Raw genomic sequence first — 55,706 nt, 5'->3', positions numbered from 1 at the left:
CGACTTTCTGTGGCCGTTGCTGATGCTGCAACGCAATAGCCTGGCCACCCTGACTCTCGGCCTGGTCCGGCTACGGGGGGAGTACGTCGCACGCTGGCCGATCATCATGGCGGCCTCGATCCTCATCATGATCCCGTTGGTCATGATCTATGCGGTTGCGCAACGCTCCTTTGTGCGGGGTATCGCCGTGACCGGGCTTGGTGGGTGAGGCGTGGCTTCGGTGAGTTTCGAGCAAGCGACGCGCCACTTCCCGGGCACGGACCGCCCGGCCTTAGATGGCCTCGACTTGTTCGTGGGTGATGGTGAGTTCGTCGTCCTGGTCGGACCATCGGGATGCGGCAAGACGACCTCGTTGCGGATGGTGGCCGGATTGGAGACGCTGGATGCGGGATGCGTCCGCATTGGCGAGCGCGACGTGACCAACGTCGATCCCAAAGACCGCGACGTCGCGATGGTCTTCCAGAACTACGCCCTCTACCCGCATATGACGGTCGCGCAGAACATGGGTTTTGCGTTGAAGATCGCGAAAATACCCAAGGTTGAGATCAGCGAGCGGATTCTCGCCGCGGCGAAATTGCTCGATCTGGAACCATATCTGGATCGCAAACCCAAAGACCTCTCCGGTGGACAACGCCAGCGGGTGGCGATGGGACGCGCGATCGTGCGGCGCCCGCAGGTGTTCCTGATGGACGAACCGCTGTCCAATCTGGATGCCAAACTGCGTGTGCAAACGCGCAATCAGATCGCCGCGTTGCAGCGACGGCTCGCGACGACAACCGTTTATGTCACCCACGATCAGGTCGAGGCCATGACCATGGGCGACCGTGTCGCAGTCCTGCGCGACGGCGTGCTGCAACAATTCGCGGCGCCACGCGAGCTCTACCGCAACCCCGCCAACGTCTTTGTGGCCGGATTCATCGGGTCTCCGGCGATGAACCTTTTCACTTTGCCGATCGTCGATTCCACTGTTTCGCTGGGGGATTGGCCGATCCAGATACCGCGTGAGATCGCTGACAGCGCGGGCGAGATCGTGGTAGGGGTCCGTCCGGAGCACTTCGAGCTGGGCGGTCTGGGCGTCGAGATGGAGGTCGACGTCGTCGAAGAACTCGGGGCCGACGCGTACCTGTATGGCCGGATCACCGACTCGGCCAAGGCCATCGATCAAGACGTCGTCGCGCGCGCCGACGGCCACAATCCGCCCCAGAAGGGCAGCCGAGTGCGATTACATCCAGAACTTGGGCACTTGCATTTCTTTGGAGTCGACGGCGAGCGGGTCGGATGAGCGGCTGCCCCGGACTAACGCCGCGCGCACCCGATGGCATCAAGTCGATGTTCGACGCGCTTGATGTCGTCCAGTGAGGGCATCGCGTTGATGGCCCGAAAAATCGCGACTCCGATATCGACGGGACTTAGGGGAGCCGCTCTGCGGGCCGTGAATTCGCCTGCGATAGCGACGACTTCGTCATCGGTTACCCGCCGGGGCACCAGCGCCGCCAGCGGCAGATAGCCGGTCGCCGGCATTCCGGTCGGGTAGCCGGCGCGCAGAAACGCGACAGCCTTCGACACCAGATCGGCGATCCCCATGACTCCACCTCGTTTACCACCGCGCGTTAGGCGCTCTACGTAAGGTAGCAGTGACCTCGGGGTTTGTCGGTAAGACAACGCAATCCTTGCACGTATCGCGTTGATCTTTTCTCGTTATTAACGCCCGGCCGGCGGGGCCCGCGGGCGCGCCGATCACGAGTTTTCGCCGTGCGCGTTCCTAGTATTGCCGAGTGACGGATCGCTACGGAACCGATGTTCTGGCTGCCGGTCGGCGTAAGCCGCGCTCGACCGAACATCCCGCTGAGCTGGGACTCGTCGTCGAAGACGTCGAGACCGGCTACGTCGGTGCGGTGGTCCGGGTCGAGTACGGACGTATCGACCTGGAAGACCGGCACGGCCACGTCCGTGGCTTCCCGTTGGGGCCGGGCTACCTACTGGACGGTCGCCCGGTGATCCTCACCGAGCCGCGCCGGGCGGCGCCCCCCGCTGCGAGCCGCACGGCGTCGGGTTCCGTCGCGGTACCGGGCGCTCGTGCCCGGGTCGCGCGGGCCAGCCGTATCTATGTCGAGGGCCGCCACGACGCGGAACTCATCGCGCAGGTCTGGGGCGAGGATCTGCGCATCGAGGGCGTCGTCGTCGAGCATCTCGGTGGCGTCGACGATCTGGTCGGCATCGTGGCGGAGTTCGCGCCGGGGCCCGGGCGCCGGCTCGGCGTTCTCGTCGATCACCTCGTCGCGGGCTCGAAAGAGGCGCGGATCGCCGAGGCCGTGCGCCGAGGTCCGGGTGGTCCCGACACACTGGTCGTCGGCCATCCCTATGTCGACATCTGGCAGGCGGTGAAGCCCGAGCGGCTTGGTCTGGCGGCCTGGCCCGACGTGCCGCGACACATCGAGTGGAAACACGGCGCGTGCGCGGCGCTCGGTGTGCCGCACGCCAACCAGGCCGACATCGCCCGAGCGTGGCGGCGCATCCGCTCGCGGGTGCGCGACTGGAGCGATCTCGAACCCGCGCTGATCAGCAAAGTCGAAGAACTCATCGACTTCGTGACCGAGCCTGGGCGCTGACCCGTCCGGTCGCTCTCGGCTTACTTCGAGCGGGCGGGCACACCCAGCGCCGCGGAGCAAAGCAGCACCCCGCCCAGGGCGATCACGTTGAGGACGGCGTCGCGAGCGCCGTACATGCGCAGCATCTGCAGGTGATAGATCAGATGCAACAGATTGAACGTCGTCCAGCTCACCGCGGTGACAATCCGGAGCGGCCGATTTGAGAGGTAGACGAGAGTCGAAGCGCTCAACGCGGTCAGGGCGAGGTACATGCCGCCGACGTCCTTGACGAGATGTTCGTTGTACGGGCCGAGGACGGGAAGCCACCTCATGCCCATGCCGGGAAAGGTGTTGTACCAACTCAGCGGAGCGAAATACGCCCAGCAGCCGACGAACGCGCCGCTGAGCGTCAGCACGAAGAGACACAGACGGCAGAGGATGGGATTCATGACATGTATGACGGCGCAACGTCGGAAACTGTGACAGCGGGCCCGTTCCAAAGTTAGGGTAGGCTAAGTCGGAGGTCTCGATCCACGGGACGGGAGTCGGGTGCATGCAGGGCGTATTCGGCATTTTCCTCGGCACGTTCCTGATCGGACTGCGCGAGGGCCTGGAGGCGGCGCTCATCGTGAGCATCGTCGCCGCCTTCCTCAAGCGAAATGGTCAATCGACCCGCCCGATGTTCCTCGGCGTGACATTGGCCGTCTTGATCAGCGTTGCGGTTGGCGTCGGTCTGGATCTGTTCTCCGCCACGCTGCCGCAAGCCCAGCAGGAAATGCTGGAGACCGTCATCAACGCCATTGCCGTGGTGTTTGTGACTTCGATGATCATCTGGATGAACCGCAACGCCATGGGGCTCAAGGGCGAACTTGAACGAGAAGCCCAACAGGCACTGAACCGTGGCGGCACGTTGGCACTCGTCGTGATGGCGTTTCTGGCCGTCCTCAAGGAGGGCTTCGAGACGTCGGTGTTTCTGCTGGCGGCCGCGCAGACGTCGCACGGCAACCGGTGGTTCGCGGTGCTGGGGGGCGCTTCGGGCATCGCGGCGGCGATCTTGCTGGGCATCGGTCTCTACTTCGGTGGGCTGAAGCTCAACCTGGGCCGCTTCTTCCGCGTCACCGGAGTGTTTTTGGTGCTGATCGCCGCCGGGCTGGTGCTGGGTGCGCTGCGCACCGCACACGAGGCGGGCTGGGTGACGATCGGCCAGCAACAGGTGCTCGACCTCTCGGCCTGGATACCCAGCCAGTCCGTGCTGAGTGCACTGCTCGCCGGGGTGTTCGGCATCCCCACCGATCCACGCTTGATCGAGCTGCTGGGCTGGCTGCTGTATGCGGTTCCGGTGCTCGTCGTCTTCCTGTGGCCCCCGCGCCTTGCCGCCGCGCCGCGAACGCGGTGCCGATTGCTGGCGGCGACGTCCGCGGTGCTGATCATCGTCGCGGCTGGGCTGGCGATCACGGCACCGGCCCCAACCCGCGCGTCCGACGTGCGGGCCCGCACCGTCACCGACCGCGCCGGGCACACCGCTGCGGTGTCGCTGACCGGCGGGCCACAAGGCCAAACGCTGGTCGTCGCCGACGGCACCGCGACCGCACACAGCATCCCGCTCGCCCCGGCGGGCGAGGAAACCCTGGATGGCTTGCTGGTACAGGTATTGCAGGGTTCCGAGGCTCTCGGAGCCGACGGTGCGACGGCCGTCACGCTGGATCAGTTGCTCACCATGACGGGGGGCCGGTTGCCGGTCGGTCTCAGCGTTGGCCGTACTCCGGGGCCGTTTCAGGGGCAATGGTCAACGACCACTGTGTATACCGTGCTCGCGCAAGGTAACTCAGTGGTGAGTGCGCAAGCGACGAGCAACCGCACGGCGATCCTGACCGGTGGTGGGCTGGCCGGGGCCAAGACCGTCAGTCTTGGCGGGCTACCGACCGACTGGTCGACGTCGGTTGCCGAAGACCACTCGACGGTCGCCGGGATCGTCGCCGGCGACCGCAATCGTGGAGAGAGCCAACTATGGCGTGTCTGGCTTCCGTTGGTACTAGCCTGCTTTGCGCTGGCTTGTGCGCTGTCAGCGATAGCCTCGGTGCGCGTAGGCCGCAGGCAACAGGATGAGAGGAAATCGATCAATGGTGAGTCGCACCGCCCCGGTAACGTGCCGGTCTCGTAAATTCTGGCTGACTGCAACGGTTCTCGCCGTGATGAGCGCCTTTCCGGTGGTCGCATGCAGCCACTCGGGCGGGCAGTCGAGCCCTTCCGGGCCGGGGCAGGCCGGTCAACCCGGCGGGACCAAGGCCGTCAAGGTGACGATGGCTAACACCGGCGGAAAAGACGGTTGCGCCCTGGACACCACCAGCGTGCCGGCCGGACCGGTGACCTTCACCGTGGTCAACACCAGCGCACCGGGCATCACCGAAATGGAGTTGCTCCGGGATCAGCGCATTGTGGGGGAAAAGGAGAATCTGGCACCCGGCCTGGATCCGGTCTCGTTCACGGTCTCGCTGGAGGGCGGTTCGTACCAGGTGTATTGCCCCGGCGCGAGCGCCGAGTACCAGAACCTGACGGTGACAGGTCAGGCGCCGGCGGGACCGACGGGCACGGTGGCGAGCATCCTCAGTCAGGGCACCAAGGACTACGCGGCGTACATCGTCAATCAGATCGCGCAGCTCGGTGACGGCGTGAAGGCGCTCGATGCGGCGATACAGTCGGGCAACCTCGACGCTTCCAAGGTGGCCTACGCGAAGGCCCGACTGTTCTACGAGCGTGCGGAATCCAGTGTGGAAGGCTTCGTCCTGCCGGGCTTCGCGGTCGGGGACAACGCGGGCAGCCTGGACTACCTGATCGACATGCGTGCGTCGACTCCCGTGGATGCCAAAGTCGGATGGAAGGGTTTCCATGCGATCGAACGCGACCTCTGGCAGGGCGGCGCGATCACCCCGGGCACCAAGGCCCTGAGCACCGAATTGGTGGGCAATGTCGGCAAATTGAACAACGTGGTCGCCAGCCTGCAATACAAGCCCGAGGATTTGGCCAACGGTGCAAGCGATTTGATCGAAGAGGTACAAAACACCAAGATCACCGGCGAGGAAGAGGCCTTCAGTCATATCGACCTGGTCGACTTCTCCGGCAATGTCGAAGGCGCGCAACAGGCTTACGCGTCGCTGCGGCCCGGACTGGAGAAGATCGACGCCAATCTGGTCAATCAGATTGATCAGCAGTTCCGGGCGGTACTGAATGTGCTGGACGGCTATCGCGACCCGACCGCGCTGGGCGGCTACCGTGCGTACACTCCCGCGCTGCAGGCCAGCGATGCGCCCAAGTTGACCGCGGTGATCCAGCCGCTGCACCAGAGCCTGTCCACGGTCGCTCAAAAAGTGGTCTCGGCGAACTGACGATGGCCGACGACGCGCTGGCCGAACACGCCGACAATGCCGAGACGCCGGCTGAGGCCGCATCGGTATCGCGGCGGCGGATGCTCGGCGGCGCGATGCTGGCCGGGCTCACCGGGACCGCCGTCGGTGCCGTCGGTGGCGGCTTCGCCGGCTATGCGTCCGCGACCGCGCATCGCGATGGCTCGGATGCTGGGGACGACACCGTAGACCTGCGCCGTAGTTACCCTTTCTACGGCCAGGTTCACCAGGGTGGAATCGCGACGCTCCCACAGCGTTACGCCGTCTTCATGTCATTCTCGTTGGCCTCTGGCGCCGGTCGCGCGGATCTACAAGCGCTGCTGGCGCGCTGGTCGGCCGCGGTCGCGGTCCTGCAGCAGGGCAAGCCCGTCGGCACGGTCCAGCCGCAGGTCGAGGTGCAGCCGCCCACCGATACCGGTGAGGCCTACGGGCTGAGCCCGGCCAGTCTCACCGTGACGATCGGGTTGGGCCCGGCGCTTTTCGGAGATCGGTTCGGGCTTGCGGCGCGGCGTCCGGCGGTGTTCACCGACCTGCCGCCACTCAACGGGGACAACCTGGATGCGCGGCTGCACGGTGGCGACCTGTCGGTGCAAGCCTGCGCGGACGACCCGCAGGTCTGTTACCACGCGGTGCGCAATCTGGCCCGTCTCGGCCGCAATATCGTGTCGCCGTTCTGGGCGGTGCTGGGGTTTGGACGAGCGTCGGCCGGCCCCGGTCAGCAGACCCCGCGAAACCTGTTGGGATTCAAGGACGGCACCCGCAACGTCACCACCGAGGCGGAATACGGGCGTTTCGTCTGGGTCGACAACAGTGACCAGCCGTGGATGAACGGTGGTACCTACCAGGTCGTGCGCAAGATCCGGATGCTGCTGGAGACCTGGGACGTCGACCGGGTCGGCAACCAGCAGAAGATCTTCGGCCGTACCAAGCAGGAAGGGGCGCCGCTGAGCGGCAAGGCCGAATTCGACACGCCCAACTTCGCCGCCACCGGCGCCGACGGTACGCCGCTCATCGATCCGTTGTCACACGTCGGCTTGGCCGCCCGGGAAAACAACGACGGCATCATGATCCGTCGACGCTCCTACAACTACACCGACGGCCTCGACCCGAATGGCCAACTCAATGCCGGGTTGCTGTTCCTCTCGTATCAAAAAGATCCGCAAGATTTTATTCGTCTGCAGAACCGGCTCGGCGCCAACGATCTGCTCAACGAGTACATCCGTCACATCGGATCAGCTATCTTCGCGGTACCCCCCGCGCCCGCGGAAGGCCACTACATCGCGCAAAGCCTGTTCAGCTGAGCAAATCTCACCCGCGCCGCGCAGCGACCGGCGGCCGCGGCGTCTTGGGTGGGTCATGTTCGTTTCGTCGCGGTAAATAAATCCGACCGACCGTCACGCACCGGCGTTCGCCGAGCACTAACGACGTGAAGACCAAAATCAGCGAGAAAACGGAGGAACTCCATGACCGACGCGCTCATCATCGACGCGGAAGGGCTCGACCGGCTGTCCTGTAACGCCAAGTCCGACCCCACGACCGGCAAGAAGACCCTGAAAGCCAGAACGGTTTGCGAGGCTGGGTTTCGCAATATGACCTACGTGCGCGACCTCACGCCGATGCTCGTCGGGGAACCGCCCGCGCTGCTCGGTGACGACTCCGCGCCCAATCCGTCGGAGACCGCCCTGGCCGCCTTGGGATCCTGCATCTCGGTCGGTTTGTTGGCCAACGCCACGCACCGTGGCGTGACACTCACCAAGATCGAGGTCGAGATGGAAGGCGACATCGACATCTCCGCGGTGTGGGGCGTCGGCGACACCCCGGACGGCAAGGTCCTGGGCTTCACCGCGGTGCGCTGCAAGGTGGCGCTGGCCGGAGACACCGACGACGAGACGCTCAAGCAGATCCACGACAACGCCATCGCCTGGTCGCCCGTGGTCAATACGTTCCGGCGCCCGGCCAGCGTCGACTCGACTCTCATCGTCGACTAGGAGGCAATGCAGTGACCGCAACCGTGGATTCCGCAGTCGAGCGGCTCGACCCGGAGCTGCTGGCAGACATTCGTGCCCATGCCGGCACGTTGGACAGCGGTGAGGAAACCTCCCGCCGCAGTTTCACTCGGCTCGGCGCAGCCGGCCTACTTGGCCTGGGTGCGCCGGGAAACACCGACGGACGGCTCCCGCGGATGGCCGATGTCATCGGGCAGATATCCGGAGAGTGCATGAGTACGGGATTCTCGGTGTGGGCCAACCGAATGACGATCGAGTATTTGCTCACGGCCGCAACGCCATTCAGCCTTGCGGCGGCTCAGCCACTGCTGTCCGGTGCCGCCCTGGGAGTGACCGGGATGGCGTCGGCGTTCAAGGAGGCGGCCGGCTGCGGCAGTCTGGACCTGACTGCCGCGCCGGTCGACGGCGGCTACCTGCTGAGCGGTTCAATCAGGTGGGCCAGCAACCTCTATCCCGATTCGACGATGGTTACCGCGGCCAGCACCGATGCCGGCGAGAAGTTGATCGTGGCTCTCCCGCTGGGGACCCCGGGCGTCGTCATCGGTGATCACTTCGACCTGCTGGCCATGGGTAGCACCGCGTCGTCGTATCTGAAGCTGGAAAATGCGCAGATCGGCTCAGAACAGGTGCTGTCCACGGAATTTGACGAGTTCCTGCAGACGGTGCGACCGACGTTCCTCGTCTTGCAGTCGGCCATGTGCCTGGGGCTGACCCGGACCACGGTCGAACAGAGCAAGCTCGGGCTCTCGGGGGTCAACTCGGTGTTCACTGCCGAGGTCGACGCGATCGCCGAGAAGCTCGCCGCGGCGGAGGCGACGCTGGCCGACGTGGCCGCCGCCGTTGGCGGGGCGAAGTCGCCGACGAAGAAAGAGCTCTTGTCACTGCGCCTTGCTGCTGCCGAATTATCCAGTGCCAGTGCAGATTTAGAGATTCGAACCGCCGGCGGCAAGGGGTACGCGAGCCGTACTGCGGCCAGCCGGCGTTACCGGGAAGCGGCGTTTATCCCCGTGCAGTCGCCGTCGGAAGCGCAACTGCGCTGGGAACTAGGAAGATGCGCTTGAGTTCGGGTCGATGGTGACCCCGGTGGCGGTGCCACCGGAGGGGACTCAGCACCTGGTCGGCGGGATTCCGCTCGCCAACTTGGTTCGCGACTTTCACCGGCCGATGGTGAATTTCGCGCGCACGATGGTGGATTCGGCGACAGTGGCTGAAGAAGCGGTGCAGGAGGCGTGGGTGCAGGTTTTGCAATCCTCGGCGTCGTTCGAGGGCCGCTCGTCCGTGGGCACCTGGCTGTTCGCAATCGTCAAGAACACCGCTTCGCGGCACCGGCGCCGCGAGTCCCGGATCCGAGACCACGAGGTCCTGGCCGCTGCCGATACCGAGCCACTGTCGGGCCGCATGCATCCCGCCGGCCACCCCGACGCCGGGCATTGGAGCGTCCCGCCCTCGCGGCGCTTTCTGCCGGAGGACCGCACCGTGGCGCAAGAGCTCATCGGCTACGTGCGGGTAGCCCTGGATGCGCTGCCCGAACGGCAGCGGCAGCTGGTGATCCTGCGTGATCTCGTCGGCACCTCCGCCGACGAGGCAGCCGAGATTCTTGAACTATCCGCTGAGGGACAACGTGCACTTCTCTACCGCGCCCGGGGCAACCTCAGAAACGAATTAGAAAAGCGGTACCACCAATGACCGTCTACGACAACACAGTTCCCGCGATCGACTGCGTCGATTTCGTTCGGCTGGTCGACGATCTGGTCGATTCGAATCCGGACCAATGGGGTCCGATCGTGGCCAAGCATCTTGAAGACTGCCCGCCATGTCTGGTCTATCTGCAGCAAATGCTCGACCTCAAGATTCTTCTCAACCATGTCTTTGACGGGGAGAAACTCAGCGAAGAGCACATTGCGGGGGTCGTGCATGCCATCAACCACTTCAGGGAAGGTCAACACGGCTAGCTGACGCGAAGGTCCTCTGTCCCCGTGGTTGGGGACTAAAGGCTCACGACCGGGGGCATGCCGGTCAATACCGTTACTCCTGACAAAAGGAGTACGAAATGTCGGCACCTGCCAAGCAACTCGGTATCGTCGTCGCGGTCGACGGCTCACCCGCATCGGACGCCGCCGTCGTCTGGGCGGCCCGCGATGCGGCGCTGCAAAGCATTCCGCTCACCCTGTTCCACGCGGTAGTGACTCCCACGACGACGTGGCCCCCCGTTCCCTACCCCGACTCGCTGTTGGTAAAGCTGGAAGACGACTGCCGCAAGGAACTTGCGCACGCGCTCAAGCTGGCCGAGGATGCCATGCCGGCAGACCACAAGGTACCGATTAAGAAGGAGTTCGTTTATTCGACTCCGGCGCTGGCCCTGAGCAAGATGTCCGACGACGCAGAGATGATCGTCGTGGGCAGCTCGGGGCGTGGGCTGCTGGCGCGGGGTCTGCTCGGTTCGGTCAGCTCGAGCGTGGTGTCGCACGCCAACTGCCCGGTCGCGGTCATCCGTGACGAAGACCTGCCGAACCCGCAGCACGGCCCCGTACTGGTCGGCATCGACGGCTCACCGGCTTCCGAACTCGCGACGGAGATCGCGTTCGACCAAGCCTCTCGTCGCGGCGTCGAATTGATTGCCTTGCACGCGTGGAGTGACGTCCCTTTGAGCGAACTTCCGGATTTGAGCTGGGCGGCAGTGGAAGACGAAGCGGAGCGCAGGCTCGCCGAAAGTGTGGCGGGCTGGCACGAACGCTATCCGAACGTAACAGTGCGTCGACTACTCGTCCGCGACCTGCCGGCCCATCAGCTTGTCCAACAGTCAAAATCGAGGGAGGCGCAGCTGGTGGTGGTCGGCAGCCACGGCCGGGGCGGTCTCACCGGCCTGATCTTGGGCTCGGTCAGCAACGCCGTCCTGCACTCGGTCCGGATACCTGTCATCGTCGCTCGGCCGCCGCAAGGGACCGCCCACTAACTACGTTGGATGCCCACGCGCATAACACGGAGACATCGCGCCCGGCGCGCATGACCGTCCGATCGGGGCGGACCAGCGCGGCCGTGGCACGGCCCGTGCGCAACCAGTGCGCGAGTGCGTCGCCCGGCTGGGTAACCAGCACGACGAAGCCGCGCTGCCGCAGCGCGGCTTCGTCGGCAACGTCCGGGCCGCGGGTGGTGATCAGCGCGAAACCGGTTCCTACCACGTCGTCGAGCCGCTGACCATCGCGTAGCTGCGGGTTGGGGCATAGCGTGCCGGCGAGTTGGCGGGGCCGGCGCGATTTGCACACCAGCGCGGAATTGGACAGCGCCGGTGTGGTGGAGTCGACCACCTTGTCGCGCAGACCAGGGATCAGCCGCAGCCGCGGCAGCACCACGCGGCGCAACGTATTGCCCACGCGGGCGCCCCCGGTCATCGCGCGACCGACGTTGAGCGCCAAGCGGATCATCTGCCGGGTGTGCGGTTTGCGTTCCTGCTCATAGGTATCCAGCACAGCCGGGGCGAGGGTGCCGTGGTGAACACCGGCGAGCTTCCACGCGAGATTCATCGCGTCGCGCATGCCTGCCCCCATTCCCTGGCCGATGAATGGGGGAGTGAGGTGCGCCGCGTCGCCGAGGATGAAGACCTTGTCGCGGCGCCACCGCTGGGCGATCTGGGCGCGGAACGTGTACTCGGTGACGCGCAACAGCGTCAATTCGGCATCGCCAGTCCAGCGCCTGATCAGTGGCCGCAACGCGGTCAGGGTGGCGAAGTCATCGGCGCATTCGCCGGCCAGCAACTGAAACTCCCAGCGGTAACGCGACGCCCCGATGCGCATGTAGGTTCCCGCGCGGACCGGATTGCATACTTGGTGCACGCCTTCCCACTGGCCTAAGTCGGCGCCGGTTGCCACGTCGACGACCAGCCAGCGCTGATTGAAATTCAAATCGGTGATTGCTGCACCTATTTGGCTGCGTACCAGGCTATTAGCGCCGTCGCAACCCAGCAGGTATTCGGTATCGACCTGATGCACCGAGCCGTCGACACGGTCGGTGAAGGTGACGCGTAGATCGGTTCCGGTGTCGGTTACCGCCGTGACTTCGGCGTTGCCGCGGAGCCGTGCCTGCGGGTAGCGCAGCAGGTTTACCCGCAGCACGGCCTCCAACTCCGGCTGATCGAACATGTTGGCCTGTGGGAAGCCGTTTCGGCTGCGGGAGGTATCTCGGGTGAACTCGGCGAGAACCCGGAATCGATCATCGAGCAATCGCAAACCCAACGTCGGCCGCGAAATCGCCGCGAACTCTTCGGCAATGCCGAGCCGGGCGATGACCCGGTAAATCTCGTCGTCGAGATGCACGGCGCGTGGCTGTGGGTACACGCCCGGCCAGCGATCGAGCACCAGAGTGTGCACGCCGTATTGCGCCAACAGGGTGGCGGCGGTGACGCCGGTGGGCCCGGCACCGACGATGACGATGGTGACGCGCTGAATATCCTTGGCGCTCACGAGAATCGGACGGCGTTGCGCTGCGTTCCGAGATCGATGGTGCCGTCGTCGGTGGCCACCGACGCCTCCACGATGTCACCGTGTTTTAGATACTTCGGGTTGCGGGCCTGGCCCTTGAAGAACACCTTCCATTTGAGGGACGTCGGCAACAGGTTGCCGATCATCGCCAGCGGCTTGGGTGGGGCGCTCAGCGCGGTACCGGCCGGGGTGCCGGTGAGCACCAAGTCGCCCGGGGCGAGTTCCTGGAACTGGGTGAGGGATTGCAGCGCCTGCAGTGGCCGGTACAACATGTCCCCGTCGACGAGCGCATTCTGCCGTTCGATGCCACTGACTCTCAGGCGCAGCCGCAGATCGCCGAACCGGGTGAGTTCTTCGGGCGTCAGCAATACCAGCTCCGGTCCCACCGGGGTGAACGTCGGATACGACTTGGCTTCGTAGAACTGGGTTTGCGGAAGCTGGACATCGCGGGCAGAAACGTCGTTGGTAATGACCAGTCCCGCGATGAACTCGCCCAGGTTCTGATCGGAAATGGGTGTGCCGACTGGGATTACACGCCCGATCACCAATCCGATTTCCACCTCGTAGTCGAGCAGCTGGACGTGGGACGGTTTGACGATGTCGTCGAACGGGCCGTTGATCGATGCCGATGCTTTGCGGAAGAACGTCAGCGGGACCGACGCCGGGTCCATGCCCGCATCCCTGACATGCGACTCGAAGTTGGTCATTTGAGCCACCACTCGGCACGGCCGGGTCACCGGCGACAGCAAGGTGAGTTGGTCGACGGCGACGGTGTCCGCAGTTCCGGCGGTCTCGATTGCCGCCCGATCCGACAGCAGCGCGGCGGTTGTGGTGGCGGTGGTGTCGATCTTCGCGGCCCCGGTCTCGGTCTTCAGCCACCAGGCGTCGGCGGTACGCAGTACGGAAATGGTCATGAAATGGGTACTTTCAGTAGGCCGATGAAGCGGCTGATATCGAACTCGTTGCGGTCGCGAAGTGCGGTGAGCATCGAAACCAGTTCGTGGCGAGCCGATTTCAGATCGGTACCAAGGAAGTCCTTGGTCGCCGGTGGCCCCCACTGGGCAAGCCCGGACGCGCTGAACGGCGCCCAGCCGGGTTCGACGGTGTTGTCGAATCGATCGCCGTCGGCGAAATGCTCGACCAAGAAGCCGTCGGGATCGCGCCAGTAGTCGAAGATCTGACTGCCCTGGATGTGCCTGCCGATTCCCCACGACCGAAAGTAGCCACGCTCCCGCAGGTATTCGCCGCCTGCGGCCAGCGCATCGAGATCGCTGACCTGGTAGGCCGAATGGACGTAACGGTTCGCCGGTCCCAGCGCAACGGCCAGCGTGTGGTGATCGGCGGGCGCCGACCCTCGATCACAGCGGATGAAGCTCATGGTCGGCCCACGATCGCGCTGCCCGGGGAAAAACAAGAAGTCGCTGACGACCATCCCCAGGTTGTCCAGATACCAATTCAGCGTTTCGGAGTATTTCGTCGTCTGCACCACCAGGTGGCCCAGGCGCTGAACCCGAGCGGGGACGCGTTGGGGACGCTGGCCGGTGTTGACGCGCTGCGTGTTGTCTCCGAAGTTGAACGTGTGGGGGTGCTGACTCGGCAGTTCCGGCAGCTCGTGCATACCGGCGACGACGCGTACCGGCATTCCGCCGGGGTCGGACAGGTCGACCGACAGGCCGCCCAGGCTCTGCGGCAGCGGCCGCGCCAGGACGCCGGTTTTGTCGGCGAGGCGCAGCAGGTCGGCCTCGTCGCCGGCGCGAAACGCCGCGCGGGCGAATCGACTTCGCGGTCCTCGCCGCACGATCACGCATGGCGCACCCGCTTGGGTGCCACGCAGCTGAATTTCTTCCGGACCGCTTTGCGCTGCCTGAAACCCGAACGCCCGCGCGAACGCCCCGGCGCGCGTCAGGTCCGGCTTCTCGAACTCCAGCCACGCGATGTCGACGACTTTGATCACCGGGTTCGGTGACCGGCCGGTGTGTTCGCGGGGGAGTGCTCCCTGCTCGCTGTGCAGGTCCCGGTGCGGGTGTCCGATCTGAGGCAACATAACTGACGAAATCGTCACATACCGGTGAACGCTCGGTCAAGGGTTCTGACGAAATCATCAGACGTGATGCATACTCGTTGAGATGAGCGAAATGCCCGACCACGCCGACCCACCCAATCGCTTGGAGCTGCGCAAGCAGCGCACCCGTGCGGCGCTGATCAAGGCCGCGCAACGGTTGATCGCCGAGGGGAAAATCAACGTGCCGGTGCTGGAGATCACCCGGATCGCCGACGTCGGGATGGGTTCCTTCTACAACCACTTCGATAGCAAGGAGCAGTTGTTCGAGGCCGCGGTGGCCGACGTGCTCGATGCCCACGGGGCGATGCTGGACCGGATCACCACATCGATCCGAGATCCGGCCGAAACGTTCGCCGCGAGTTTCCGGCTGACCGGCCGGTTGTTTCGTCAGCGCCCGCAGGAGAGCGAGATTCTATTGGCGCACGGACCGGCACTGCTTTCGTCCGAACGCGGCCTGGCTCCCCGCGCGCTGCGTGATATCAAGGCCGGAGTTGACGCCGGCAGGTTCCACCTCGATGACCCGGAGCTGGCCCTGGCCATGGCCGGCGGCGCGCTGTTGGGACTTGGGAAGCTGCTGCGTGATGACCCGGTTCGCGACGACGCACACGCCGCCGACATCGTCACCGAAAACGTGCTGCGTCTGTTCGGGCTCGACGCGGACGAGGCGCATGCGATCTGCCGGCGTCCGCTACCCGAAGCTGCGTTCGCCGCGATTTAAGGCGATGCGTCACACGTAAATCGGTGTCACGTCGAGGAATACGCGATAGTCGTCGATTTTCCCGGCACCGTCGGCGTGGGCGATGGTGTCGTCGCCGTTTCGCCAGGCGCGGGCGAGAGTGTGTTGAATTCTCGCGATGGTGGCGAGCTTGTCAAGTTCCATCGCGTCGACGATCTCGAAAACATGTTGTGGCTGCGGGTGATTCAGCTCAGGCATGCGTCAACGCCAGTCCTGGTTGGGCGAGTCGCGGCCCGACCGACCCGTCAGCGGTTACGGGTGTCGATCGACCACAACGTCGCACAGCCCGGGCATTGAAGGTGGACCCGCGTCGCGTGATTGCTCAACAGGTACTGCCAGTGCGAACCGCAATTGCGGCTGCTGCGGCACTCCACGCACTTGTCGCGGCCCCAGTCGCAGGTGGGGCAGGGTAGCCAAGCACGCCGAGAACTATCGGCATGCGGATCAATCGGCAACGCAAGTGTCACGGGCAAGCCTTTCCATCCAACCCGGATTAGGTTAGGCTACCCATACTGATAATGCAAAACGCGTGGCCAATGGGCCCCAAGTGCCGGAGCCATTCAACCGGACGGTCGTGCGGGATCGGCGAGCCGTGGGCTCAGCTGTTTTGGGCGAAGCGCGACCAGTGTCACCCCGACAGCGAATACCAGCACGTTCACCCACGGAAGGTGCCCGTTCGGCGCGAAGCCCGCATAGGCGAAAATGTGCAAGCTGAAGGAGGCCATCACGGCACCGGCCAACATGACCACTTCGCCCCAGCGCGCTGTGAGCGGTACTCCGAGCATGGGCAGCGGCACCGCGAAAAGCCTTCGTTGCCACCACAGCAGCGCAATTTCGACCGCAGTCACCAGACTGAGGATGACGATCCACTCCAACCGGACCAGCCACCACGCCCCCGTCCCCTCGAGTGGTTGCGGCAAGAGCCCTGCAGGGTAGGCGATGATCGCGACGATCACGACCGGCACCATGTGCCAGAGGTAAAGGGCCATCACATTGTTGTTCGCTATGGAAAGCACCCGCTTGACGAACCCGGCACGCAGGGCGCGGTTGAGCGCGGGCGCGAGTGTCACCACCAACCCGGCCTGCGCGCACGCGAAGGCCAGCATCGCCACGGTGGGTGGCGTCGTATTCTGCACCGCTTGACCGGGGACGCCGATCATGCTGACGGGGTAGTGTCCCAGCCAGATCAGCAGCGCGAGCGCGACCGCCGAGGCGGCCGCGAGCAGCACCGATCTGCGAACAGTCAATAACCCACAGCGCCAAGCGATTCCGAGCTGGTAGAGCGCCCCCCAGCACAGAAAGTAATTCAGCCAGCCGATGTAAGCCACGTGGCCGACGATCGTGGCGAAGTCGAATACGGCGACCGCGACCGCCAAGACGCCCGGCACCCAAAGGCCCCAACGGCTTTGTGCGGCAATCGCAATCGGCGTCAGCGACACCACCACTACGTAGACGGCGAGGAACCACAAGTGCATCGCCACCGCCCAACCCGCGTATTCCAGCACCGAGCCGGGAATGCCATAGGCTACGAGAACCACCACAACGATCGACACCAGGGCGACGTAGACCGCCGTCGGTCCCAGTACCCGGGCCAGTCGATGCCGGAGCCAGACCTCTCGCGAGAAACCGCCGGTGCCGCGCCGATGCGTCCATGACACTGCGCCGGCGTAGCCGGCCGCCAGGAAGAACACCGGAACCGCCTGGAAAATCCAGGTCAGCCACTGTGTCCAGGGCAGGTCGACCAGCGGGTTCTCCCGCCCGAAATGTCCGTCTTGATAGGTGACCGATCCGGCTAGCCAATGACCCAGCACAATGAGGATTACGCCCGATACGCGGTAGAAGTCCACCGCCAGATTGCGGGTAGGTCGTGCGGTGTTTGTGTCGGCCATCAGATCGGGGGAAGCTCGAGGCGGTGCACAGAGCCACGGTACCGGCTGAGGAGATGCTCAGCATTGTCACGGGCGGAAAGGCGGACAATGTGCACGCGCCGAGCGCTGTCGGCGTCAACGCTCAGTGGTCGGCCGAACCGGCCGGAAATGTAGTCCTCGGTGGCCTTTTGGTCAGGCTTGGCACCGGGCTCAAGTAACTGCCGACCGAGGGCGCCGACTGACGCGAGGCGTCGAACAATGCTTCGCATGGGCAACCCAGTTTGTGGAATTCTGAGAATGGATCCCGCGCAAAGCCCCACCACGACAGGAGAACGTGCCATGAAGCAGGCTAACCTCGGCGACCTGCGGGTCGGCCGGATCGGCTTGGGCGCGATGGGCATGTCCGCCGCCTACGCCATTGGTGGCTTTGACGATGCAGAGTCCGTCCGCACGGTTCATCGCGCGATCGAGCTCGGCGTCACGTTGATCGACACCGCCGAGGTCTACGGCCCCTACGTCAACGAGGAGTTGCTGGCCCGAGCGCTGCAGGGCCGGCGAGACCGCGTGGTGCTGGCTACCAAATTCGGCTTGATCTCGCATACCGGACGCGACGGCCTCGACAGCAGCCCCGCCAGCATCCGTGTCGCGGTCGACGGATCGCTGAAAAGGCTGGCGACCGATCACATTGACCTCTACTACCAACATCGTCTCGATCGCGGCACCCCGATCGAGGACACCATCGGAGCGCTCGCCGAACTGGTCGCCGCCGGCAAGATTCGGCACATCGGTCTTTCCGAAGTCGGCGTGAACACCATCCGCCGCGCGCATGCTGTACATCCCATTACCGCCGTGCAATCGGAATACTCGCTATGGACCCGCGACCCCGAAGACGGGATATTGGCGGTACTGCGCGAACTGGGAATCGGATTTGTCCCGTACTCGCCGCTTGGCCGTGGCTTCCTCACGGGCGCAATCCGAACCACCACGGAGCTTCCCGACGACGACTACCGCAAGACCAATCCGCGCTTCCTCGACGAGAACTTCCGACACAACCTCAACAGCGCGGACGAGCTGCGCGAAATCAGTGCTGACGTCGGTGCGACCCCCGCTCAGGTCGCATTGGCCTGGCTGTTGGCCAAGGGACCTGACATCGTGCCTATTCCGGGCACGAAAAAGGTTGTGCGCCTTGAGGAAAACGTTGGCGCCGACAGTGTCGAACTCACCCGTGAGCAACTGGGCAGGCTCGATCGACTCACTCCGGCCGTAGGCGGCCATCACGCCGAAGCGCAAATGGGATGGATCGACCGCTAAGCAATTCCTATAGCGAACCCTTGAGCGCGGCAACGGTTTCCAAGTCGTCGAGGGCGGCGACGCCGCGCCGCAGACCTTCCATGGCGATGTCTTCGACCTGCATTCCGCCCATTCCCGCGGTGATCAGCGGGGCGACATACGCATAGAGCGAGCCTTGGCGGTAGCGCAGCCAGAGGTCCTCGCGGTCCAGTTCGGGGCCGCCGGCCGCGGCCAGTGCCTGCCGGTAGACATCGAGCAGCTCGCGCTGGGTGCTACGGCGGTCTTCCGGTGTCAGACTGGTGATCAGGGTGTAAGCCAGTTCGCGCGACGGATGTCCGCGTCGCACGGCCTGCCAATCCAACAGTCCCGCCTCGCCGTCGCGGAAATACATGTTGCCCGGATGGGCGTCGCCGTGCATGACCGTATGCGGGGGAGTGTCGATCAACGCGGCGACCGCGCGGTAGTTCTCGGCGATGAATCGGCCCCTGTCAATGGGGAAGTCCACCTCATTGGTGGTCTGCTCACCGAGTCGCTTCATCGAGGTCGTCATCAATGGCCCGGTCAGCAGAGACGTGACGTCACCCGACGGCGTGTAGAGCCACCCCAGCGGTCCGCCTCCGTTGTGGCGCATGCGGTCCCAGAAGGTTCCGTGCAGGGTGGCCAGCAGCTCGACGATGAGACCGGCCTGGTCGGTGGTCAGCGGGTGCAGCGTGTCGGGAAACACGCACGACTCCGGAAGGTCTTCCAGCACAAGTAGGTACCGACCGGTCCAGGTGTCGAACGCCGTGCCGTAGGTGACCGGGACTCCGGAGAGTTCGGGGGCGAGCTGACTGTAGAAGCGCACCTCGGTATTGCCCAGCCGGCCCAGCTCGCCCATCAACCGGGTCGCCGCGGTCTGCGCCGCAATCTTGACGAATACCGATTCGGGTACGTCATCCCCGGTCAGCACCAGCCGTGCCCGTGACGATGTGCCCGCGTCGCTGGCCAGGACGCGGATCGACCCGACGTTTCGGCCCATCACAGTGGACAGCGCCGCGGTGTTGAGATCGCCGACCGTTCGGGGTAGTCCCGCCCGACTGCCCACGATGGCGTCGGCCGTCACCCGGCCGACGCCCCGGCCGAGATGAGTCGCCAGGCCGGCAACGGATAGCGCCTTTTCAAAGGGGTTTGCCATCACTGTCCATCCTGTTTGCGCCGGCACGGCCGCTCGATGCGGGGGCACGAAGAAAGCTATCAGGACAAAAATATATTAATGTCTGGACATCAGACAAAGTAAGACTAATGTCTGATCCGTGGCACCAGGGCCCGCACCAGAAACTGCTCGACGAATTCGCGTTTGTCGGCGACGGAGCGACGCCGCCACGCCGGTGTCAGCAGGAACAACGTCGTCGCGTTCAGCCACTGGACGATCGAGCGGGGGTCGAGGTCGGCGTAGAGCCTGCCCGCCTCCTTCCATCGCTGCAACAGCGGCCCATAGTGTGCCAATAACAACTCGACCGTCGGTTCCGACCCCAGCTGTAGCGCCGCGGGTACCGCGGTGCTCTCGGCGGCGAACAGCGCCTCGTTCAAGGCGTTGCCCGCCACCGACTCCACCCGGGCCAGCACCATCTCGGGCAACGAGCGCACCGGGTCGTCGGGGTGACGCAGCGAGGCGACCAACTCGCCCAGCGCCGTGTCGACCCGGGCCAACATCAGACCCAGTAGGACCTCGTCGCGATTGGGGAAGTAGCGGTACAGCGTCGAGCGGGAGACACCGGCCTCGTCGGCGACTTCGGCCATGCGAATCTGGGCGTTGCCGCGACGCACGATGCAGCGGCCCGCAGCCTCCAGGAGGCGCCTGCGTGCCTCTTCGTCGTCGAGGATCGCGCGGTCGTCGCCCCACCACCGGCTCGGCTCCATGCAGCGATATTAGGGGATGTGTTGTGCCATTGGGTATCTGACGCGCAAGGTCGGCCAAAGAATTTCTTCGACGTGACGTGATCGCTGAAAGCACTCTGTAGCAATGTATTTCACTGTCCAGCAGAAAGGAATTCATGGGTTACAGCGCCGCCGACGAGGCATTCACCCATCAGCTGCCAACGACGTTCGATCAAGTGCACGATCCGGATCCGACGTGGTCGGATCGCTGCTACTTTTTCGCCGCCTCGCCGGACGGCGCCCTGCTGCTGGCCAGCGGCTACGGCAACAACCCGAACACCGGCACCGGGTTGGGATACGTCAAGGTCAGCCTTGCCGACGGACGCCACTGGGATCTGCTGGCCGGCCGGCCGATTAGCGGCTCAGGTCGTGACGACCTGAGCGCCGGGCCGATGCGCTGGACCTGTGTCGAACCCTTGAAGAAGTGGCGTCTCGACGTGCAGCCCAACGATTCAGGCATCACGTGGGAGCTCTACTACGAGCCGACCGCCCCGATGTGGGAGCTGTTGCCGATGAAGGTGCGCGACAAGGACGGCCGGATGCTGGCCGACATGTATCACATGAAGGAGCCGGGCCGGTGGACCGGTTGGGTGCAGATCGACGGCGAACGGACCAGCGTCGATGGGTTCCGCGGCGGCCGAGACCGCACCTTCGGTGTACGGGTATCCGACAAGATCGACTTCTGGCTCTGGTTAGACGCCGGCTTCGAAAACCGCGCGATCGAAGCCTGGATCATCGAATCATCGGATGGCACCGTCAATTACGTAGACGGTGGCATCACCCACAATGACGGCACGCTGTCGAAGCGTTTTGTGAAGATCGAGCACGACGTCGAATTCGACGGCGATAACAAACGGCCTGCCCGGGCGCTCCTGGTCTTCACCGACGAGGACGGCAAGACCTACCGGGTCGCCGCCGATACTGTCCACCAGGACGTCAACGCCTATTACGGACTACCGATGGCGCACTGTCAGTATCAGGACCTGGGCGGTGGCGGCTACTTCATCCACTTCGAGTGGAACAGCAACGATTCCGCGCAACTCAGCGAGACCGAGGGCAAATCCATGGCGCTGGATCAGTTGATGCGCTTCGAACTCGACGGCGACACTGGTTGGGGCATCTTCGAGTTACTGATGGGTGGTCAGGGCTATGCCCGCTACCCGAACTGGGCCGCGATGGACATGTCGGCCTTCACGCAGGACCGGACGCCGGTTGAACGGCTGTCGGAGGACGGGGTTCGCCAATGACGCCGGATGGCAATGTCGCTGAGCGTTTGACCACCTGGCTGCGTACTCAACTGCCCGATGCCGGCGACGTCCGTGTCGAGGGCCTCGACCGGGTGAACTTCGGGCATTCCGCCGAGATGATGGTGTTGACCATCGTGACACGAAACCGAGCCCAAGATGTGGTGCTGCGGCTGCGGCCAAAACCGCCGGCGCTGCTGGAACCCTACGACCTCACGCGCCAATTCGCGATCCTGCGGGCGTTGCAGGACACCGAGGTTCGTGTTCCGGACGCGCTGTGGATCGAGGACAGCGGCAATGTGCTGGGACGGCCGTTCTTCGTGATGGAGCGGGTCGGCGGTGACGTCTACGAAATGGAAGCCCCCGACGCTGCCGGGGAGACGGTGGTGCGGATGTGTGAAAGCCTGGCCGAACAAATCGCGGCCATCCATTCCGTCGACCTCCAGCAGACCGGGCTTTATGCGCTCGATGACGGCGACAACCACCTGCAACGCGAACTCAACCATTGGGCAACCGAAATGGACCGGGTCAAGCGGGGTTCACTACCCGCGCTGGACCGGCTGTGTGAGGCGCTAAGCAAGAGCGCACCCCCGCCGTGCCCGAGAGTCACGTTGGTGCACGGCGACGCCAAACCGGGCAACTTCGCGTTCACCGGCGGCGAGGTCAGCGCGGTCTTCGACTGGGAGATGACGACCGTGGGCGACCCGCTCACCGACATCGGCTGGCTCGAATTGCTCTGGATGCAGCCCGTCGGCATTACCAGTCACCCCGGCGCGCTGGACATCGACGCCCTGCTTGCGCACTACGAAACGGTCAGTGGGATCACGCTGCAGAACCGCTCCTGGTATCGCGCGTTCAACGCGTACAAGATGGCGGTCATCTGTCTGATCGGCGCGATGCTCGTCGACGGCGGCCACAGCGACGATCAAAAACTCGTGCTTGCCGCGTACGGTACCTCGATGCTGACCCAGATCGGACTGTCCGAGTTGGGCATCCACGAGCACCTCGACGACGGTCCGGTTCTCCCGCGTGAGGAACGCATCCAGCAACTCCAGGCAACCGCCCGCTAGGTCGGGCGCGCAGCGTTCCGGCTATTGTCCACCCGGAGCAATGATGGGAGATCAGCCATTACTGGCGAGAAGAAACTGGTGATCGGAGCCAGCGGATTTCTGGGATCCCATGTCACACGTCAGCTCGTCGCTTCGGCTGCCGACGTGCGAGTGATGTTGCGCCGCACCAGTTCTACCAAGGGCATCGACGACCTCGAGGCTCAGCGCTGCTACGGGGATGTCTTCGATGACGATGCGTTACGCGCGGCGATGGCCGGCTGCGACGTCGTCTATTACTGCGTTGTCGATGCCCGGATGTGGCTGCGTGACCCGGCACCGTTGTTCCGGACGAATGTGGAAGGTCTGCGCCACGTACTGGACGCGGCTCTTGAGGCCAACCTGACGAAGTTTGTGTTCACCAGCACCGCTGGCACTTTAGCGATCAGCGACAGCCGTGCGGTCACCGAGGAAGATCCGCACAACTGGGACCAGGGCGGTGCTTACATCGAGGCGCGGGTCGCGGCCGAGAACATGGTGCTGTCGTACGCGCGGCACAAAGGGCTGCCGGCGGTCGCGATGTGCATACCCACGACTTACGGTCCGGGCGATTGGGCGCCCACTCCGCACGGCTTGATGCTTTCACTTGTCGCCAACGGCAAGTTCCCGTTCTATCTGGACTATTCGTCCGAGGTGGTGGGCATCGAAGACGCCGCCAAGGCGATGCTGCTGGGCGCTGAACACGGGCGAAGCGGCGAACGCTACATCGTCTCGGATAGGTACATGAGCGTCCGCGAGTTGCACGAGATCGCCGCTACCGCCGTCGGCAGGCGGCCACCGCGCATCGGCATCCCGATGTCGGTGCTGCGCTGGAGTTCGTGGGTCAACGACGTGTTGGCGCGGCTGTTGGGCCGCGACCTGCCTTTCGCTTACGCCGGAATGCGGATGGCGGAGCTGATGTCGCGCCTGGACCACAGCAAGGCCGAGCGTGAACTCGGATGGACACCCGAACCTGTCGAGGACTCGATCCGCAAAGCCGCGGTCTTCTTCGCTTCGCGGAACTAGTCCGCTTGCCTGGGTGCCAGGTGAGCGTGTGGGCGCAGGTGCAGGACGGACTGATCGTCCGGGTGTGGAGATGCCGCGACGTTGCCCATGCGGCAGCCCAATTTGGCTCCTGACCATTGCCGGAGCAGGGGGATTGCGCTGACGTATAACACCATGATTACACTGTGATTTCAGCGCTGGAAAATTGACGAAGTCGCGACGAGGCGACCGACGGTGAGGAACACGATGGCGTGGGATTTCGAGACGGATCCAGAGTTCGCGGAAAAGCTTTCGTGGATGCGCGATTTCATCGACTCCGAGGTCATCCCGCTGGAACCCATCCTGGCGGAGATCTCGGCCGAGCAGTGGCAGCCGGTCAAGCGCCACCTGCAGGACAAGGTCAAGGCCCAAGGGTTGTGGGGCTTGTTCCTCGATCCCGGCCTGGGCGGTGCGGGGCTGGGCCAGCTCAAACTCGCGCTGATGTCGGAGATCATCGGTCGGTGCATGGTGTCGATGGAGCTGTTCGGGGTTCAGGCGCCCGACAGCGGCAACATGGAGTTGCTCGCGCACGGCGCGACCGAGGCACAGAAGCAGCGCTGGTTATATCCCAACCTCAAGGGGGAGATATCCAGCGCGTTCGCACTGACCGAACCGTTCCTGGCCGGCGCCGACCCGACCGTCATCGGCACCACCGCCACACTCGACGGCGACGACTGGATCATCAACGGCCACAAGTGGTTTACCACCAATGCGTCCTGCGCTGACATCATCTTGGTGGTCGCGGAGACCGACCCTGCGGGCCGGCCACACCGGCACGCGTCGATATTCGCCGTTCCGGCGGGAACGCCGGGGCTGAATATCGTGCGCGATATCCCGACCATGGCTCATCCTGCCCCGGAGTTCGGCCGGCGTGGCAACCACGCCGAGGTGGTCTTTACCGACTGTCGTGTGCCCGCAGATCACCTGATCGGCGCGCGGGGCGGCGGTTTCGTGCTGGCACAACAACGACTTGGCGGCGGGCGTATCCATCACTCGATGCGCTGGCTCGGGCAGGCGCAGCGGGCCCTGGACATCATGGGTGAGCGCGCGGTCTCGCGACGTTCACACGGCCGACTGCTGGGCGAGCATCAGATGGTGCAAGATTATATTGCGCTGTCGCACACCGAGATTCAGGCAGCTCGGCTGCTGACATTCCAGACCGCCTGGAAAATGGACCGCTTGGGCGCGGGCGAAGTCCGCGCCGAACTGGGAATGATCAAGGCACACGTATCGAAGGTGGTGCTGGCCGTCCTCGACCGCACCATCCAAGTGTGTGGCGCGTTGGGATATTCCGGGGACCTGCCCGTCGAATCCTGGTATCGGATGACGCGGTTCGGATCGATCGGCGACGGGCCCGACGAACTGCACAAGTCGGTGCTGGCCCGGCACGTGCTCAAGAAGTACCGTCCGGTGCAGGGCTGGCCTACCGACCACCTTCCGTCACGCCGGCCGGCAGCGGAACAGAAGTGGCAGGCACTACGCGAGGAGGCGGGCGTCGCATGAGTATTCCGGACCGTCAGCGGGCCATCATCATGACCGGGCCCGGAGAACCCGTGCAGACCGTGGAGAAACCGGTGGCCGATCCCGGATCAGGGCAAGTGCTGGTCAAGGTCAATGCGTCGAGCCTCAACTTCCACGACAACGTGAATCTGATGGGCCTGCTGCCCGGGCCGTGGCCGCGAGTGCCGATGACCGACGGTGCCGGAGAAGTGGTGGCGATCGGGGCGCAAGTCGACGAGCTGCGGTTGGGTGACCGCGTCATGGGGGCGTTTCATCCGGGCTGGCACGACGGCCTGCCCAACCCGGAAGCCAAGCATGAAGTGCCCGGGGACAACTGCGACGGATGGCTTCAGCAATACCGTGTCGCCGATGTCGCAGGCCTGGTCCGCACGCCTGCGCACCTCAGCGATGTCGAAGCCGCGACCATTCCCTGTGCGGGCGTGACGGCGTGGAGCGCGTTGGTGGAAGCCAACATTGGCGAAGGCGACGTCGTGGTGACCCAGGGGACCGGAGGGGTGTCGCTGTTCGCCGTACAACTCGCCCAAACACGGGGCGCAACCGTGATCTTGACCTCTTCGTCCGACGACAAACTCAAGGTCGGATCGGATTTGGGGGCAACGCATCTCGTCAACTACCGAACCACTCCGGACTGGGAGACCGAGGTCAAGCGACTCACCGCCGGGCGCGGCGCCAAGCTGGTCGTCGATCTCGGTGGACCCGCGACGCTCGCGCAGTCGTTGCATGCGGCGGCGATGGGCGGCACGATCGCGGTGATCGGTGTGCTCACCGGATTCGACATGGCGTCCATCGCGGTCGCCGAGGTGATGCTGAATAATCTGCGCGTCATCGGGATCACGGTGGGCAGTGTGCGCGCTCACCGCGAGATGTGCGAGGTGGTGTCCAAGGCCGGCATCAGGCCGCAGATCAGCCACGTCTTCGGCTGGGAGCAGCTCGATGAGGCGCTTCGGGTGATGCGGGCCGGTGAGCATGTCGGCAAGATCGCGCTGACCATCCCGTGATGCGGAAAGCAGGATAGCCGTGCCCGGCGAACTGGAGCTCGACGCGGGCCAGATCGTCGCTGCCGCAGTCGAAATCATGCGCGAAAGTGGTTTAGACGCGATCAGCATGCGCAGCGTGGCCAGTCGCTTGGGTGTCACGCCGCCACCGGTCTACTCCCGGATTGGCAACAAGGACGCGTTGATCGATGCCGTCGCCGAGCACCTACTCGACGATCTCGCGCCCATCCTGGAACGCGACGAGACATGGCCGGACTACGCGCGCCGCTGGACCCACCAACTTCGCGCACGACTGACCGATGCCGCCGACAGCCGGCTATTCCTGCAGGCGAAGCGTCCGGCCTATCTGAAAGCCTCCCGGCCACTGCTGAAAAGCATGCGCCGCGATGGTATGTCGACCGACATGTCGGTCCGTGCCTGCCGGCTGTTGACGTGGGCGACCGTCGGTTTCGTCGCCATGGATCATCCGCCGAGCACCAACTCGACGCGCCGAAGGGGCCGGCTGGCCGGCAGTGACCCGGCCGGGGCGACTCGCGAGGAGGTCGACGAGCTGTTCGCCACGCACATCGACTATCTGATCGAAGGTATCCGCCGCGACGGCGCTTAACCTGCGGCGCTGACACGGTCAGGGCTTGTACGATTCAGCGATGGCCAAGCCGCTGATCCCGGCCGACGACATTCTCACGCACGCCCTGGAACTGCTGGATTCCGAAGGGATCGAGGCTCTCAGCGTTCGTCGACTATCGGCAGCGCTGAAGATCTCGCCGCGGACGCTGTATCAACAAGTCGGCAACCGCGAAGCCTTGATCAGGGCGTTGGTGGCCCGCCACTTCGCGCAGCTGAAACTTGACTTCAAGGAATACGACACCTGGGAGTCGACGGCGCTGCACTGGTGCCTGGCATTGCGCAACACCCTTCGCTCCCATCCCTTTCTGACCGAGCTGATGACCATCGACGACCGCAGCGCCGTCACCGACTATGTCAATGCCCTACTCAAAGCTACGCTGCAAGAAGGTATCCCACGCCCGTTGGCCACCGAGTGCTGCCGGGGCCTGGCGCACATGACGATCAACCATTCCATCGTCGAGGTGCGCGGGCTGCGTGAACCGGAGCGCTCCGCAGCGGAGACGGCCAATATCGAACAGAATTTCCCCCGACTGGTCGAATGGGTGATCACCGGGGTGCGGGCAGCGGCGGGCGACGTCGATCCCAAAGCGATCCGGCCGCGGCGGGCCCGCCGATCATCCGGAGACGCCGCCGTCAATGGTCATGAGTGACCCGGTGGTATAGCTCGACGCCTCGGAGAGCAAATAGACCACGGCACCGACGATCTCGTCAGGTCGGCCCACCCGTCCGAGCGCGATGCGACGCACCAGCGCCGGCAGCAGCTCGGGGTTGCGAACGAAGCCGGATGCCGCATCGGTGTCGAAGGTGCCGCAGATGATCGCGTTAACCCGCACGCCGGCGCCGGCGTATTCGATGGCCGACGCAGTGGTCAACGCGTTCAGGCCGGCTTTGGCCGCCGCGTAGACCGTGGTGACCGGAGTTGGTTTCACCGATGCCAGCGAACTGATGTTGATGATCGATCCGCCACCGGTCGCGGCCATCGCCGTGGCAGCCAGCGCCGTCAACCGGGTCGGGCCTTTCAGGTTGACGCCGATCACCTTGTCGAACAACACCTCTGAGGTATCCAGCAGTGAGGGGGCAAGCGGGCTCATCCCGGCGTTGTTGACCAACCCGTCCAGCCGGCCCCATCGGGAGACAGCGGCCTCGACCACGCCGGGGAGCGCTTCCCAATCGCCGACATGGCACGCCAGCGGGTACGCCTGTCCGCCCGACTCGATGATCATGGCGGCCAGTGCCTCGCACGTATCGAGCTTTCGGCTTGCGATCACCACTCGTGCGCCACGCCCGGCAAGACCGATGCTCATCGCGGCACCCAGGCCGCGGCTGCCGCCCGTGACGAGGATGACCCGGTCCGCCACGTCGAACAACTGATCGGTCATCGCGCGAACCTCCTTGCCCGGCTGAGCAGTTCATCGATCACCGGGCCGAAGAACTCGTGGATCGGGTTGCGGGACTCGCCGCGCAGAAATTTTGCATACGACGCCTCCAGCACGATCGCCAGCTTCCACGCGCTGAACACCTGATACCAGTCGAATTGTGACAGATCGCGACCGGTGGCCACGGCGTACCGCGCAATCAGTTGATCCGGCGTCTGGCAGTGCTCGCGGTCCATGCCGTGCGGCACGTCGGGCGATCCCAGTGCGATGGGATTTCCGGCCACCGGCCAGAAGATCATCGCCCAGGCCAGGTCGATCAGGGGATCGCCCACCGTCGTCATCTCGAAGTCGACGACGCAGACGATCCGCGGTGGCGGTGCCGGCGCCCAGATGACATTGTCCAGCTTGTAGTCGCCGTGCATGACGGTGAGATCGCCATCGGCGGGCAGGCTATCGCGCAGCCAGTCGGCAAGTTCATCCACCCCGGCCAAGTCACGGGCCCGGTACCGCGCCAGCTGCGTGAGCCACCGATCGACCTGGCGAGGCAGAAACCCCTGTGGGTGGGATAGTTCGGCCAGCTCGGTGCCCGTCCAGTCGACCGAGTGCAGCTGCACCAGGGTGTCGATCAGCTGCTCGCCGATCAACCCGTGTGACGACGGATCGGCAAGCAGCGCTTCGGGGAGTCCGTCGCGACGGATCACACCGCCGTCGACGTAGGACATCACGAAGAACGGCGCGCCCAGGATCGCGGGGTCGTCGGTACGAGCCAGTACGGTGGGCACCGGTATTCCCGCCGCGCCCAGCGTCTCCATGATCCGCGCCTCGCGGATGACCTGATGAGCGGTGTCGGAAACCGTGGCCAGGGGAGCGCGACGCACCACCCACGCCTGGCCCAAGCGGTCGACGCGGAACATCTCGCAGCTGCCGCCCCCTCGAATGGGGGTCACCGACACCTGCGCGGTCTCACCCGTCGCGTCGGCGAGCCATTCGCGAAACCGCGCGACGTCGAAACTCGTTGCGGCAGTGCTCATGCGCCGATTCTCCGATCGCGGTTAAGATAACGCGGATTCCGTAAAACATAGCAGCCCGGTGGCCGATCCAGGGATGGTTCGTACTGCGTCCCGGGAATTCGATCTGTACAGTCATTCAGCGGTGTTGTACAGTCGCCCAGCACTAGCTGAACGCTCGGACACGACAACGGGGTCGGGAGGTCATCGGCGATGACGCACAGACGAATTCGGTACCCACGGTGAGTGCCGAGGCCGCTGAAACCGTCTCGCAGTTTCGAGGGCGGGCCAGGGCCTGGTTGGCCGCCAATATGCCGCCGTTCGATCGCGACAAGGCCGCGCTGCTGGAGCGCGACGAACTGGTCTCCTGGAAGCGCGCCCGGGAACTGCAAAAGACACTCTACGACGGCGGATTCGCCGGTATCTGCTTTCCGCGGGAGTACGGCGGGCTCGGACTGGGCTACGAGTACAAAAAGGCTTTCGACGGCGAGGCGCTCAACTACGAAACGCCGTTGCTTCTCAACGTGCCATCCTTCGCTATCTGCTGCGCGACCATCCTCGACATGGGCAGCGAGGAGCAGAAACGTACCCACATCCAAGCGGCCCTGCGCGGCGAAGAAGTACTGGTACAGCTGCTGTCCGAGCCCAGCGGTGGTTCGGACCTCGCGGGCGTCATCACCCGGGCCGACCGCCGGGACGGACGCTGGATCATCAACGGCGCCAAGACCTGGAGCACTTGGGCGTTCGCCGCGGACTACGGGCTGTGCCTGGCCCGGACCGATTGGGACGCACCGAAACACGAGGGGCTGACAATGTTCCTGGTGCCCCTTGCGCATCCCGGAATAACGATCAACCGCGTCCAGCAGATCAATGGCTCCATCGAATTCTGCGAAGAGTTCTTCGACGACGCCGACGTGGGAGATGACGCCGTTGTCGGTGAACCGGGCAAGGGGTGGGAAGTCGCGTCGCGGCAGCTCTACCACGAACGCCGCAGCATGGGCGACGGCTCGGAATACACCAGTGGGCCGGGAATCTCTGAGGCCGAGGATGTTTCGATCGACCTGCTGTCGCTGGTCGACAAGACGAACCAGCAAGAAAGCGAACGCGTCCGGGAGATGATCGGGCGCGCCCTGGTCCACCGCACGGTTGCCCGTCAGCTCAGCGAGCACGTTTTCCATGCGGTGGCCAGCGGAGCCCTGCCACCGACCGCGGGTTCGATCGTCCGCCTATCGATGGCGGCGGTGCACGACGTCGAGACGGACACCGCAGTCGCCGTCACGGGTACTGCGGCCGTCGTCGAGGACGACGCGCAACTGGTCGATATCGGCATCCGCTACCTGGGTCGCCAGATAGCCAGCATCGGTGGCGGCACCACCGAAATGGCACGGAACGTGATCGGCGAGCGAGTGTTGAACTTCCCCCGTGAGTACGCGGCCGATCGTGGCGTGCCGTTCAACCAGGTACGCCGAAACAGACTGCCCTGACGGATAGGCCGGAGACACGGCGGTGAAAGGTGGACGACAGATGAGCGATCAACTACGAGACATCCGAGAGTTTGCCGGCGACGCCGGCGCCTATCGAGATGAGCTGCTCCGTCGCTGGACGGGTCTGCTCAGCTACCGCTACATCGGGCGTAAGCACGCATCCATGGATGTTGGCGACGTCGACGACACCGTGGTTATTCGCCGGGACATGCGCAATGCGGCGGGCGGAATCATGGTTGCGCCGCTGGCCATTTCGTCGCCCGAGGGTTGTCAGCCCGATATGGTCGCGGTGCCCAACCCGGTCATCGCCTCGGTGCAGATCATCGACCCCGGCTACGACGTCGCCCGGGTTGAGATCGTAGGATCCGGCGTGATGCACCAGGGGCGGACCATGGGCTACGGGCGTTGCAAGATCGTCGACGCCGACAACCCGGACCGGATAATCGCCTTCAACGAAGGCCAGGGCGCGATCATCGGTATCCCGCCGGAAGGCCTTGACAAGATGGATGTTTCGGGCACCGAGCTGGTAATCGAGGACTCGCCTGACCTGCCGCCGTTGTGGGCGGCCTTCGGCGCTGACAAGCGCGACGACGGCCACTGGGTGCTGCCGGCACTCAGCGTCGAACTCGCCTCGCCGGATGCGGCATTGCACATCGGACCCCAGCACGTCGTGTTGGAGACCGCGGCGACCGACCTGGCCGCGGATCTGGCCCGGACCCGGATGGTGCAGGTCGTCAGCTGGCACGTCATGTTCATGTCCCGCGGGAAGGTCGGGCCCTTCCGGGTGGAGGGCACCGCGCATGCCGGCGGCCCGGGACGCATCGGCGTGCGCATGCTGTTGCACGACGAAGGCAATGCCGACAAGGCCGTCAGCTCTGCCGCGGCGATCTTCGAGGTCGTCGGCTGACCCGCTCCGGATTAGCAACGACGACCTCTAGATCATTGACTGATAGAGGACAATTGGCGGCTTAGGTCCGAAAAGGCCTGAGCCAGCGCAAGTTGCTCGCCAATGTTGTCGATTTCAACATGGGACAGCCCAAAGCCAATCAGGGTGTGACCCCGCCACCGCAGGCGGGCCATGGCGCAGCTCCGGCGGTCGTGTTCGTCGCACGTAATGGTGACTTCCACTGTCTGGCTGCTCTGGGAGGTGTTGTGGTGCATGAAGTTTCCTTGCAGATGATAGCCCCCGACCGGGGTGCGGATTGGCCGCCGAATGCTAGAGGTTCACGGTCAACACATCGTCTAGCGGCCTCCGCGGGGTCGGTGGAGGGTAGTGCTCATTGCGGGGGGCGCGGCCGATGCGGACCAGCACCTGGGGCAGTGGGTGCCCGGTCAGCTCCTCGACGAGGTGTCGGCTGGGAGCGAGCTCGGTGAGATGGGTGAGGGTGCAGGTGGCCAGGCCAGCGACGGTAGCTTCCAGCAATATTGTCGACAGCGTTTCTCCGCACCCGAGCACATCGCGGCGGGTGTCATGATGTGCCGAGATCACCAAGATTGTGGACAGGTCAATCGGTGTCTGGGCGCGCCGTTCAGGGTTATGGCTGAACGGGAAGGTGCGTGCTACGTCGACACGATCCCCTTCGTCCGCTGAGACCAAAGAGTCGTATGGAATGCCTTCGCTTGCCTCGAACGGCGCCGTCCACCGCTGGAGCGTCGCGAAATAGGGGGAGTCGTAGAAGCGCAAGCTATCCGTCAGCTCGGTTGCGTAAGCCAGCTCGTGGCGATCAGCGTCGTTGATGACGTCTAGCAGCGCAACCGTGTCGTCGAGCTGGCTTCGCAGTGCAGTTTCGAAGTCGGCCCACCCCGGGATCGGGTCGAACGGGAGGCGGTCGGTGCGGCGCATGGCGATGGCGTCGGCGCGGCGTTGTTGTTCCTCGGTGACATCGGTCATCTCCGTGAACGTGATTGAAGCCAGATGTTTGAGGTTGTTGGGGTCAGGACAGCGACCAACAGTGGCTTTCCACCCGGCGGCTGCCATTGCGACGCGTAGGTGGTCGAGAGCCGCCCCGCAACTGATCAGCGCTTGCCGCTGCGTGGGATCGGTTTGCACCACGCGTGCCGGATCCAAGTACAAGTGCAGTCCGTCGCGGTCGACAACCCAGAGCCAAGGCTGGCTGTTGTGGTAAGAGGGGGCCCGGCAAGCCAGTGCCACCGCGCCTTTGAGCGCGTCCGTTGCAACAGTTGTCATCGACGTCACCTGGATCTCCCGTCATGTGCTGAATCGATATCGACACTGCTCGAAACAGCTGGGACCGGGCAGAGTCCTTGGTCCCTAATCGCAACATTGGGGGCTTTAGACCCTCCGCGGAAGCGACTTTGTGTGGTGGACCCATGCTGGGCAAGCGGCCTCACACTCACCCAGCCAGTCTTCACACGCTTCATGCAATTCGCAGGCGCTGCAGTAGCTTTGGTTGCGTCGTCATGAATTACTGCGACCGGGCAGTGCGCGTGGTGGGCCAACCCGGTACTGACGGAGCCGAGGAGAATCCGACGCAAAGCGTGCTGCCCGCGACAGCCCACCACGACCATGTGCGCCTGCTTCGAAAGCTCGACAAGCGGAGCCAGGGGCACCGAAAAATAAAGCTCCGTGTTAATTTCCGGCGGACCCAAGCCCGCACTGCTGCTTTCGACGATTTTGACCGCATCGGCGAGGAGCTTGCGGCCGGACTGCGGTGCAAGCGAGCGACGCGAACAACGCTAACCGCTCCCGCGGCTGCGGGTCAGGAAAAATTGGTCCCAGCCGTATGGGGCATCAGGCCCCCATGCGACACGTGCTCAAGCAAGGTTTAGTCGCCGGTTAGGGCACGGCAAATACGATTACCGGATGACGGTGCTTCTCGCTCGGGTGAATGGTCGCTGACGTGCAGGGGTTCGGTTTTGAAACACTGGCGCTGTTGACCGCAATAGGTTTCGCCGGCCCGTTGCTTGCGGCGTTGCCGCGCTTGCGGATTCCGGTGATTGTCGGTGAGTTGATCGCGGGGCTCGTCGTCGGCAAGACCGGCTTCGGCATCGTCGATGCCGCCAATCCAACGTTTCAGTTGCTCGCGAATATCGGCTTCGCACTGGTGATGTTCGTGGTCGGCACCCATGTACCGGTCCGCGGTCGCGAGATGCGCTCGGCGGTGCCGTTGGCATTGGCGCGGGTGCTTTTGGGCGGCACCTTCGCTCTCATTCTTGCTCTTGGGCTGGCCGCGGAGTTCGGCACCGGCCACGCGGCGCTTTACGCGGTGCTGATGGCCTCTTCGTCCGCGGCGATGGCATTGCCGGTGATCGATTCGTTGCGGTTGCAGGGACCACAGGTGCTGTCCGTGACTGCGCAGATCGCTGTTGCTGATGCTGCGTGTATTGTGTTGCTGCCGTTGGTGATCGATATTCGAAGTGCACCAGCGGCAGCGCTCGGTGGGTTGGCGGTCGCGGGCTGCGCGGCGGTGCTCTTTGTGCTGCTGAGTGCGATCGACCGCAGGGGCTGGCGTGGGCGGCTTCACGTCTATTCCGAAAATCATCGGTTTGCGCTGGAATTGCGGACCAGCTTGATCGTGCTGTTCGCGCTGGCAGCGCTGGCCGTCAGCACCCACGTGTCGATCATGCTAGCGGGCTTCGCGGTGGGCTCGGTGATCGCGGCGGTCGGCGAACCGCGACGGCTGGCGCGTCAGCTATTCGGCATCACCGAGGGGTTCTTCAGCCCGCTGTTCTTCGTCTGGCTGGGCGCCTCGCTGCAGGTACGCGAGTTGGGTTCGCACCCGAAACTCATTCTGCTAGGTCTAAGCCTGGGGCTGGGCGCTGTGCTGGTGCATAGCGCGGGAAGGCTGCTCGGTCAGCCGCTGCCGCTTGCGGTGCTGTCGGCCGCGCAGCTCGGTGTGCCGGTGGCCGCGGCCACGATCGGTACCGAGGAGCACCTCCTCGTCGCAGGGGAAGCATCGGCGTTAATGTTCGGCGCATTGCTGACGATCGCGTGCGCATCGATCGCGGGTGCCCTGGCAGCGCGTGACGCGGCTTGAGATGACGTATTGCGTTACCGACCGCTTGGCGAGCTCGGCGCACACAGTCCGCTGGTCGAGGACCTTGCCGAGCGGCTGGCATCGGTGATTGGACGGCTGCCGCGTAGCTTGCAGCGAGTACGCGTTTCTTGCCCCTGCCGGTCGTGGCACAAAGTCCTTTCGGACTGGGGACGTCATACTCTCCCGCGGCCGCCGCAAATTCACGATCGTTGACAAAACAAGCTTTACGGAAGGGACGATAGCCATGAACGTGCACTTTCCCGATGCGGGCACAATCCGGACGGTGCTGGCTCTGGCGTCTCGAGCTCCCTCCGTCCACAACACTCAACCGTGGCGGTGGCTGGTGGGTGGCCAGAGCCTGCATCTCTACTCCGACGCGGAGCGGCAGCTGCCCAACATCGATCCCGATGGCCGAGATTTGATCTTGAGTTGTGGCGCGGCACTCAATCATTGCGCGGTTGCTTTCGCAGCGGTTGGATGGCGAGCGAAGGTGAATCGCCTCCCTAATCCCGCCGACCCCACACACCTTGCGGCGATCGAATTATCTCGCTCAACCGCTGATCCCGTCGATATAGCGCTGGCCGCGGCGATCCCGCGGCGGCGGACCGACCGGCGCCATTACAGTTCCTGGCCGGTGCCGGTAGGGGATATTGGTGTGATGGCCGCGCGAGCTGCTCGAAACGGTATAACGCTGTGCGAAGTCGAAGACACCGACAAGTTGCACAAGATTGTGACTCAATCAGTTTGGGATCACATGACCCATGACTATCTTGTCGAGCTCACCGAGTGGAGTGGACGCTATGCGTCGGTGGCCGGCGTCCCGGCCCGCAATACACCGAAATCCGACCCAAAGGCGAAGATTCCGAGTCGGCTCTTTGCCGGGCCGGCGCTGGCCATGCCATCGGACTCGTCGCCCGCTGAAGACAATGCCGTGGTGCTTGCATTGGGAACTCGTGACGATGACAGCTTGGCTCAGTTACGTGCCGGCGAGGCCACTAGCATCGTGCTGCTGACCGCCACATCGATGGGCTTGGCGAGTTGCCCGGTCACCGAACCGCTGGAGATCGCCGAAACACGCGAGGCCGTGCACGCCGAAATCTTCGGGAGTAGCAACTACCCGCAGATGCTGTTGCGGGTGGGTTGGGCGCCGATCAACGCGGACCCGTTGCCGTCGACACCGCGACGCGAACTCTCCGAATTCGTCGAGTGGGTGGCGGACCGCGAACAAAACATCGGCGGATAGAACCGATTTCCAAGGGCTTTCACCTGGCTTGCGGGCCGACTCCGCGCTGCGCTACAGCTTCGGCTCAGGCGGAACCCGATCCCGGCCTTCGACGGGCGCGACCACCAAGTCCTGGCGTGCGGTCGGTGACTCCGGTCCTTGGCGACGGGGACCAAGGACTCTGGATGCTGGAACCGCACGGGACGGACGATTGAGCTGACAAATAAAACCATTGGCGCTCAATGGAGTTGTGATGGAAACGTTTACGTTAGACCCCAATTGCTGGGGGCTTGCTCACATCTTTGGCCGCAATCAGTTGCTTCGGCGCGCCGATCGCATTGAAGCGTTGGTGAAGTTGGCGGTGTTGGTTGCGTCTCTGCTGGCGATTCCCTTAGCCGGGGTGGCGGGCGGCATCACCTATAGCGTGCGCGATCGGGTGTACGTCGAGGAGGCGCGTGAACGCCATGCGGTCGTCGCAACAGTTATTGAGACGGCACCTGACGGCTCGGGAATGAATGTCGTACAGGCGATGTGGGCGGCCACGACGGGCGAACACACGGGTCCGGTTGAACTCACCCATGCAGCCAAGGTGGGTGATCGCATCGAAATCTGGGTAGACAACGACGGCCATCCGGTGGCCCCGCCAACCCCGACATGGCAAGCCGTCGGCGACGCGTTCGCCACCGCCATGGCGGCATTGCTACTTGTAGGTATCGGCATGACGTCACTGCTCACCAGCGTGCGCTCGCGGCTAGACAGAGCGCGTGACGCTCAGTGGGAGCGTGAGATCACATGCATGCAGGAAAACGGCGGCCGGACGAACCAACGTTGACGAATGATATGTCGATGGCTCGACACGGCAAAGACTCCGACCTCGCTTCGTTCGACGCGGCTGCGCTTCATTGCCTTGTCGAGGTGCTGATTGAGCGGGGCTATCGCGTGGTCGGTCCGACCTTGCGGGACAACGCGATTGTGCTGGCAGAACTGGAGTCGGCGGCCGACCTGCCGCGCGGCTGGGGTGTCGATGTGGGTCCAGGCCACTATCGGGTGCGCAGCCGCGAGGATGAGGCGGCATTCGGGCATTCAGCCGGGCCGCAGTCCTGGAAAAAGTTCTTGCACCCACCACGGCAGCGACTGTGGGCTGGTACTCGGGACGGGACGACCGATCAGCAATCCGAAGAGGAGGCCCCGCGGTACGCATTCTTCGGTGTGCGGGGATGCGACCTGGCCGCCATTGCCACCCTCGACCGGGTGCTCGGTCGTTCTGAGTACCCTGACAGCTTTTTCGTCGGTCGCCGGCGGAAGGCCTTCGTGGTCGCCGTGAACTGTACGGAACCGGGCGGCCTTTGCTTCTGCGCGTCGATGGGCACCGGTCCAGCGGTTGGACCGGACTACGATCTCGCTTTGACCGAGCGCCTCGAAGGTGATGCGCCGTCGTACCTTGTCGACATCGGTAGTCAGGAAGGCGCCGATGTGCTCGCGGCGGTGCCGCACCGGACGGCCGATAGCGAGGAAATCCATTGCGCGCGTGCCGATGTCGAGGCCGCTGGCGACCGGATGGGCCGCCAGATGCCGGACGTGGACCTGCGAAATCTGTTGATTGATTCACGCGAGTCGCCACAGTGGGACGAGGTTGCCGGTCGCTGTTTGACCTGCGGCAACTGCACGATGGTGTGCCCGACGTGCTTTTGCACCAGCACTGAAGACGTCAGCGATCTCACCGGTGACCACGCCGAGCGCTGGCGACACTGGGCGTCGTGTTTTGAGTTCGACTTCACCTTCGTCCACGGCGGCGGCAGCGTCCGCCAATCTGGCCGGTCGCGTTACCGGCATTGGTTGACCCACAAGCTAGGCACTTGGCATGACCAGTTCGACATGTCGGGTTGCGTCGGCTGCGGGCGATGTATCGCTTGGTGTCCCACCGGTATTGACATCACCGCAGAAATGAACAAGATGGCCGGCGATGGTTGACGGGGCGACCAGGGAAGCGCCGACGACGTCGGCGATGGCGCCGGTCCCGTATCGGGTGCGCAGTCGCGTTGTGGAAAGCCCGGATTCGGCGACGTTATGCCTGGAACCGGTCGGCGAGGCACTGCGGTCACCGGAGCCGGGAGAATTCATGATGCTCTACGCATTCGGCGTTGGCGAGGCGGCGATCTCGATCAGCGGCGATCCCACCGTCACCGACGGCTCAATCACCCACACAATCCGCGCGGTCGGCGCGGTCAGCCGAGCTTTACACGATGCCCAACTGGGCACGGTGGTCGGGGTGCGGGGTCCATTCGGCACCGCCTGGGGTTTGGCTGAGGCCGCCGGCCGGGATTTGGTCCTGGTTGCCGGTGGGGTGGGGCTGTGCCCGCTCCGTCCGGCGATCCTTGGCGCGTTGGCCCAGCGGTCACAATACGGCAAGGTGATGCTCGTCGTGGGTGCCCGATCACGGGCTGACTTCGTATTCGCGGCCCAACTCGAGAAGTGGGCCGAAGACCCGCGGATCGAACTACACGTCACCGTCGACATCCCGGTTCAAGGGTGGCACGGTGAAGTTGGATTGGTCACCGAGCCGCTGCGCCGCCTGACGCTGGACCCCGACCGCACCACCGCGTTCCTGTGCGGCCCGGAGCCGATGCTGCGCTTCGGGGCTGAGGTTCTGGTGGCGAAAGGCGTAGCCGCCCATGATATTCGGGTGTCACTGGAACGGAATATGCAGTGCGGGATCGGCTGGTGCGGTCATTGCCAGCTGGGTCCGCTGCTGCTCTGCCGCGACGGGCCCGTCGTCGGTTATGACGTAGCGGGACCACTGCTTCAGATCAAGGAGCTCTAGATGAGTCCACCCACGCTGGCCGTGTGGAAATTCGCCTCGTGCGACGGATGCCAGCTGACGCTGTTGGACTGCGAGGACGAGTTACTCATCCTCGCCAACCAGGTGCAGATCGCCACCTTTGCCGAGGCATCCAGCGCAATGGTCGGCGGGCCATACGACGTGTCATTGGTCGAGGGCTCGATCACCACCCGGCGCGACGAGGAACGCATCCGCGAAATCCGGAACCAGTCGAAATTGCTTGTCGCCATCGGCGCCTGCGCGACGGCCGGGGGAGTGCAGGCGCTGCGCAATTTCGCCGACATCGCCGAGTTCACCTCGGTGGTCTATGCCGATCCGGAGTACATCGATACGCTCGCTACCTCCACGCCGGCGTCGGCCCACGTCCAGGTTGACTACCAACTGCAGGGCTGCCCGATCGACCGCGGACAGCTGCTCGACACTCTCGCGGCGCTGCTGGTCGGGCGCAAACCGCGGTTGCCGGCCAAGACTGTGTGTACCGAGTGCAAACTCCGCGGGGTGACGTGCGTCATCGTCGCCGACGGCACCCCGTGTCTGGGCCCGGTCACCCACGCCGGCTGCGGAGCATTGTGTCCCAGGCATCGTCGTGGCTGCTACGGCTGTTTCGGACCGTCCGCGGCGCCGCAAACCGCGACGTTGATCCCGCTGCTGCGCCGCGACGGGATGTCCGTCGGTGACGTTGACCGAGTGTTCTCGACGGTCAACGTCACCAGCTTTACCGCCGAGCGGAGCAAGCAGTGACTCCGTCCACCCGAACGCTGAGCGTCGGCACGCTGACACGGGTGGAAGGTGAAGGCGCGCTGCACGTCACGCTGAAGGACGGCGCACTGGAAAGCGTTGAGCTCAATATCTATGAGCCGCCAAGGTTTTTCGAAGCTTTCCTGCGCGGGCGCAAGTACACCGAGCCGCCGGACCTGACAGCGCGGGTCTGCGGAATCTGTCCGGTCGCCTACCAGGTCAGTGCTTGCAACGCGATCGAAGATGTCTGTGGCATCGACGTGGACGAGGATCTCACCGCACTGCGGCGGCTGTTGTACTGCGGCGAATGGATTAACAGCCACGTTCTGCACATCTACCTGCTGCACGCGCCGGACTTCCTCGGCTACACGGACATAGTCGGCATGAGCCGCGACCATGCTCAGGTCGTCGAGCGCGGGCTCTCGCTAAAGAAGGCGGGAAACCAGTTGATAGAGTTCGTTGGCGGGCGGGCCATACATCCCGTCAATGTGAGGCTGGGCGGATTCTATTCCGTGCCAACACGGTTGGAGTTCAAGCCGATTGCCGAGCAGTTGCGTCGGGCGCTGGACAGCGCGCTGGCTACGGTCGAGTGGGTATCCGGGTTCGACTTCCCCGATGTCGAATTCGACCACGAGTTTTTGGCACTGACGGCATCCGACCGGTACCCGATCGAGAATGGCACCATCGCGCGCAGTGCCGGCCCATCGTTTGCGGTGGCCGATTTCGCCAACCACGTCGTCGAGTCGCAGGTGCCCCATTCCACTGCCCTACACGCGACACTCGACGGTGGCCGCCATCTGACCGGACCGCTGGCGCGGTATTCGCTGAACTCGTCGGCGCTGTCACCGGTGGCGGCGCAGGCCGCCGCTCGTGCCGGGCTATCGGCGCAATGCCGAAATCCCTTCCGCAGCATCATTGTCCGTGCTGTCGAAGTGGTCTACGCCGTCGAAGAGGCGCTGCGAATCATCGCCGACTACCAGCGGCCCTCGCGCCCATTCGTCGACGTTCCGGCCCGTGCCGGCGTCGGACACGGTGTCAGTGAGGCGCCCCGCGGCCTGCTATATCACCGATACCAGCTCGACCAGAACGGGCTGGTATCCGCGGCGACCATCATCCCGCCGACTTCGCAGAACCAGGCCGCCATCGAAGCCGACCTAGCGCGGATCGTCTCCGACAATCTGTCTCTCGATGACGCCGCGCTGACCACACTGTGCGAGAAATTGATTCGTAGTTACGACCCATGCATCTCATGCTCGACACACTTTTTGACGCTGACGGTGCAGCGTAGGTGACCGCGGATGCGCGCGAGCTCCGCAGCGGCGTGGTCGTGGTTGGGCTCGGCAATCGCTACCGCAAGGACGACGGCGTGGGCGTCGTCGCCGCCACGGTGCTAGATGAACTCGCGTTGCCGCATGTTGGCGTGGTGACAGGCCTAGCGGATCCAATGAGTCTGGTAGACGCGTGGTCGGGTGCGCGACTGGCCGTGGTGATCGATGCCGCGGTCGTGACTTCCCCAATCCCCGGCCGCGTCAGTCGCTGCACCCTGAGTGACATGGGTACCGGATCGGATCGATTGAGCTCGCACAGTGTCGATATCGGCCGCAGTTATGCTCTCGGTCAGGCGCTTGGACGAGTACCCAACGCGCTTGTGGTGTTCACCATCGAAGTGGCAGACACCGGTCATGGCATTGGCTTGACCCCACAGGTCGAAGGTGCCGTGTCCGAAGTGGTCGGCAGGGCAGTGGCCGAAATCAAGCGCAATTCGCGGGCGGTGAGGGGATCGCGGCGCTCAGCCCGGCGCTTACTTCATCGGCGATCGCAATGAGGTAACGGCGGCAAAGACCGCCCCGGCCATGGCTGCCGGCGTCACCAACCACGTGTGGACGTGACCGCGACATCGCCGCGCTAATCGACTAGACCTGGGTCCGCGGCCTGCTGTCGTCATCCAGACGTGGGGCCATATGGCCCTAGGTGCGGACGACTATTCGGCAGATGCTTGAGCTTATGAGCGACCGAGACTATGACGGTGGACTGGGCTTAAGGCAGCCCGCCGCAGGCGCTCAACGGTTGGACAGTAGTGAGGCGCTACGGTTGCTGGCCAGCATCAGCTACGGGCGGGTCGTCTTCACGCTCGACGCGCTTCCGGCGATCCGCCCAGTCAATCATCTGCTGGACGAAGGCCGGATAATCATTCGCACCCGTCTGACAGCGTCGATCTCTGCCGCCGTGCGATCCCGCGAAGGCATCGTCGTCGCCTATGAAACCGACAGCATTGACCCCCAGACTCGGACGGGCTGGAGCGTCGTCGTCACCGGGCATGCACACACCATCACCGATCCCGACCAAGTTTCGCGCTACGAGCAACTACTCCATCCATGGATCAACCACGCTGACACGGTCGTAGCCATCGAACCCGCCATCATCACCGGCTTTCGCATCGTCGTGACGGAGGCGTAAAGCCCAGCGCACCGTGACGGCGGGCGCACCGCACCGGGGTGCCCACGGCCTGACCCCGACACGGGGTCGACTGGATGGACGTCGAGATCTATTCCCGGGGCGCTAATCGTGTTGTTGTCGCTGGAGTTCATGCCTCGCCCGCGGCATCTGCCCTCGGCTCAGGCGGCACTACGTAGCGAGCCTTGTCAGTCAGAGCACTCAGCCGAAACGCAAGGGGGAGATGTCGCGAAGCGGTGGGAGTTTTCGGTCAGGCGTGAATGGACTTCTCCATTCGTGATGAGCCGAATTGGAACCGGCGGCCCGTGACCGTCTCGGGAATTACCCGCACATAGTGCGACTTCTCAGAATTTGTCCAGGGCAATACCTGCGCACGCTCGGCATCCTCGATCTCCTCGTTGGTATGAAGGGAGCGTGCGGTGCCCTTCACGATCACACTCCAGCCCTCCGCGACAGTGTGGTCATCGACCTCGAACACCACATGATTGTTTATCGCGGTGCTGACCAACTTGGTGCCCTCCGCGGTGCGAAACAGGATCGATCGGCGCTGAACGACGTAGTTCACCGGGAAGATCTCGGGCTGGCCGTCCACGCTGGTGACCAGCCGCCCCAGTGTCACAGCTGCCAGCAGATCCCAACATTCGTGCACCGGCAGGATGGTGCCCCAGTCATCGCTCCGGATTTGGTCTGTCATAGCGATGACGCTATCGGAGAACCTCGAGCAATTGCGGGTGGCGAAAGTCCTGACTTGCGTGGACCAAAAGTCGTTCAGCCGTCGAGCGGCCTTCCGTGCGACTTGCCCTTCAGGCGATGTTGGTGACCTGCTTTGGGGAAGTAAGAAGCCCGGGAACTGGTCCGGGCTGGCCGCTGCGCGCTGTGGCAGCTAGCGAATCTGAAAAACGTCTGCCAACGGAGTCCGCGGCGTAGGCGCCGGAAGATCTTCCATTGGCGGTGCAATCCCGGCGCGGATCAATACCTGCGGCCAGCCGCTCTGCTCGATTAGGCCACGCACGATATCGCGGCATTCATCGACCTCAATCAGATGGGTCAGTGTGCAGGTCGCCATGCCGGCCATGGTGCATTCCAGCAACACTGCAGACAGCACTTCGCCACATCTCAAGGCGTCCGCCTTGGTGTCTTCCGGGGTAGACAACACCAGGATCTTCGACCAGTCCACCGCGACCTCGGGACGCCGATTCATGTGGCTTCTGACTGGAAACCGGCGTCCGACGTCAACGCGGCGGTCTTCCTTGTCGGACGCCAATGCGCTCGGGGGCACACCCTCGCTCACTTCGAACGGCGAAGTCCACCAATCTAATTCGAGGTGATACGACAAATCGTCGCGGCGAACTTCTTCGGCGAGCTCAGCGGCTTCGACCAGCAGTGGTCGCACGTCATCGGAGAGCACGTCAAGTTTCGCCCGGTTGTCATCAATCGTGCCGCGAAGGACAGGCTCGAAGAAATCCCAATATGTTGGTCGACCCAGCGGAAGCCGATCGGTTCTGCGTTGCAGAATCGCTTCTGCGCGGCCTCGTTCGGTATCGCTGAGGTGGTTGACGGGGTCGAAGGCAACCGACGCCAGTAGGTCGGGGTCGCCCGGAGTGGGAAACCGTTCGATCGTCGAGTGCCAGCCCGCGGCCAGCATGGCGACACGAAGATGATCGAGCGCTGCGCCGCAACTGATGATCACTTCTCTACCCGAATGGTCCGTACCCGGAACTGTCCGGTGACGATCGACGAACAGTCGCAAAATCCCGTCCTCGGCCACCCACCGCCACGGCTGGCTGTTGTGCACCGACGGGGCCCGGCACGCCAGTAACACGGCATTCTTGAGGACTTCGGCGTCCGGCGTCGCGCGCATCAGTCATCCCCTTCGCCGAGTTTACGGTTCCCGATTGACGCTAGAAGGCAACCACATTGGTGACTAGAGTCATACGTCCCGGTCGCCGAGGTCAAGCGTCGCCAAGAACGGCCAGCCCCAACCGTCGTCGACAACTCGCCCGCCATTTCGTCAACGAACAGAGCCCCGGACTGCCGCCGAGGCCCAACGACCCAACGCTGGGGACGAAGGACTCTGGCGGCAGATTCTCGTAGGCCAGAGGATCGTGCCACGCCGGAGGAAGGTTGGGGACGATGACCGAAATGATGGCGGACGTCAAGGAGGTGACGACGGCAATCGAGCTGGCCTGTCGCGCGCCCTCGTTGCACAACAGCCAGCCTTGGCGGTGGGTTGCCAGCAGTTCGAACGTCGAGCTCTTCGTTGACCCAGACCGAACGGTGACCTCGACCGATCCGTCAGGTCGCGAGGCGATCATCAGCTGCGGTGCCGCGCTCGATCACTTTCGAATCGCGATGGCCGCTGTGGGTTGGGACACCAAGGTCGAAAGGTTTCCCAACCCGAGCAATCTTGACCACCTCGCCTCAATCGACTTCACCTCGGTCGAGTACGTCGCGCCGGCCCGGCGCCCCCGCGCCGACGCGATACTGCGTCGCCGGACCAGTCGACTGCCGTTCCGTGCGCCGAAGCGCTGGGCGTCGTTCGAACCGGTGTTGCGCAGCTCGTTCGATAATGATTCGGTGATCCTTGACGTACTGGCCGACGGCGCGCGGCCGCGGTTGGCGGAAGCGGCTCGGCTTACCGAAGCCTTGCGCCGTTATGACGATGTTTATCACAATGAATTGCTTTGGTGGACTTCACCATCGAGACGGCTCGAAGGAATACCCAGTAGTGCGCTGGTGTCGGAGTCCGATAACCGCAGAGTCGACGTGAACCGTCGATTCCCCATCGATCCATTCGATGAGCGGAGTTCTGCTGGCACCTACGACGAAGCCAAAATCCTGGTGCTGTCCACTCCCCGGGACGCGCGCGCCGATGCGCTCAATTGCGGCGAGGTGCTTTCGGCGATCCTGCTGGAGTGCACGATGGTCGGACTGGCAACTTGTCCGGTAACGCATGTCACGGAGTTGGAAGCCAGCCGGCTCATAATCGGAGATCTCACCAGCGGTTCGGCAGTGGTACCTCAGGTTTTGATTCGAGTTGGGATCGAACCCGACGGTGAGTTGCCCCCCAAGCCGACGCCGCGGCGACCGTTGAGCGACGTATTGGACATCCGTCGCTAGCGCTTGTCACGGTGCCGTCCGGCGACACAGCATGCGGTCCAGCCATTTTCGGTGATTCCGGTTGGTCGCCACCGGCATAGGTACACCGAAGCTCGGTATGGAGTTGCGGGGCGCCGGAGCGGCGCCAGGTACCAATTGCGATCGGAGTCAACCAATATGGAGGTGCCGGCAGGGCCGGATCCGAGCCGAGCGCACATTGTCACGTTGACCATGAACCCGGCACTGGACATTACGACAAGCGTTGACACTGTACGGCCGACCGGTTGACCCTTCATCGGTGCCGAACCCGATCTGGGACCAACGACGGCCAATGTGGGGCCGAATGGCCCCTCCATAAACCGTCGCGCCTCAATAGCCTGAAATCAGGCCAGTCAAATAGGGGCGGCCAACCGATCCGCGAATCCGAAAGCGTTGCGATGAACGAGCTACCTACCCCTCGGCCAGTCGTAGTCGGTATAGACGGCTCGAAGGCGTCAATACATGCGGCGCTCTGGGCGGTCGACGAAGCGGTGAGCCGCGATGTCCCCTTGCGTCTCCTGTACGCGGTTGACGATTGTGACTCCCAGAGCGCAGAAGTGAATGCTATGGCCGGCAGGCGGGCGGTCGCGGAGACTGCGGTCCGGCACGCAGTCACGTCGATCGACGCCACGGGCCATCCGGTGAAGATCGAGACCGAGATCGCCCAAGGAGCACCAATCGGATCGTTGATCCGCGCGTCGGCATCGGCGTCGATGGTGTGTGTGGGGGCGATCGGGCTACGCCATTTTCAAGTGGGCCGGATGGGTTCCACCGCTGCAGCTCTGGCGATTTCGGCGCGGTGCCCCGTGGCGATTATTCGCGGCCATCACGACCGGCCCGGACAACCGCGGCAGGAAGTCGTCGTCGAAGTGGACTGTTCTGCCGAGAACGGTGTATTGCTGGGCGCCGCAATGGACGAAGCGCAGCTACGCAACTCGTCTGTGCACGCAGTGGTCTGCGCGCAGACGACATTGGGTGATGACGAAACATCGCGCGACAGCGATCGGCGAACGCACGCTGACCTTGATCGCCGGCTGGCTCGGTGGCGGCGACGCTATCCGAGCCTCGCAGTAGAAGAGGCGGTCATGCATGGCGGCCTTCTGGATTATCTGGCGCACAATCGCCGAATGCCGAAGCTGGTTGTCGTCAGCGCTCGGAACCATGAGCATCTCAACGAACTTTTCGGACCGGTCGGCAGTTCCATACTGCAGGATGCCGAATGCTCGCTGCTCATCGCCAATCACCAACATTTGTGAAAATTGGCCGACTATGCAGGGTATGGGATATTGAAGCGGGGTTCCACAATTCTTGCCTCGAACGGTCAGCAGGAAGGACTCGCAATGGTCAGGGTTTTCTTGGTCGATGACCATGAAGTCGTGCGTCGCGGCCTTGCCGATCTGCTCACATCAGACCCTGAGCTCGAGGTTGTTGGCGATGCGGGGTCGGTGTCCGAAGCGAAGGTGAGAATACCGGCATCGAATCCCGACGTCGCGGTGCTCGACGTGCGTCTTCCCGACGGCAATGGAATCGAGTTGTGCCGTGATCTGCTGTCCGAACTCCCAGAGCTGCGGTGTCTGATGTTGACGTCATTCACGTCCGATGAAGCGATGCTCGAGGCGATTTTGGCCGGCGCCAGCGGCTACGTCGTCAAAGACATCAGGGGTATGGAGCTGGCGCAGGCGATCAAGGACGTCGGTGCCGGCAAATCGTTGCTGGATAATCGGGCGGCCGCAGCCTTGATGACAAAACTTCGCGGCACCGCCGAGCATAACGACCCCTTGTCCGGACTGACCGAGCGTGAGCGAACGCTGCTGGGGCTCCTCAGCGAGGGATTGACCAACCGCCAGATCGCCGCCCGGATGTTCCTGGCCGAGAAAACGGTGAAGAACTATGTGTCGCGTTTGCTGGCCAAACTGGGGATGGAACGGCGCACACAAGCAGCGGTGTTTGCAACGAAGTTGGACCGGCGCTCCAACCCGCCGGCGGTGGGAGACGACGAGGGATGACCAGCTGAGGCTAGATTGATCGCCTCTCAGTGACGCTTTGCTGATGACCTCGGCAGCCGAGTTCCTTATAGAACGCCGGCCCGTGGTGGTTGGGGGTCCAGCCGAACAGGGACTACGCTGGCGACACGCCCCTCCGTGTTGCTTCCGTACTCAGTGCTTTCGGTAACACATGGGCTGCCAGGGGGCCGAGGCGTCGTGGAGGTATCGGGTCTAGTGGCCAGCGACGACAGCGGCTCGGCATTTGCCGGGTTGGGCCAGCGTGGGTTGGTAAGCAGGATGCACGAGCAACTCGATGAGTTGCTCGCGGCGCGCGACCAAATGGAGCAATTGCTGCACGTGATCCTCGAGATCGGTTCAGATCTCGATCTGGATGCGACGCTGCGTCGGATCGCTCTCGCGGCCAGGAAATTGACCTCCGCCCCCTACGGCGCACTGGCGGTACGTGATCCCGACGGGGGATTGGTCGCATTTGTCCACGAAGGAATCGATGCGGACGCTGCGCAGCAAATCGGCCCCTTGCCGGTTGGCAAAGGAGTGCTGAGTCTGTCGCTGCTCGATACGCCGGCGTTGCGTTTAGAGGATTTGACCAAGCACCCGGCTTCGGTCGGGTTCCCGGAGCACCATCCGCCGATGCGGGCATTTCTTGGTGTGCCGATCTCCATTCGGGGGAGGGTATTCGGCAACCTGTATCTGACCCATGATGAGCCGGGTCGGCTGTTCTCTGAATCCGACGAAGTTGCCGCTCGCGCGTTGGCGCTAGCGGCGGCGGTCGCTATCGACAATGCGCAACTATTCGAACGCGAGCGCACCTCGGTGAAGTGGATGGACGCGAGCCGGGAAATCACGACCGCGCTACTGTCTGTGGTGGAACCGAACCGGGCCCCCCTGCGTTTGATCGCCGAACGCGCGTGCGTGCTAACCGAAGCCGAACAGGCCATTGTGCTCGTTCCGCTGGATGCTGACCTACCCTTTGACGAGATCGACACGCTGGTTGTGTCGGCGGCTGTGGGGCTGAATGCCTCCGAGGTTATCGGCCAACGGATCCCGGTGGATAGCTCTAGCAGCGGCGGAGTTTTCCGTTCTGGCGTGCCGCTGATCACGGAGACATTGAGTTACCCGATTCAGGCGTTCACCGATGTCGGGCAACGTAGCGCGATCTTGATGCCGTTGCGGGCCCACGATGAAGTCGCTGGAGTGATCGTCGTCGCCCGCGGCGCGGACCGGCCGCCATTCGACGACGGCTATCTCGATCTGGTGAGCGATTTCGCCACCCACGCTGCGATAGCACTCATGCTCGCGTCGGGCCGCGAGCATGCGCGGCAGCTGACGCTTGTGGCCGAGCGCGAGCGCATCGCGCACGATTTGCACGACCACGTCATTCAAAGGCTATTCGCCGCAGGCATGGATCTGCAGGGCACGGTTGCCCGGGTCCGCTCGCCGGAAGTTGCCGACCGGCTGAACCGCACGCTGGATGATCTTCAAACCATCATCGAGGAGATCCGCACCACCATTTTCCAGCTGAGATCTCCGTCAGAAAATGGCGGCGGCTTCCGGAATCGGATTCAACGGGCTGTCGCCGACCTGACCGACAATCGCGACATTGTCACCACCGTGCGCATGCGGGGACCGATGAGCGCAATTAGCGGCGAACTTGCCGAGCACGCCGAAGCGGTTGCCGCGGAAGCCATCAGTAACGCCGTTCGCCATTCCGGTGCGTCGCGACTGACCGTCGAGGTCAGCGTTGCCGACATGTTGACTGTCGACATTATCGATAACGGCTGCGGCATGCCCATCGACAACCCGCGACGAAGCGGCTTAGCCAATATGGTCTACCGCGCTGAACAGGTCGGCGGCCGGTGTGAGGTCACCAATCCGCCGGAGGGTGGCACCCGGGTTCACTGGACCGCTCCGCTGGTCGATCGCTGACAATGGAGTTTCACGGCACTACGGCGCAGGCTCGCGGATCGCCAAACCTGTTGCTCCGCTTATGGAGCGACGCTTGAGACACACCCGCGGCCGGTCTACGGGACCAATGGCGCCGGGTCGGGAGTCTAACGGCCCTGCCAGGCCTGGCCGGCCGGCAATAACGTCATCTGCATGTTGATAGATGCGGCCGCAGCAGCTCGCACAGCAGGGCAAGATGACCGCGCCCGCATCAGGGCAGTACGCCTTGGGCGCATTCGATGTTGTGCGGCTGATTGGTGTCCCAAATTCTAGGTGGAAATCGAGCTGCCCGTTGGCCTCGCCGACACGTCGGCGGTTCACCGATCCGATACCTAGCTAGGAGTGTGAGATGTCAGAGAGCGCAAAACGACACGGAATATTGGTTTGCGTCGACGGATCGGCGGCATCTGACGCTGCGGTAGCTTGGGCAGGCCGCGAGGCCGGCATGCGTCACGTGCCCATCACACTGATGCACGCTGTTTCTCCCATCGTTGTCGGGTGGCCGGTGGGTCAACTGTATAAGGACATGCCCGAGTGGCAGAGGGGAAGCGGACAGCACGTCGTCGATCAGGCCCGCAAGACGTTGAGCGCCAGCCTGGGTAACTCCGAGCTACCTGAAATACGCACCGAGATGGTGTATTCCAACACTGTGCCGGCACTGATTGAGGCTTCAAAGGATGCTTGGATGCTCGTGGCGGGAAGTCAGGGCCTGGGTGCGTTGGGCCGGCTGCTGGTGGGTTCGGTCACTTCGGCACTGATTCACCACGCCCACTGCCCGGTCGCGGTTATTCACTCCGATGACGGCGCGCTTCCTGACTCCGGTGCGCCTGTGCTAGTGGGGATCGATGGATCGCCTGCGTCGGAAGCGGCGACCGCCTTGGCTTTTGATGAAGCGTCTCATCGGGGGGTTGAGCTGTTGGCATTGCACGCATGGAGTGATGTAGGCGTATTCCCAATGCTCGGGATGGACTGGCGGGACAGCGAGGCTAGGGGGCAGGAGTTCCTCGCCGAGCGTCTGGCCGGTTGGCACGAACAGTATCCGGATGTGCGCGTGAAGCGAGTGGTCTTCTGTGACAAGCCGTCCCGATGGTTGCTTCAAGAGTCTGAACACGCTCAGCTGGTGGTTGTCGGTAGCCGCGGCCGCGGGGGCTTTACCGGCATGTTTCTGGGTTCGGTCAGCTCCGCTGTGGCTCAATCGGCAGGAATCCCGGTGATTGTCGTCCGTTGAAGCTAGCGCGCCAGGATCGGCGCCGTCCGCGGAAAGGGACTTTGGTCCTTCCCTTTGAGGGCGTTAGGCCGACGTTGTCGCCGCCTTGTCTTGGCTAGCCTCATGATTTATGACCTACGTGATCGGCGCGGCTTGTGTAGACGTCAAGGACAAGTCCTGTGTTCAGGAGTGTCCTGTCGACTGCATCTACGAGGGTGCGCGAACGATGTATATCAACCCCGATGAGTGCGTGGACTGCGGCGCATGCAAGTCGATTTGCCGCCTCGATGCGATTTACTGGGAGGGCGATCTGCCCGATGACCAGGCTCAGCACTTGGACGACAACGTTGCCTTTTTCAGCCAGGTACTCCCAGGCCGGAATTGCCCACTGGGCTCGCCGGGCGGCGCCGCGGAATTAGGTCCGGTGGATGCCGACACACCGTTGGTCGCTGCCTTGCCTGCATCGACGCTCGGTAAGCACCCATAACGACTACTTGCCTAGCGCACGACGAGAACCGAGCGTCCGGCGTGCCCGAAATGGGAAGTGATTGGACCGACCATGCGGGCTATTTTGTCGGAATCCGAGCTGTCGACTATCGCGAGCTGAACCGATTCCTGCGTGTTTGTCAGGAATTCGGCGGCTCCGCCTCGTGCTGCAGCCGGACGGACATGCACCTCGCGATACTCAGATACCCAGGGGCCAAGGCGATGTTCCAACTGTTGATACGGAATTTCGCCCAGGCCCCAACGCCAAACACCCATCGCCAAGATCGGGGCTTCGCGGAGCCGGGCTTCCCTGAATCCGTGCTCGAGGACGGCGTCGTTATCGGGTGACTCGTCGACGACGACAGCGATCGACCCGGAACCGGACTCGTCGGTGTCACGGTTGTGGCGGATGATCGCCACCGGGCAGTGGGCCTTCTGCGCGACGGCTTCGGCGGTCGAGCCGATAACCCTGCGGGCGATCTGCCCGATCCCTATGGACCCTATGCAAATCATTGCGGCGTGGCGTGATTCGCCGATCAGAGCGTCTGCGGGCGATCCATGCACGAGGCCGGTTTCAATTTTGGCCTGCTCACCGATGGCATGCAGCGCAGCACAGGCGGCGCGAAGCGCTGTTTCGCCGTACTCGATATCCAGACTTTCATCACCTGCGGCTCCATCTGCCTGTCGTTCGGGGATTGCATGGATCAGACGCAGCGGTACATCGCGGCTAATCGCTTCGGCAACTGCCCATTTGGCAGCGTTGATCGCTGCGTCGGAGCCGTCGATACCCACAACGACCCGTTGTGGCGATTGCGGATGGTTCATTGCATCCCCCGATTGAGAGCCGTGGCTACGGGGTATCCCGCGCTCGATTGGAAACGCTATTCGGCGGGGGAGTCCATCAGCAGGGTCGTTCGACCCCCGTTTCGCGACAATGGTCCCAGCCGGCTGCGTCACTGCACCTCGATCGTGTGTCCCGGCAGGAGAGGCTGCACGCAACCACGGCATTCCACGTCGATCGGTGCCGTGTTGCCGGCCTCCGCTGTCACTGCGGCGGCCCGTCCGCTGACACTCAGATGAACACGTTGACCGCGATAAATCAGGGGAAACTCGATGGTGCCGAGCGTTTCCGGCCATTGCGGGCCGAGTATCAATCGGCCGTCACGTATTTGCGGCCAGTGCGCGCAATGCGTCGGCGGCACCGTCGACCAGCGTTGCCGAGTCGGGATCCTCGACGATGTCGGACAGGGTCCCGTCGAAGTCGAGGAGCACCGCCGGTCGTCTCGACGTTATGAGCTCTTGGAGCTGGCTGTAAACCTGCAAGGCATCGGCGATGGTCGACGTGGCGGGGTCACCGGTGCGCACCGAGATTTCAGCGAGGTCGGCGATCACAGTGTCGGCGCCGCTGGACAGCAGGCGTTCAGCACCTCCGTCACGGTCGAGACCAATGACGAGGCTGAAACCTCCGTCCCTGCCGGCTCGTACACCGGCTTGATCGTCCGCGATGATCACGCAGCGACCGGGGCTAACTCCCAGCTGGGTTGCAGTTCGGGCCAGGGCCGAGACACCGCCCTCATCGCCGACATCGACGATATCTACGCCGACGTCTCGCAGCCTTCGCGGCAACGGGACAGCCGAATCGACGATACAAGCGTCGGTCTGCTCCGGAATCGGGCTGCCCAAGTCGACGATCACCGCATCGTGGTAACGCCTGTCTACAGTGACGGGTCATTCGGTCACCCTTGTGACGATGTCACAGTCTCAGTGCCGATCAAGGGCCTCATATCCATGTGGTTGGGGACTAAAGCCTCCTGATCGACGACCGTTCGGACAGTAGCGTTTTCGGTGAGTGAGGGAGAACGGCACCCATGAAGCGTTACGGCATCGTCGTCGGGGTCGACGGATCGGCCGCGTCGAACTTCGCTGTCTGCTGGGCCGCGCGCGACGCTGCGATGCGTGGTATTTCACTGACCTTGGTCCACATGGTCAATCCGGATGCGCCGGTGTGGCCTCCGATGGTGCTTACCGCAGATACTGCGCTATGGCAGGAAGATTATGGCCGTCGCGTCCTCGAAGAAGCGATCAAGATCGCCGAAGATGCCACGAAGATATACCGCGGAGTCGCTGTCGCGACTGAGCTGAGGCTTGCACCGTCGGTACCGTTTTTGGTCGAGCTGTCCGAAGACGCGGAGATGGTCGTCGTCGGCAACAGTGGGCGCGGCGCGATCGCCCGGGCATTGCTGGGTTCGGTCAGCTCTGGTGTGGTGCGCGGGGCGCGGTGTCCGGTCGCGGTCGTCCGCGACGAAGACCCGTTGATGCCGAACCCTCTTCACGCTCCTGTGTTAGTGGGAATCGACGGGTCGTCAGCCTCCGAGCTTGCAACGGCGATTGCCTTCGACGAAGCCGCACGGCGTGGAGTCGAACTGACGGCGTTGCACGCGTGGAGCGACATCGGATTGTGGGAACTCCCGAAGCCGGAGTGGCCGTCGGTGCGGTCGGAAGCAGAGCGGATCCTGGACGAACGGCTGGCGGGCTGGCGGGAACGCTACCCGGATGTCACGGTGCACCGGCTCATCGTGCGTGACGAGCCGGCTCGACAGTTGATCGAACAATCGGAGTCGGCCCAGCTCGTTGTGGTGGGCAGCCATGGCCGGGGCGGTGTGAGCGGCATGTTGCTGGGGTCGGTAAGCAACGCCGTCGTTCACGCGGTACGCATGCCGGTGATCGTCGCACGACCGTCCTAGCACCCCGCTGAGATTGCTTGTCTAGCGACGCGGGAATGCCCATGGTCCTCGCTGCCCGGGTGGCTCGGAGGTCTCAGGGCCATCTGGTTGGGGACTAAAGCCTCATGATCGACGGCTGTTCTGGCAATAGCGTTTTCATCGACTGAAGGAGAACGAAATGACTGCATCCGAGAAGCGTTACAGGATCGTCGTCGGAGTCGACGGATCGCCCGCGTCCAATGCCGCCGTCGCTTGGGCGGCATGTGACGCCGCCATGCGAAATGTCTCGCTGACCCTAGTCCACACGTTGAACACGTTCGTGCCCACCTTTCCGCAGATCCCGATGCCGAACGGAGTTGGGCTATGGCAGCAAGACAACGGTCGTCAAGCCCTCGAGCAGGCGGCCAAGATGGCCCAGGACGCCGTAAAAGCTGACCAAAAGCTGTTAATAGCAAGCGAAGTGAGGCCTTCACCTCCGGTGTCGACGCTAATCGAAATATCGGAAGCGGCCGATATGGTCGTCGTCGGTTCCAACGGGCGCGGCGCCGTGGACCGCGTCTTGCTCGGTTCGGTCAGTTCAGGTTTGGTGCACGGCGCGCAGTGCCCGGTTGCGGTCATTCACGCTGAAGCTTCGGTCCTTCCACATTCCGATCACGCTCCGGTGCTGGTGGGAATCGACGGGTCACCGGCCTCGGAGCGGGCAACGGCGATTGCGTTCGACGAAGCGTCACGGCGCGGGGTCGTGCTCAAAGCCCTGCACGCGTGGAGCGACGTCGAGTATTTCGAGCTCCCTGGGCACGACTGGACCGCGGTCGAGGCGGAAGCGGAGCGAAATCTGGCCGAATGCCTGGCGGGCTGGCAAGAACGCTACCCCGACGTCACGGTGCAGCGGCTTGTCGTCCGCGACCGGCCCGCCCGGCAATTGGTCGAGCAGTCGAAATCTGCCCAGCTGGTCGTTTTGGGCAGTCACGGCCGAGGTCACTTGGCGGGCGCGATGCTGGGTTCGGTCAGCAATGCGGTAGTTCAAGCCGTTCATGTGCCCGTGATCGTTGCGCGGCCAGCCTAGGTTGCTGCGCGAAATCTCCTTGGAGAGAGCAAAACACGATTATGACGGCTGCGATCAGGGCCAACGGGTTCACCGGGTCGGGCACGGCTGAGATGCCTTATGTGGATGTGCACGAAACACACACGGGTGTGGTGGTACTGGTCGGCGACCGAGCGTTCAAGGCAAAGAAGCCGGTATTGACCGACTTTCTCGATTTCCGGACAGTTCAGCAGCGTGATCGCGCATGCGTCCGCGAAGTTGAGTTGAACAGCCGCCTGTCGCCCGATAGCTATTTTGGCGTCGCGCATCTCAGCGATCCGGGCGGAGGGCCGGCCGAACCGATCGTCGTCATGCGGCGTTATGACGACGACGACCGGTTGGCGTCCGTGGTGGCCCGCGGCCCCGACGAATACGTTCGCGACGTACTCGACACCATCGCCGCTGTGCTCGCCAGGTTTCACGAGAAGGCCGAGCGAAGTCGGGTGATCGACGCCCAGGCGAAGGCGGCCGCGGTGGCCGGACGCTGGCGCGGGAACCTGCTGGAACTGAATAACTATGCGGACAAGTCAAACTCGATGGTTTCTTACGAGACTCTATCGCGGATTCAGCGCCTTGCAGCCGAATTCAGCTCTGGCCGCGGACCATTGTTCAGGCGACGGATCGAAGAAGGGTGCATTGTTGACGGCCACGCCGATCTGCTCGCCGACGATATTTTTTGCCCCGACGGCGAGCCGGCACTGCTCGATTGCCTGGAATTCGACGACGAACTCCGTTACGTCGACCGCATCGACGATGCCGCATTCCTAGCCATGGACTTAGAGTTCTTGGGCCGCAAAGACCTTGGAGACTACTTCCTCGAGCGTTACGGCGTGCACTCGGCCGATACGGCGCCACCGTCGCTGCTGGACTTTTACATCGCCTATCGCGCGGTGGTAAGGGCGAAGGTCGACTGTGTGCGATTGTCACAGGGGAAATTGGATGCCGCCGTAGACGCATCCCGGCACCTAGCCATTGCGATCCAACACCTAGAACACGGCTGCGTTCGGCTGGCGCTGGTCGGTGGGAATCCAGGCTCCGGTAAGTCGACCATTGCCCATGCACTGGCTGAAAAAGCTGGGGCACAGGTAATTTCAACCGATGACATCCGCCGGGAGCTGCGGGAAACGAGCGTCATAGCCGG

Annotated in this window: 58 protein-coding genes and 3 pseudogenes (2 of these 61 cut by a window edge); 42 read left to right on the top strand and 19 right to left on the bottom strand. The window is 63.8% G+C overall.

Annotated features, from left to right (window positions below):
* Together OK015_RS16920 and OK015_RS16915 are read left to right on the top strand one after the other, a co-directional pair.
* Positions 1–208, top strand: the 3' portion of a protein-coding gene (locus tag OK015_RS16920; RefSeq protein WP_268124663.1) for a carbohydrate ABC transporter permease. Its footprint begins 635 nt before the window's first position; 208 of the gene's 843 nt are visible here — the last part of the coding sequence; the start codon falls outside the window, past its left edge; the stop codon is at positions 206–208.
* 3 nt (positions 209–211) lie between these two features.
* Positions 212–1,282, top strand: coding sequence for an ABC transporter ATP-binding protein (locus OK015_RS16915; RefSeq protein WP_268124661.1), 1,071 nt, complete (start codon positions 212–214; stop codon positions 1,280–1,282).
* 14 nt (positions 1,283–1,296) lie between these two features.
* Here OK015_RS16915 and OK015_RS16910 read toward each other — a convergent pair whose 3' ends face one another.
* Positions 1,297–1,584, bottom strand: a complete 288-nt coding sequence (locus OK015_RS16910; protein WP_268124659.1) for a DUF3349 domain-containing protein — start codon at positions 1,582–1,584, stop codon at positions 1,297–1,299.
* A 191-nt stretch (positions 1,585–1,775) separates the two neighbouring features.
* Here OK015_RS16910 and OK015_RS16905 point away from each other — a divergent pair, with 191 nt between their 5' ends.
* Entirely contained in the window at positions 1,776–2,609 is an 834-nt protein-coding gene (locus tag OK015_RS16905; protein WP_268124657.1) for a DUF3097 domain-containing protein, read from the top strand.
* A 20-nt stretch (positions 2,610–2,629) separates the two neighbouring features.
* Here the strand turns inward: OK015_RS16905 and OK015_RS16900 are convergent, their stop codons facing one another.
* On the bottom strand, positions 2,630–3,037 hold the full coding sequence (locus OK015_RS16900) for a hypothetical protein (RefSeq protein WP_268124655.1): 408 nt from the start codon (positions 3,035–3,037) through the stop codon (positions 2,630–2,632).
* Positions 3,038–3,141: 104 nt separating this feature from the next.
* On the opposite strand from OK015_RS16900, the gene efeU reads away from it, so the two are divergent.
* From efeU to OK015_RS16860, 8 genes are all read left to right on the top strand, one after another.
* Positions 3,142–4,749, top strand: a complete 1,608-nt coding sequence (gene efeU / locus OK015_RS16895; RefSeq protein ID WP_268124653.1) for an iron uptake transporter permease EfeU — start codon at positions 3,142–3,144, stop codon at positions 4,747–4,749.
* Between the two features lie 139 nt (positions 4,750–4,888).
* On the top strand, positions 4,889–5,971 hold the full coding sequence (gene efeO / locus OK015_RS16890; protein WP_268132819.1) for an iron uptake system protein EfeO: 1,083 nt from the start codon (positions 4,889–4,891) through the stop codon (positions 5,969–5,971).
* Positions 5,972–5,973: 2 nt separating this feature from the next.
* Positions 5,974–7,290 (top strand): iron uptake transporter deferrochelatase/peroxidase subunit, encoded by a 1,317-nt coding sequence (efeB, locus tag OK015_RS16885; RefSeq protein WP_268124651.1) that lies wholly within the window; start codon positions 5,974–5,976, stop codon positions 7,288–7,290.
* A 162-nt stretch (positions 7,291–7,452) separates the two neighbouring features.
* Entirely contained in the window at positions 7,453–7,977 is a 525-nt protein-coding gene (locus OK015_RS16880) for an OsmC family protein (RefSeq protein WP_268124649.1), read from the top strand.
* A gap of 11 nt (positions 7,978–7,988) precedes the next feature.
* Positions 7,989–9,056 (top strand): acyl-CoA dehydrogenase family protein, encoded by a 1,068-nt coding sequence (locus OK015_RS16875; RefSeq protein WP_268124647.1) that lies wholly within the window; start codon positions 7,989–7,991, stop codon positions 9,054–9,056.
* Positions 9,057–9,066: 10 nt separating this feature from the next.
* Positions 9,067–9,681 carry an RNA polymerase sigma factor gene (locus OK015_RS16870; protein ID WP_268124645.1) on the top strand — a complete coding sequence of 205 codons (615 nt, stop codon included), beginning with the start codon at positions 9,067–9,069 and terminating at the stop codon, positions 9,679–9,681.
* On the top strand, positions 9,678–9,947 hold the full coding sequence (locus OK015_RS16865) for a hypothetical protein (protein WP_268124643.1): 270 nt from the start codon (positions 9,678–9,680) through the stop codon (positions 9,945–9,947). The genes OK015_RS16870 and OK015_RS16865 overlap by 4 nt, the downstream gene beginning before the upstream one ends.
* Before the next feature lie 98 nt (positions 9,948–10,045).
* Positions 10,046–10,948: a universal stress protein gene (locus OK015_RS16860; protein ID WP_268124641.1), complete on the top strand. Its 903-nt coding sequence runs from the start codon at positions 10,046–10,048 to the stop codon at positions 10,946–10,948.
* On the opposite strand, the gene mhpA is transcribed toward OK015_RS16860, so the two are convergent.
* From mhpA to OK015_RS16845, 3 genes are read right to left on the bottom strand one after another with little or no spacing between them, the layout of a single operon-like run.
* Positions 10,911–12,452 (bottom strand): bifunctional 3-(3-hydroxy-phenyl)propionate/3-hydroxycinnamic acid hydroxylase MhpA, encoded by a 1,542-nt coding sequence (gene mhpA / locus OK015_RS16855; RefSeq protein ID WP_268124639.1) that lies wholly within the window; start codon positions 12,450–12,452, stop codon positions 10,911–10,913. The genes OK015_RS16860 and mhpA overlap by 38 nt on opposite strands.
* Positions 12,449–13,384 carry a fumarylacetoacetate hydrolase family protein gene (locus tag OK015_RS16850; protein WP_268124636.1) on the bottom strand — a complete coding sequence of 312 codons (936 nt, stop codon included), beginning with the start codon at positions 13,382–13,384 and terminating at the stop codon, positions 12,449–12,451. Before OK015_RS16850 ends, mhpA begins: the two co-directional genes overlap by 4 nt.
* Positions 13,381–14,514, bottom strand: a complete 1,134-nt coding sequence (locus tag OK015_RS16845; RefSeq protein WP_268124634.1) for a VOC family protein — start codon at positions 14,512–14,514, stop codon at positions 13,381–13,383. Before OK015_RS16845 ends, OK015_RS16850 begins: the two co-directional genes overlap by 4 nt.
* Before the next feature lie 91 nt (positions 14,515–14,605).
* Here OK015_RS16845 and OK015_RS16840 point away from each other — a divergent pair, with 91 nt between their 5' ends.
* Positions 14,606–15,250, top strand: a complete 645-nt coding sequence (locus OK015_RS16840) for a TetR/AcrR family transcriptional regulator (protein ID WP_442791308.1) — start codon at positions 14,606–14,608, stop codon at positions 15,248–15,250.
* Between the two features lie 9 nt (positions 15,251–15,259).
* Here OK015_RS16840 and OK015_RS16835 read toward each other — a convergent pair whose 3' ends face one another.
* Both OK015_RS16835 and OK015_RS16830 read right to left on the bottom strand, forming a co-directional pair.
* Positions 15,260–15,466 carry a hypothetical protein gene (locus tag OK015_RS16835; RefSeq protein ID WP_268124630.1) on the bottom strand — a complete coding sequence of 69 codons (207 nt, stop codon included), beginning with the start codon at positions 15,464–15,466 and terminating at the stop codon, positions 15,260–15,262.
* A 362-nt stretch (positions 15,467–15,828) separates the two neighbouring features.
* On the bottom strand, positions 15,829–17,157 hold the full coding sequence (locus OK015_RS16830; RefSeq protein ID WP_268124628.1) for an acyltransferase family protein: 1,329 nt from the start codon (positions 17,155–17,157) through the stop codon (positions 15,829–15,831).
* A 318-nt stretch (positions 17,158–17,475) separates the two neighbouring features.
* On the opposite strand from OK015_RS16830, the gene OK015_RS16825 reads away from it, so the two are divergent.
* Entirely contained in the window at positions 17,476–18,447 is a 972-nt protein-coding gene (locus tag OK015_RS16825; RefSeq protein WP_268124626.1) for an aldo/keto reductase, read from the top strand.
* A gap of 7 nt (positions 18,448–18,454) precedes the next feature.
* On the opposite strand, the gene OK015_RS16820 is transcribed toward OK015_RS16825, so the two are convergent.
* Both OK015_RS16820 and OK015_RS16815 read right to left on the bottom strand, forming a co-directional pair.
* Complete coding sequence (locus OK015_RS16820) at positions 18,455–19,600, bottom strand: phosphotransferase (protein WP_268124624.1); 1,146 nt, start codon at positions 19,598–19,600, stop codon at positions 18,455–18,457.
* Between the two features lie 104 nt (positions 19,601–19,704).
* A complete protein-coding gene (locus OK015_RS16815) occupies positions 19,705–20,325 on the bottom strand; it encodes a TetR/AcrR family transcriptional regulator (protein WP_268124622.1) in 621 nt (206 codons plus the stop codon).
* Between the two features lie 134 nt (positions 20,326–20,459).
* Here OK015_RS16815 and OK015_RS16810 point away from each other — a divergent pair, with 134 nt between their 5' ends.
* The 7 genes from OK015_RS16810 (at position 20,460) to OK015_RS16780 (ending at position 27,509) form a co-directional block, all read left to right on the top strand.
* Positions 20,460–21,590, top strand: coding sequence for a DUF7064 domain-containing protein (locus OK015_RS16810; RefSeq protein WP_268124620.1), 1,131 nt, complete (start codon positions 20,460–20,462; stop codon positions 21,588–21,590).
* Positions 21,587–22,657, top strand: coding sequence for a phosphotransferase family protein (locus tag OK015_RS16805; protein ID WP_268124618.1), 1,071 nt, complete (start codon positions 21,587–21,589; stop codon positions 22,655–22,657). The genes OK015_RS16810 and OK015_RS16805 overlap by 4 nt, the downstream gene beginning before the upstream one ends.
* A gap of 57 nt (positions 22,658–22,714) precedes the next feature.
* Positions 22,715–23,698 carry an NAD-dependent epimerase/dehydratase family protein gene (locus OK015_RS16800; protein WP_268132817.1) on the top strand — a complete coding sequence of 328 codons (984 nt, stop codon included), beginning with the start codon at positions 22,715–22,717 and terminating at the stop codon, positions 23,696–23,698.
* 213 nt (positions 23,699–23,911) lie between these two features.
* The gene (locus OK015_RS16795; protein ID WP_326498487.1) at positions 23,912–25,219 is read left to right on the top strand and encodes an acyl-CoA dehydrogenase family protein; all 1,308 of its coding nucleotides are present in this window, start codon (positions 23,912–23,914) and stop codon (positions 25,217–25,219) included.
* Positions 25,216–26,235: a zinc-dependent alcohol dehydrogenase family protein gene (locus OK015_RS16790; protein WP_268124616.1), complete on the top strand. Its 1,020-nt coding sequence runs from the start codon at positions 25,216–25,218 to the stop codon at positions 26,233–26,235. Before OK015_RS16795 ends, OK015_RS16790 begins: the two co-directional genes overlap by 4 nt.
* Before the next feature lie 19 nt (positions 26,236–26,254).
* Positions 26,255–26,839: a TetR/AcrR family transcriptional regulator gene (locus OK015_RS16785; RefSeq protein ID WP_268124613.1), complete on the top strand. Its 585-nt coding sequence runs from the start codon at positions 26,255–26,257 to the stop codon at positions 26,837–26,839.
* Between the two features lie 40 nt (positions 26,840–26,879).
* Positions 26,880–27,509: a TetR/AcrR family transcriptional regulator gene (locus tag OK015_RS16780; RefSeq protein WP_268124611.1), complete on the top strand. Its 630-nt coding sequence runs from the start codon at positions 26,880–26,882 to the stop codon at positions 27,507–27,509.
* Here OK015_RS16780 and OK015_RS16775 read toward each other — a convergent pair.
* On the bottom strand, positions 27,474–28,238 hold the full coding sequence (locus OK015_RS16775; RefSeq protein ID WP_268124609.1) for an SDR family NAD(P)-dependent oxidoreductase: 765 nt from the start codon (positions 28,236–28,238) through the stop codon (positions 27,474–27,476). The genes OK015_RS16780 and OK015_RS16775 overlap by 36 nt on opposite strands.
* Positions 28,235–29,266 (bottom strand): phosphotransferase family protein, encoded by a 1,032-nt coding sequence (locus tag OK015_RS16770; RefSeq protein WP_268124607.1) that lies wholly within the window; start codon positions 29,264–29,266, stop codon positions 28,235–28,237. Before OK015_RS16770 ends, OK015_RS16775 begins: the two co-directional genes overlap by 4 nt.
* Positions 29,267–29,553: 287 nt before the next feature.
* Between OK015_RS16770 and OK015_RS16765 the strand changes: the two genes are divergently transcribed.
* The gene (locus OK015_RS16765) at positions 29,554–30,726 is read left to right on the top strand and encodes an acyl-CoA dehydrogenase family protein (protein WP_268132813.1); all 1,173 of its coding nucleotides are present in this window, start codon (positions 29,554–29,556) and stop codon (positions 30,724–30,726) included.
* A 40-nt stretch (positions 30,727–30,766) separates the two neighbouring features.
* Entirely contained in the window at positions 30,767–31,633 is an 867-nt protein-coding gene (locus OK015_RS16760; protein ID WP_268124605.1) for a hypothetical protein, read from the top strand.
* Positions 31,634–31,665: 32 nt separating this feature from the next.
* Here OK015_RS16760 and OK015_RS16755 read toward each other — a convergent pair whose 3' ends face one another.
* Genes OK015_RS16755 through OK015_RS16745 form a run of 3 tightly spaced genes read right to left on the bottom strand, consistent with a single transcriptional unit; the run spans position 31,666 to position 33,255 of the window.
* The gene (locus OK015_RS16755) at positions 31,666–31,887 is read right to left on the bottom strand and encodes a dsRBD fold-containing protein (protein WP_268124603.1); all 222 of its coding nucleotides are present in this window, start codon (positions 31,885–31,887) and stop codon (positions 31,666–31,668) included.
* A gap of 55 nt (positions 31,888–31,942) precedes the next feature.
* Positions 31,943–32,914, bottom strand: coding sequence for an Acg family FMN-binding oxidoreductase (locus OK015_RS16750; protein ID WP_268124601.1), 972 nt, complete (start codon positions 32,912–32,914; stop codon positions 31,943–31,945).
* Between the two features lie 5 nt (positions 32,915–32,919).
* On the bottom strand, positions 32,920–33,255 hold the full coding sequence (locus OK015_RS16745; protein WP_268132811.1) for a universal stress protein: 336 nt from the start codon (positions 33,253–33,255) through the stop codon (positions 32,920–32,922).
* Positions 33,256–33,575: 320 nt separating this feature from the next.
* Between OK015_RS16745 and OK015_RS16740 the strand changes: the two genes are divergently transcribed.
* The 9 genes from OK015_RS16740 (at position 33,576) to OK015_RS16700 (ending at position 41,980) form a co-directional block, all read left to right on the top strand.
* Positions 33,576–34,724: a cation:proton antiporter gene (locus tag OK015_RS16740; protein WP_268124598.1), complete on the top strand. Its 1,149-nt coding sequence runs from the start codon at positions 33,576–33,578 to the stop codon at positions 34,722–34,724.
* Positions 34,725–34,968: 244 nt separating this feature from the next.
* Entirely contained in the window at positions 34,969–35,967 is a 999-nt protein-coding gene (locus OK015_RS16735; protein WP_268124596.1) for an Acg family FMN-binding oxidoreductase, read from the top strand.
* Positions 35,968–36,199: 232 nt separating this feature from the next.
* On the top strand, positions 36,200–36,778 hold the full coding sequence (locus tag OK015_RS16730; RefSeq protein ID WP_268124594.1) for an Rv1733c family protein: 579 nt from the start codon (positions 36,200–36,202) through the stop codon (positions 36,776–36,778).
* Positions 36,779–36,792: 14 nt separating this feature from the next.
* The gene (locus OK015_RS16725) at positions 36,793–37,917 is read left to right on the top strand and encodes a 4Fe-4S dicluster domain-containing protein (protein WP_268124592.1); all 1,125 of its coding nucleotides are present in this window, start codon (positions 36,793–36,795) and stop codon (positions 37,915–37,917) included.
* Positions 37,910–38,767: an FAD/NAD(P)-binding protein gene (locus tag OK015_RS16720; RefSeq protein WP_268124590.1), complete on the top strand. Its 858-nt coding sequence runs from the start codon at positions 37,910–37,912 to the stop codon at positions 38,765–38,767. Before OK015_RS16725 ends, OK015_RS16720 begins: the two co-directional genes overlap by 8 nt.
* Positions 38,768–39,526 carry an oxidoreductase gene (locus OK015_RS16715; RefSeq protein ID WP_268124588.1) on the top strand — a complete coding sequence of 253 codons (759 nt, stop codon included), beginning with the start codon at positions 38,768–38,770 and terminating at the stop codon, positions 39,524–39,526.
* On the top strand, positions 39,523–40,815 hold the full coding sequence (locus tag OK015_RS16710) for a Ni/Fe hydrogenase subunit alpha (protein ID WP_268124586.1): 1,293 nt from the start codon (positions 39,523–39,525) through the stop codon (positions 40,813–40,815). The genes OK015_RS16715 and OK015_RS16710 overlap by 4 nt, the downstream gene beginning before the upstream one ends.
* A complete protein-coding gene (locus OK015_RS16705) occupies positions 40,812–41,348 on the top strand; it encodes a hydrogenase maturation protease (protein WP_268124584.1) in 537 nt (178 codons plus the stop codon). The genes OK015_RS16710 and OK015_RS16705 overlap by 4 nt, the downstream gene beginning before the upstream one ends.
* Before the next feature lie 179 nt (positions 41,349–41,527).
* The gene (locus OK015_RS16700) at positions 41,528–41,980 is read left to right on the top strand and encodes a pyridoxamine 5'-phosphate oxidase family protein (protein ID WP_268124582.1); all 453 of its coding nucleotides are present in this window, start codon (positions 41,528–41,530) and stop codon (positions 41,978–41,980) included.
* 247 nt (positions 41,981–42,227) lie between these two features.
* Here the strand turns inward: OK015_RS16700 and OK015_RS16695 are convergent, their stop codons facing one another.
* Both OK015_RS16695 and OK015_RS16690 read right to left on the bottom strand, forming a co-directional pair.
* Complete coding sequence (locus tag OK015_RS16695) at positions 42,228–42,671, bottom strand: pyridoxamine 5'-phosphate oxidase family protein (RefSeq protein ID WP_268124580.1); 444 nt, start codon at positions 42,669–42,671, stop codon at positions 42,228–42,230.
* 189 nt (positions 42,672–42,860) lie between these two features.
* The gene (locus OK015_RS16690; protein ID WP_268124578.1) at positions 42,861–43,838 is read right to left on the bottom strand and encodes an Acg family FMN-binding oxidoreductase; all 978 of its coding nucleotides are present in this window, start codon (positions 43,836–43,838) and stop codon (positions 42,861–42,863) included.
* 272 nt (positions 43,839–44,110) lie between these two features.
* Here OK015_RS16690 and OK015_RS16685 point away from each other — a divergent pair, with 272 nt between their 5' ends.
* The 8 genes and pseudogenes from OK015_RS16685 to fdxA all read left to right on the top strand — a co-directional run bounded on the left by OK015_RS16685 (position 44,111) and on the right by fdxA (position 50,759).
* Positions 44,111–45,097 (top strand): Acg family FMN-binding oxidoreductase, encoded by a 987-nt coding sequence (locus OK015_RS16685; protein ID WP_268124576.1) that lies wholly within the window; start codon positions 44,111–44,113, stop codon positions 45,095–45,097.
* 156 nt (positions 45,098–45,253) lie between these two features.
* Positions 45,254–45,358 (top strand): annotated as a pseudogene (locus tag OK015_RS16680) (1-phosphofructokinase family hexose kinase); the annotation flags it as partial.
* Positions 45,359–45,513: 155 nt separating this feature from the next.
* Positions 45,514–45,876 (top strand): annotated as a pseudogene (locus OK015_RS16675) (universal stress protein); the annotation flags it as partial.
* Positions 45,877–46,371: a universal stress protein gene (locus OK015_RS16670; RefSeq protein ID WP_268133180.1), complete on the top strand. Its 495-nt coding sequence runs from the start codon at positions 45,877–45,879 to the stop codon at positions 46,369–46,371. It abuts the pseudogene before it with no gap.
* An 84-nt stretch (positions 46,372–46,455) separates the two neighbouring features.
* Positions 46,456–47,121, top strand: a complete 666-nt coding sequence (gene dosR, locus OK015_RS16665; RefSeq protein ID WP_268124574.1) for a hypoxia response regulator transcription factor DosR/DevR — start codon at positions 46,456–46,458, stop codon at positions 47,119–47,121.
* Positions 47,122–47,397: 276 nt separating this feature from the next.
* On the top strand, positions 47,398–49,047 hold the full coding sequence (locus tag OK015_RS16660) for a GAF domain-containing sensor histidine kinase (RefSeq protein WP_268132809.1): 1,650 nt from the start codon (positions 47,398–47,400) through the stop codon (positions 49,045–49,047).
* Positions 49,048–49,414: 367 nt separating this feature from the next.
* Positions 49,415–50,293, top strand: a complete 879-nt coding sequence (locus OK015_RS16655; RefSeq protein ID WP_268124571.1) for a universal stress protein — start codon at positions 49,415–49,417, stop codon at positions 50,291–50,293.
* A gap of 109 nt (positions 50,294–50,402) precedes the next feature.
* Complete coding sequence (gene fdxA, locus OK015_RS16650; protein WP_268124569.1) at positions 50,403–50,759, top strand: ferredoxin; 357 nt, start codon at positions 50,403–50,405, stop codon at positions 50,757–50,759.
* Between the two features lie 11 nt (positions 50,760–50,770).
* On the opposite strand, the gene OK015_RS16645 is transcribed toward fdxA, so the two are convergent.
* From OK015_RS16645 to OK015_RS16640, 3 genes and pseudogenes are all read right to left on the bottom strand, one after another.
* The gene (locus OK015_RS16645) at positions 50,771–51,550 is read right to left on the bottom strand and encodes a universal stress protein (protein ID WP_268124567.1); all 780 of its coding nucleotides are present in this window, start codon (positions 51,548–51,550) and stop codon (positions 50,771–50,773) included.
* Positions 51,551–51,711: 161 nt separating this feature from the next.
* A complete protein-coding gene (locus OK015_RS29270; RefSeq protein ID WP_442791123.1) occupies positions 51,712–51,960 on the bottom strand; it encodes a glycosyl hydrolase family 65 protein in 249 nt (82 codons plus the stop codon).
* A pseudogene (locus tag OK015_RS16640) lies at positions 51,929–52,453 on the bottom strand (trehalose-phosphatase); the annotation flags it as partial. The gene OK015_RS29270 and the pseudogene OK015_RS16640, both read right to left, overlap by 32 nt.
* A gap of 173 nt (positions 52,454–52,626) precedes the next feature.
* Here OK015_RS16640 and OK015_RS16635 point away from each other — a divergent pair.
* The 3 genes from OK015_RS16635 to OK015_RS16625 form a co-directional block, all read left to right on the top strand.
* Positions 52,627–53,502, top strand: coding sequence for a universal stress protein (locus tag OK015_RS16635; RefSeq protein WP_268124562.1), 876 nt, complete (start codon positions 52,627–52,629; stop codon positions 53,500–53,502).
* Positions 53,503–53,659: 157 nt separating this feature from the next.
* Complete coding sequence (locus tag OK015_RS16630) at positions 53,660–54,547, top strand: universal stress protein (protein WP_268124560.1); 888 nt, start codon at positions 53,660–53,662, stop codon at positions 54,545–54,547.
* Between the two features lie 41 nt (positions 54,548–54,588).
* On the top strand, positions 54,589–55,706 hold the 5' portion of the coding sequence (locus OK015_RS16625) for a bifunctional aminoglycoside phosphotransferase/ATP-binding protein (protein ID WP_268124558.1). The gene runs 445 nt beyond the window's last position; the window shows 1,118 of its 1,563 coding nt (coding positions 1–1,118); the start codon lies at positions 54,589–54,591; the stop codon falls past the right edge of the window.

Origin of the sequence: Mycobacterium sp. Aquia_216 (assembly GCF_026723865.1) — a bacterium.
Classification (GTDB): domain Bacteria; phylum Actinomycetota; class Actinomycetes; order Mycobacteriales; family Mycobacteriaceae; genus Mycobacterium.
Note: the sequence above shows the minus strand (reverse complement) of the source record. Positions and strands in the feature narration are given on the sequence as shown.

Coding starts and splice junctions, on each gene's coding strand:
- OK015_RS16910 (WP_268124659.1), bottom strand. CDS start 1,584: ATGGGGATCGCCGATCTGGTGTCGAAGGCTGTCGCGTTTCTGCGCGCC.
- OK015_RS16900 (WP_268124655.1), bottom strand. CDS start 3,037: ATGAATCCCATCCTCTGCCGTCTGTGTCTCTTCGTGCTGACGCTCAGC.
- efeU (WP_268124653.1), top strand. CDS start 3,142: ATGCAGGGCGTATTCGGCATTTTCCTCGGCACGTTCCTGATCGGACTG.
- efeO (WP_268132819.1), top strand. CDS start 4,889: ATGGCTAACACCGGCGGAAAAGACGGTTGCGCCCTGGACACCACCAGC.
- efeB (WP_268124651.1), top strand. CDS start 5,974: ATGGCCGACGACGCGCTGGCCGAACACGCCGACAATGCCGAGACGCCG.
- OK015_RS16880 (WP_268124649.1), top strand. CDS start 7,453: ATGACCGACGCGCTCATCATCGACGCGGAAGGGCTCGACCGGCTGTCC.
- OK015_RS16870 (WP_268124645.1), top strand. CDS start 9,067: ATGGTGACCCCGGTGGCGGTGCCACCGGAGGGGACTCAGCACCTGGTC.
- OK015_RS16865 (WP_268124643.1), top strand. CDS start 9,678: ATGACCGTCTACGACAACACAGTTCCCGCGATCGACTGCGTCGATTTC.
- OK015_RS16860 (WP_268124641.1), top strand. CDS start 10,046: ATGTCGGCACCTGCCAAGCAACTCGGTATCGTCGTCGCGGTCGACGGC.
- OK015_RS16850 (WP_268124636.1), bottom strand. CDS start 13,384: ATGACCATTTCCGTACTGCGTACCGCCGACGCCTGGTGGCTGAAGACC.
- OK015_RS16845 (WP_268124634.1), bottom strand. CDS start 14,514: ATGTTGCCTCAGATCGGACACCCGCACCGGGACCTGCACAGCGAGCAG.
- OK015_RS16840 (WP_442791308.1), top strand. CDS start 14,606: ATGCCCGACCACGCCGACCCACCCAATCGCTTGGAGCTGCGCAAGCAG.
- OK015_RS16835 (WP_268124630.1), bottom strand. CDS start 15,466: ATGCCTGAGCTGAATCACCCGCAGCCACAACATGTTTTCGAGATCGTC.
- OK015_RS16830 (WP_268124628.1), bottom strand. CDS start 17,157: ATGGCCGACACAAACACCGCACGACCTACCCGCAATCTGGCGGTGGAC.
- OK015_RS16825 (WP_268124626.1), top strand. CDS start 17,476: ATGAAGCAGGCTAACCTCGGCGACCTGCGGGTCGGCCGGATCGGCTTG.
- OK015_RS16820 (WP_268124624.1), bottom strand. CDS start 19,600: ATGGCAAACCCCTTTGAAAAGGCGCTATCCGTTGCCGGCCTGGCGACT.
- OK015_RS16815 (WP_268124622.1), bottom strand. CDS start 20,325: ATGGAGCCGAGCCGGTGGTGGGGCGACGACCGCGCGATCCTCGACGAC.
- OK015_RS16810 (WP_268124620.1), top strand. CDS start 20,460: ATGGGTTACAGCGCCGCCGACGAGGCATTCACCCATCAGCTGCCAACG.
- OK015_RS16805 (WP_268124618.1), top strand. CDS start 21,587: ATGACGCCGGATGGCAATGTCGCTGAGCGTTTGACCACCTGGCTGCGT.
- OK015_RS16790 (WP_268124616.1), top strand. CDS start 25,216: ATGAGTATTCCGGACCGTCAGCGGGCCATCATCATGACCGGGCCCGGA.
- OK015_RS16780 (WP_268124611.1), top strand. CDS start 26,880: ATGGCCAAGCCGCTGATCCCGGCCGACGACATTCTCACGCACGCCCTG.
- OK015_RS16775 (WP_268124609.1), bottom strand. CDS start 28,238: ATGACCGATCAGTTGTTCGACGTGGCGGACCGGGTCATCCTCGTCACG.
- OK015_RS16770 (WP_268124607.1), bottom strand. CDS start 29,266: ATGAGCACTGCCGCAACGAGTTTCGACGTCGCGCGGTTTCGCGAATGG.
- OK015_RS16765 (WP_268132813.1), top strand. CDS start 29,554: ATGCCGCCGTTCGATCGCGACAAGGCCGCGCTGCTGGAGCGCGACGAA.
- OK015_RS16760 (WP_268124605.1), top strand. CDS start 30,767: ATGAGCGATCAACTACGAGACATCCGAGAGTTTGCCGGCGACGCCGGC.
- OK015_RS16755 (WP_268124603.1), bottom strand. CDS start 31,887: ATGCACCACAACACCTCCCAGAGCAGCCAGACAGTGGAAGTCACCATT.
- OK015_RS16750 (WP_268124601.1), bottom strand. CDS start 32,914: ATGACAACTGTTGCAACGGACGCGCTCAAAGGCGCGGTGGCACTGGCT.
- OK015_RS16745 (WP_268132811.1), bottom strand. CDS start 33,255: ATGGTCGTGGTGGGCTGTCGCGGGCAGCACGCTTTGCGTCGGATTCTC.
- OK015_RS16740 (WP_268124598.1), top strand. CDS start 33,576: ATGGTCGCTGACGTGCAGGGGTTCGGTTTTGAAACACTGGCGCTGTTG.
- OK015_RS16735 (WP_268124596.1), top strand. CDS start 34,969: ATGAACGTGCACTTTCCCGATGCGGGCACAATCCGGACGGTGCTGGCT.
- OK015_RS16730 (WP_268124594.1), top strand. CDS start 36,200: ATGGAAACGTTTACGTTAGACCCCAATTGCTGGGGGCTTGCTCACATC.
- OK015_RS16725 (WP_268124592.1), top strand. CDS start 36,793: ATGGCTCGACACGGCAAAGACTCCGACCTCGCTTCGTTCGACGCGGCT.
- OK015_RS16720 (WP_268124590.1), top strand. CDS start 37,910: ATGGTTGACGGGGCGACCAGGGAAGCGCCGACGACGTCGGCGATGGCG.
- OK015_RS16715 (WP_268124588.1), top strand. CDS start 38,768: ATGAGTCCACCCACGCTGGCCGTGTGGAAATTCGCCTCGTGCGACGGA.
- OK015_RS16700 (WP_268124582.1), top strand. CDS start 41,528: ATGAGCGACCGAGACTATGACGGTGGACTGGGCTTAAGGCAGCCCGCC.
- OK015_RS16695 (WP_268124580.1), bottom strand. CDS start 42,671: ATGACAGACCAAATCCGGAGCGATGACTGGGGCACCATCCTGCCGGTG.
- OK015_RS16690 (WP_268124578.1), bottom strand. CDS start 43,838: ATGCGCGCGACGCCGGACGCCGAAGTCCTCAAGAATGCCGTGTTACTG.
- OK015_RS16685 (WP_268124576.1), top strand. CDS start 44,111: ATGACCGAAATGATGGCGGACGTCAAGGAGGTGACGACGGCAATCGAG.
- OK015_RS16670 (WP_268133180.1), top strand. CDS start 45,877: ATGGGTTCCACCGCTGCAGCTCTGGCGATTTCGGCGCGGTGCCCCGTG.
- dosR (WP_268124574.1), top strand. CDS start 46,456: ATGGTCAGGGTTTTCTTGGTCGATGACCATGAAGTCGTGCGTCGCGGC.
- OK015_RS16660 (WP_268132809.1), top strand. CDS start 47,398: ATGCACGAGCAACTCGATGAGTTGCTCGCGGCGCGCGACCAAATGGAG.
- OK015_RS16655 (WP_268124571.1), top strand. CDS start 49,415: ATGTCAGAGAGCGCAAAACGACACGGAATATTGGTTTGCGTCGACGGA.
- fdxA (WP_268124569.1), top strand. CDS start 50,403: ATGACCTACGTGATCGGCGCGGCTTGTGTAGACGTCAAGGACAAGTCC.
- OK015_RS16635 (WP_268124562.1), top strand. CDS start 52,627: ATGAAGCGTTACGGCATCGTCGTCGGGGTCGACGGATCGGCCGCGTCG.
- OK015_RS16630 (WP_268124560.1), top strand. CDS start 53,660: ATGACTGCATCCGAGAAGCGTTACAGGATCGTCGTCGGAGTCGACGGA.